The sequence below is a fragment of the Thalassotalea sp. SU-HH00458 genome (assembly GCF_040362795.1).
GTDB lineage: Bacteria > Pseudomonadota > Gammaproteobacteria > Enterobacterales > Alteromonadaceae > Thalassotalea_H > Thalassotalea_H castellviae.
The window spans coordinates 173,014-230,684 of record NZ_BAABWW010000004.1; the positions used below are offsets into that span (position 1 = coordinate 173,014).

The window sequence follows — 57,671 nt, forward strand, 5'->3', positions numbered from 1 at the left end:
TAAAATAGATATTTTTTTCTGCTAATTTATCGATTTCAACATCCAAAAAAGGACCAAAAGAAACCCCTTTGGCAAGTCCGATAATTTTTTCAGGAGTGTGCTCAAATACCGCTTTTAAACTGGTTATTTCACCATTTTCATCAAATAAGTGTTTAGCTAACCTAGTACTTTGATTATAACGAAAAAGTTTATGGGTTAAGTAAAAAGCTTGCGGTGTTGAGAATAAAGAATATTTTTGACGCGACTCAAGTTTTGCACGATTTGCGGCACAAGCATTTGGTGTTGTTTTCAGCACTTGTTCGATACGTTTAATCGACATGCGTTGAACTTCAATGTCATACTGCGTTAATTGCGCGATGACACGACTTTCAATATAAGTAGCAACTGACGTCGTTGGCGCTGTCATCGTCAATAGATTAAGGTTTTCTTTTTTGTCTTCCACTAACCAAACAAGCGATTTTTTGACGTCCTTTTGCACTGGCAGTACAACTGTTTGAGCATTAACAAAAGCCGCAATCGATAAAGATAAAATAAAGAAAACAAACGTTAATATATAACTGTTTAGCGCTTTCAATACTTTATCCTTTTATTTGTTAAGTGTCTTAAAACCGAATAAATATAGCTGTTTATCGCAAACGTTATGGTTTAGCAATAAAACCAACGGCATCGTAAACTGAAGTCAAAATTTTACTGGCACGCTCTGAAGCTTTTTCTGCACCATTTCGCATGACTTGCTCCATTAGAGCTTGATCATTACGATACTGATGATACTTTTCTTGGATCGGCTCTAGCATGGCAACAACAGCATCCGCTACATCACCTTTTAAATGACCGTACATTTTATCTTCGTATTGAGGCACTAATTGTTCAACTGTTTGCCCTGTTGCACAAGACAAGAGCGATAACAAATTAGACACACCTGGCTTTTCTTCAATATTAAAATAGATACGGGCTTGCTCATCGGAATCCGTCACAGCACGTTTTATCTTTTTAGCAATTTTTTTCGGCTCTTCTAACAAGCCAATAAAATTACCTGGATTCGTATCAGACTTTGACATTTTCTTAGTCGGCTCAAGCAAACTCATTACTCGAGCGCCATGTTCTGGAATATAGGGATCAGGAACAACAAAAACATCACCATGTAAATTATTAAAACGCGTAGCAATATCACGTGCTAACTCAAGATGCTGCTTTTGATCATCACCAACAGGCACACGGTCTGCACGATATAGTAAAATATCTGCCGCCATTAACACCGGATAAGTAAACAATCCTGAATTCATATTCGCTTCAGATTTTTGTGACTTATCTTTGTATTGAGTCATTCTATTTAACTCACCCATTTGCGTGTAGCAACTTAAAACCCAACTCAATTGGGCATGCTCTGGCACATGAGACTGAATAAATATCGTACTTTTCTCAGGATCAACGCCACAAGCTAAGTATAAAGCTAAACCATCAAGTGTAGCTTTACGTAACGCAGCAGGATCAGGTCGAACAGTAATAGCATGTTGATTCACTAACATGTAATAGCAGTTATGTGAATCTTGCATATTTACCCACTGCTTAAGCGCGCCTAAATAATTACCAATGGTTAATTCACCCGATGGCTGACAGCCACTTAATACAACAGGTTTACTCATGAGTTCTCTTTACCTAAATACGATTTATTTAAAAAAATTGATCAACTTAACCAATTTTAGCTTATTGTTTCACTGTTGCGAGTTGTGCTCGCATTTCATCTATTGCTTGCTGATAATCATCTTTTGAAAAAATAGCCGAACCTGCAACAAACATATCTGCACCCGCCGCCGCTATTTCGGCAATATTATCGGCCTTAACGCCACCATCTACTTCTAATCGAATATCTCGACCACTAGCTACAATTTTCTCACGTACCAACTTAATTTTATCTAAAGTTGTCGGGATAAATGATTGTCCGCCAAAACCTGGATTTACAGACATTAGTAAAATTACATCAAGCTTATCCATAACAAAATCTAAACAATGCAAAGGGGTGGCTGGATTTAATACTAGGCCAGCCTTACAGCCATGATCTTTAATCAATTGCAACGTTCTATCGATATGATCACTGCCTTCAGGATGAAAAGTAATAATATCAGCGCCGGCTTTGGCAAAACTAGGGATAAGACTATCGACAGGTTTCACCATCAAATGCACATCAATGGGAGCCGTAATACCATAATCGCGTAATGACTGACAAATCATCGGACCAAACGTTAAATTAGGGACAAAGTGATTATCCATGACATCAAAATGAATGACATCAGCTCCCGCTTTGAGGACATTAGCAACATCTTCACCTAAACGAGCGAAATCAGCTGAAAGAATGGAAGGCGCAATTAAATATGATGACATTATTTTCCCCTTTAAAAAACAGCGCTACTTTACCTAAAACACGACTAAAAATGAAGCATAAAGACAAATTTGGCTATTTTATTTTTTAAGATTAATTATTTTTACCTCAGGATAAAAAAGCATCTTGCTGCAAGACTAAACATCCTATTTTGAATGTCTTTTATAAAGATGTCTCTGTTACTTTTTATTGAAAATAGAGCACATCAACTATTTTTGAAAGGTAAAGTAAATTAACGATTAACAAATATTTATCCTACTATTAACCATCATAAACTATGCACCTTTTTTGATCATTGTTGAAACACTCGCACTATTATTGATCACAGGAAAATTGATTCCCATAATTAAAAACATCTAATTAATTGATTTTAAACATAAATACTTTTTTTGTTATTCAGGCACTCTCTTTGCAATCTCAAAGTAACAAAAATAAACTAAATGAGAATCACATGAAAAAAACACTATTAAATATCGCACTCTCTTCAACTCTTTTAACTGCTTCTATCGCTTCATTTAATGCTAGTGCCGAAGAAGGCCTTGCAGGTATTGAAGGATTAAGTGGCAACGTAGGTGTTGTATCACAATACTTTTTCCGTGGTATAGCACAAACGACGACTGCTTCTGCAAGCGGTGGCTTAGACCTTGAAAAAGGTGGTTTTTACGCAGGTACTTGGGCTGCGGATGTACAAGATGGTATCGAAGTTGATTTCTACGCGGGTTACGGAGTAGAAACAGACAGCGGTCTTAGTTTAAGTGCTGGCTTCACAACTTATCAATACACTGGTGATTTTGATTCGGCATATAATGAAATTAACTTAAGCGCTGCTTATGGTATTTTCTCACTTTCATACAATGTTGGTACTCACGAAGAAGATAAAGACTTAGGTATTGACGAGTCTGATTATGATTTTATTTCATTAACCTTAGAAGGCGATTCTGGACTTTATGCGACTCTTGGTTCTTGGGGTAAAGATTTTGAAGGTGAATATGTTGAACTTGGATACGGCACATCTATTTCTGGCTTTGATATTGGTGTGGCATTAATTTCTAATTCAGAAGAATTAGATGTTGAATCAGGTAAAGGCGAAGAATCATTAGTATTAAGCATCGGCGCTTCTTTTTAAGTCGAGATTATTAAAGTATCTCTACCCTTAACAATTATTAAAACGCATAGTTTATCTATGCGTTTTTTAGTTTATATTCGTCAAAACACAAATTTTATCAAAGTGATCAATGCCATCACACCTAAAGTAAATGGCCAAAAGCATAGTTTAGGTAATAAATTATCTTCAGCCATTATCCATTTTAAAGTAACGTCTTTTCCTCGCGAAAAGAAATAGGTATTCATAATTAACATCACCATTGTGAAGTACATCAATAAAAAGAAATATTCGATATAAACGATGCCGTCCTCAGAAAACTGTTCTCGAAGTTGAATATGTGCAATTAACACGACAAAAAACAATGCTGAAACGATGGAAATAACGCCGGTAAAATTAAACCCTAATGTCTCACGTTTTTTAGGCTCTGCGGTGATCGTCATCAACACAGCGAATAATAATGTTGCTACCGTTAACAAAGGTACTAAGTTAATGATGAAAGCATTTAAGAACTTTCTTTTCAGCACAATATTAAAATAAAGTTCTGGGTATTCATATTGTTGCGACTTAAAACTTGTCCCGAAATTTGTATCATAGTGTATCGATTTATAATCGAAAAACGTCTCATCTACTTGCCAATCTCCCAACACCAAATTATCTTCTATTCCAAAAGATTGACCAATTTCGGTAGATTTATAATTTTCTAACGCTGGCGTAAAAACCAAATTTCTCTCTGAAATAGACGGCGAAATTCTGATCCAAACCGTTTTATGATCTAATGGGTAGTCTAAATAATTAAATTTCTGTCTTAATACAACATTGAAACTCCAGCCATAAACCGTACCATCTTCCACCATTTGCTGGTATTGCAATTCCATTTCTGAACCTTCTACTTGTTCAGGAAATATAAAACTGGGTTTCACTTCTTGAGGTTGATCAATAGAATCAGGAAACTTCTGCCAAATATAACCACTGACACTCACGTCATTTGAACTACTAAAAGCCAAGGCTTGAATAAAAACGCCAGTCGGAATAAAAGTAAACTCATGCTCAGAAGGATGAGCGGTATTTTGTAACTTCTTAATGAGGTTTTCTTGAGCAAGTTCTGTGGTGCTAAGCTGATCGATATTCGGCTTATAATGGTTATCTACATGAAGCCAAGTCAAAACAATGATGACCAGAAAAGTAATTGATAAAGTATAGGATATTCGCCAAAGCGCTTGTTGGCTAATGTTAGTTATATTTGATGTTGGCATTTAAACTTCCCTGATTTTTAACTATATGATATATCGGTCTTTATTTGAATAATGAATATAACGTAATATGCATTAAACACCCAAGATGCATTGAATACTTGCTTTTAGACTTGGTCTTTAGTTTACTATTAGAGCAATACAAATAAGTATTAAGGAAAAAAATGAGTCAGAAGATACGAAACACCGTTAAAAGTGTTGCTTCAGCATTTTTAGGCGTACAGAGTAATAAAAACAGGGAGAAAGATTTTACAGAAGGAAAATTCAGCCACTTCGTTATCATTGGCTTACTTGGCGTTATTCTTTTTATCGGCGCTTTAATTAGCATAGTTTCTCTCGTACTAAATTAGCTCGCTTTCATCCTAAAGTTATGACTTGGCGTTATAAAGTACCATTAACTCGGCCACTTTTTTTCGCCCTCCTCCCTTTTGACTTATTGTTCGCGCCACTTGAATCGATTTCTTTTTATTAGCACCTTGATAAATTTTACGTGTCCATATTGTGTCATGATTACTAATTAACACGCTAACTTCTTTATTTTCAACAATTTCTTCTGCTGCGTTTGCTAAGTCTGCTTGTTCATCTAAACCAAAACCATTGCCAGCATAACTCGTAAAGCTTGCCGTTTTACTAAGCGGCACATACGGTGGATCACAATAAATCACATCACCATTTTCAGCTCTAGCAAACGTTTGTCGATAACTCTCACAAATAAATATCGCTTTCTGAGCCTTTTCAGCAAAAAACCACAGCTCTTCTTCTGGAAAGTATGGCTTTTTATATTTTCCAAAAGGTACATTGTAACCCCCAGATTTATTATATCGACACAAGCCGTTATAACCATGCCTATTCATATATAAGAACAGTAGTGATCGGTAATATTTATCAACGGTGGCATTAAATTCGGTACGTAAATGATAATAAGCTTCTGCTTGATTGTTTTCTGGACAGAAAATCGCTTTTGCGTCATCAATAAAACATTGAGGTTTACTTTGAATGATCTGATATAAATTAATCAAATCTTTATTGATATCATTTAAGATATAACTTTCATGATCGCTATTTAAAAAGACAGAGCCAGCACCAACAAAAGGCTCAATCAGCCTATCACCCGATGGCAGCATTTTATTAATAACATCGCTAAGACTGTATTTTCCGCCAGCCCACTTTAAAAACGCTCGATGTTTTTTTACCATTTAGCTCAAAACCCTAATACGACAGATTAGCCTTCAAAGACTAAGAAACGGGAATTGTAACTTGATTTTCTACTGATTGGGAGCGTTGAAAGCGATTGATTTCATCATTAATCGTTGTGATAGCTTTGATCCAAGGCGATCTTTCTTGGATCGTTTGTGGAAGTTGGCCAATTGCTTGTTCTGCTTGTTGTCGATCTTGAAAGTATTCACTAGTCACTATTGTCATAATTTCATCATTCACGACACGTTTGTATTGAAAAAGTGGCAAGCTTTGGTACTCCGCCATAAACTCATCCAAAATATTTTGTTGAGTAAATCCCGCAATTTGAATCACAAAACCTTGCTCTTGACCTTGATATTGACCTTTGATTATCGCCGGTTCTGATTTTGTAACCTGTTGTTTGTCGTCGATGGCATTATTCGCTGGAATTACTTCAACAGATTCAATATTCATATCGCTAGCTTTGTCGATGCTTTCGGTCTTTTTTTCGGCTACAACAACATCGTTAACCGGTGTAACAAATACGGGCTCCATTGCACGCTTCTGTTCACTAGTTAACTCATTCTCAGTTGTTGCTTTTACATCAGCGTTTTGATTGTAAGCTTCAATCGCATTGATAATATCAACAGGTTGAGCGGCTTGAGGAGTACTCACTTCAAGCTTGATATCATCTATTGGACGACCTAATAATGAGGTTAAGATGTCATTAGCAGTTGCTTGCTTATTCTTTGTTGCAACTACGTTTGTGTCTTTATCTATTTGAATAAAAGTGTCAGGCAAGGTGACGGGCTTATCAGACAATTCTGTTTGATTAACTAAATGATCATGCATTGCGGTGCTAAAACCAAAAACATCTCGTTTAAATAAGAAATAAACGCTACCAGCAGCAAGCAAAGCTAGCATAATAAAGAATGCTAGCCATTTTTTCATTGGCGTTATTGCTAAATAATTTTTAGGGGGTTTAAATTGTTTAGCATTATGTGAAATCAACTGCCCTGTTTGAGCCGAAATAATCGCTAATTTTTTATGAAATAACGTCGGATTCTGACAAATCTTTAGTCCGCCTTGTGGCGTTGATAACATTAATATACTAACTTGATGATCTGATCTTTTTGCAACTTCAGCTAATTGACATAACTCATGTGTTAGTTGTAATGAAAGTAGGTGTGCGTTATCAATAACGATAGTGACTGGTTGCTGATGCTTTTTAACCAGATTTATTAAACTCACTGCCACAGACTGTTCTGGGTCAAAAAGTGTATTACCAAATAACTGTTCAATAATACGGCAGCGCACTTGTAAGTCATTTAACTTTGCTGACATCGTGATATATGCAGCATTATGATCAGGCGATAAGTTACTGAGAAATTGGCTACCCACACTTGAACACAGTGCTATTTGCTCATCAACCACCATAACGGCTTGTTTTGAAAATCGTAAAATATAATCAACACGTGCGATCGCACTTATGGTTGTGACACTTTCTGATTGTGTTGGAGTTTCAAGAGCTTGCGCTAACGAAGACATATTTCACCTATCTGTAAATTTCTACAGAATTTGCTGAAGCATATCCTCGTTAATATCGTCACGCATGACAGATTTACCAATTGCGGTAGGAATAATTAAACGTAATTTACCGCCAATATTTTTCTTATCACGGCGCATATGTTTAATAAACTCATTAAAGCCCATCGTTTGTGGTGCAATTAATGGCAATTCAAAATCAGTTAATAGTTGTTCAATACGACGAAGTTCTGACACTTCTAGCAAATTCATTGCTACTGCAAGCTTAGCAGCAAGTACCATGCCAGTGGCTACAGCTTCGCCATGTAACCAATTACCGTAGCCTTGTTCAGCTTCAATCGCATGACCAAAAGTATGCCCTAAATTCAGTAATGCGCGAACCCCTGCTTCAGTTTCATCAGCGGAAACGATATCGGCTTTACACTGACAGCATTTTTCAATCATTTGAATTAACACTTGTTGCTCGCCAGCTTTAATCGCCTTGGTATTAGCTTCTAACCAAGCAAAAAAATCACCATCGCCTAAGATGCCATATTTGATCACTTCAGCCATACCTGCAGAAAATTCTCTTTTCGGTAAGGTAGTTAGGCTATCAATATCAATAATCACGGCTTTAGGTTGATAAAAAGCGCCGATCATATTTTTCCCTAAAGGGTGATTCACGGCAGTTTTTCCGCCAACTGAGGAGTCGACTTGCGAGAGTAATGTCGTCGGAATTTGAATAAAATCAATTCCGCGTTGATAACACGCAGCAGCAAAGCCAGTAATATCACCAATAACACCGCCACCTAATGCGATTAAAGTAGAATCTCTACCGTGTGTATTCGCTAGTAAGTGCGACATAATCTTGTCGAAATTGTTTAAGTTCTTCTCTGCTTCGCCATCGGCAAGGATCACTTCATCAACTTGATATTGATGTAACTGGGATTTGATTTTTTCAAGGTATAAAGGAGCAACGACAGTATTCGTGACAATACATACTCGCTTTGCCCGAATATGTTGAGAGAGCAAATTATTTTGATTAAATAAATTACTCTCTATATATATTGGATAACTACGCTCACCTAGGTCAAGCTTGAGAGTTGCCATGCTTTAGAAATCTAATCGTTCAACGATTTTATTAGCAACAACTTTGGCACTTTGATCATCAGTTTGTACGATGACATCAGCAATTTCTTCATAAAGAGGATTGCGTTCAACCGCTAAGTTTTCTAATACTGTACGAGGATCTTCTGACGTTTGTAATAAAGGACGTCGACGGTCACGCTGAGTTCTAGCCACTTGCTTATCAATAGTGGTTTCAAGATAAACCACAATACCACGAGCTGATAAGCGATTACGAACGATATCGCTGATCACTGAACCACCACCCGTAGCCAAGACAATGCCTTGCATTTCTGATAAGTCATCAATGACGGTTTCTTCTCTTTTACGGAAACCTTCTTCGCCTTCAAGGTCAAATACCCAAGCGATGTCTGCGCCAGTACGGCGCTCGATTTCCTGATCAGAGTCAAAAAATTCTAAATGAAGCTTATCAGCTAATTCTCTACCTATTGTGCTTTTGCCTGCACCCATAGGTCCTACTAGGAAAATGTTACGTTTTTCTGCCATGAGACTAACTTAATACTCGTTAAATTGCGTTTACAGGTAAGAGGGAACCTCCCTCGAAAATTTTAAGGGCGTAATTATCGCAATTGTTGGGTATGAATTGCAAGTAAGCAATGTACAAAAGTACAGCTTACTTGCAAATAATTTAAAATCTTTCAGTAACTATGCGTGGTGTAACAAAAATAAGTAATTCTTTTTTCTCGTTAAAGTTATTACTATTTCTGAACATCCAGCCGAAATATGGAATATCACCTAATACGGGTACTTTGGAAACACTGCTGATAATGGATTGTTGGTAAATACCACCTAACACAATCGTTTCACCATTGTTCACTAAAACTTGCGTACCTATTCTTTGGGTATCTATCGCTGGTGCTGAGCCACTTTGCACATCTGAAACCGTATCTTGTGTGACAACCAAATCTAGAATAATTCTATCATCCGGTGTGATATGTGGCGTAACAGTTAAACTAAGTACGGCTTTCTTAAATTGCGTCGCGGTTGCACCACTAGAGGCGGCTTCTTGATAAGGAATTTCTACCCCTTGTTCAATGTACGCTTCTTTTTGGTTAGCTGTAGTAATGCGTGGGCTAGCGATGATTTCCCCTTTGTTTTCTTTTTCCATGGCGCTTAATTCAAGATCTAAGATAGTGCCATCAGCAAGTCGCGCAACTTGAAAAGCAATACTACCGGCAGGGCTTGCAACCGGTAAGTTAACATTTAATCGATCAGCAAGGGCAGGTACAACACCACCATTTGCAGAATCCGCACCACCTAATCCTCCGGAAGAAGCAAACTCGCCATCAGTATCGGTAACACCCCAACGAATACCTAATTCCTCATTGATGTTATCTTTAACTGTCACCATTCTTGATTCAATAATCACTTGGCGAACCGGTATATCTAACACGCTAACCATACGTTTAATATCTTCGATACTTTTAGCCGTATCACGAATCAGTAAAGTATTGGTTCTTTCGTCAACACTGACACTACCACGAGGTGATAAAATTGAATTATCTTCACTCTTTATCAAGGCAGCAAATTCAATCGCTTTCGCATAATTTACTTGCACATATTCAGAGTACAATGGCGCTAATTCAGCCACTTGCTGTTTCGCTTGTAATTCTCTAGCTTCTCGCGCAGCCAATTCGTCACTAGGGGCAACCATTAAGATATTACCCTGCATACGTTTATCTAACCCTTTAACTTTAAGGATAATATCTAACGCTTGATCCCAAGGTACACCGTCTAATCTCAAGGTAATATTGCCATTAACGGTGTCACTGGTAACTAAATTAAAGCCATTATAATCTGCAATAATTTGCAGTACTGTACGAACAGGGATGTCTTGGAAATTTAGCGAAATTGCACGGCCAGAAAAATCTTCAGAGTCGCCTAAATAACCTGGCACTTTCACTTTTTCAGTAACAGTTAAAGAGAATACATTATTTAATTGCTGATGTTTAAACGTAAAATTATCTGCAATGTCAACAACTAAACGAGCATTCTTACCTTCTCTAAAGGTTTCGATACCTTTCACTAAAGTACCAAAATCTGTCACATCTAACGTATAAAGTAAGTCGTCTAAAATTTGTGTGTTATGAAACTCAACATATACTTTGCCTAAACGATCACTTACATCAACAGCGACCATACTGTCGTCTAAATAAACAAGTAATTGACCTTCATTTCCTTGACCACGTTTAAAATCAATGGAAGCGATATTATTGATAAATTCTGATGCTACCGGCGTTAAGTTACCTAATGAAGCAACATTGCCTTTATTTAATAATAAATTAAATTGGTTTTCACTTTGACTGACATCAAAAATAGATAATTGATCTAAATGGACAGAAGCAACGACTTTCCCGGCAAGTTTCTGAATTGAAATTTCTTTAACACCAGCATGAGCGACAATAGTTTTTGCTATTTGTTCGTCAAAGCTTTCTGCATCAAAAGTAATATCAATACGAGCAGGATTCACTGACGTTTTAATGGTAGGCTGCGTAACGATATTTTCAGATAAAATAAACACTAATTCTATTTCATCGTTTTGCATGGTGTTATAACTAACACCAGTAATTTCTGCAGCTATCGCGGTATATGAAAAAAGAGTAAGTGCCAGCATAGTGGCAATTTTTTTAAACATAGTTATCTTCAATTTTTTAATTATTCTAATAAATTGCACCATCACTTCCTTTGCCCCTCTGAACCTGACTCAACCATAGCGACAACAGTTTCGCGTTCAACCCAACACCCTGCACCATCTGGAATTAATTCGATTACTTTAACATTATTTTGACTGACTTCGGTAATTCTACCATGATATAAACCAAGATAATTACCTACCGCAACACGATGCAAAGTTGCATCTGATGCTTCAACTAATGCCCAGGTTATTCCTAATTCACCTAAGGTTCCACGCATCGTCAAATCACTTAAAGAAAACTTTTCTAATGGTTGTTTTCTTCGACGAGGATCAGGACTTAAGCATCCTGACATTTGTTGAATTTTTTCTTGAATAGCTTCAGGTCGTGGAATATCAAATGGACTACGTAGTGAACTCACGGAATAGTCGAAATGATTAAACACCGGTACTGACGGCATAGGATCAATTTGTTTAGGCGTATTCGCTTGCACCTCAGCAATATGCGCTTTTAAATCACTTGTGTCATCAAAACAACCAGCAATAAAAAATAGAGGGATCAAAATGGCTAACTTTTTCATTCTACTGTAGCCTCCGAATAACGGTACGTTTTGGCTTGTAATTTTAAGTTCAATTGCCCGTTTGCTTCTTTGTTAATATCTATATCAAAATCATGCAAAGTTACAATTCTAGGTAAGCCCGCAATTTTACTTACAAAATTACCAAACTCATGATAAGTACCTATCACTTCAATATCTATCGGCAATTCAATATATATTTCTTGGGTAATTTCAGGTTGCCAATTAAGCTTAACAAAATTCAAACCACTTGTAGTACCAACAAAAGTAATATCATCGAGTAAACCTGGCGTTTCATGACTTTCAGGTAAGCTTTTCAATTGTGTGGCAAAAAGCTCCTCCGCTTCTATCATTTGCTGTTGAAAAAGCTCTAAATTGGCTGAAATATGATATTTTGCCTGATATTGCTGTTTTAACGTCGTTTCTTCTGCAACGACTGAATCTAACGTGTCTATTTTATCGCTAACTAACAACACGTAACCTAGTCCTAACACTACAATAGCAATAAATACTGAAAAGACACCTTTAGCTAAAGGCGGCCATTGCGCAATATTGTCTAATTCAAGGTTATCGAATTGTGAAAAATCTATATTCACTTGCTTGCTCCTTGAGTTATCGTTGCGTCTGTTAACCCTTTTATTCTAACTCTCATTTTAAAATCGCTTAACAATTTACTTTGCGCATCATTTGCAGTGATCGACTCTAAAACTGCGTCCGTGAATAAGTCTGAACTTTCAATTTTTCTGATCATATTCGCTAAATGGTTATTCGATTCACTCTTACCAATTAATTGTAAGCTACTGCCTTGTTTTTCCATTTTAACCAAATAGATACCTGTGGGCACTACTTTTGCAATTTCATCTAACACCTGCGTACCGACATTTCTGCTTCGTTGAAGTTGCTCAACGACCGCGGTACGTTTTTGCAGCTCATTTTTCTTTTCATTCAACGTTTTTATTTGACTTATACGTGCATCTAAAACAGCAATTTCATTTTTTAAATACTGATTACGGTTATTTTGTCCATCAATCCGTAATTGATACACTTGGCTGACCAAAAAAACAACCGCAAATGCACCTAAAGCAATGGCAGTTAACGTCGTAAAAAACTCTCGTTGTTTGGCTTTTTCAGCTTCTTCGCGCCATGGAAGTAAATTTATATGTGCCATGTAGAAAAACTCCTTAAAGCTAAACCAGCGGCAACCATATATTGTGATGCGGTTTGATTTAATTCTTGTTCATTAATCGATGAAGACACCGCCATATGAGAAAATGGATTTGCAATAACCGTATGAATTCCTAGCTCTTCATTTAATAATTCATGAATGCCTTCAACTTGTGCACAACCTCCTGATATCACAAGGTAATCAATTTTTTCTTTACCACTTGAGGTTAAAAACATTTGAATTGCGCGTCTTATTTGTTGCACTAATACGGTATGAAAAGGAGCAAGCACTTCAAAAGTATAATTGGGTGGTAAATCACGACTGACTTTTGCCGCTTCAGCTTCTTCAAAAGATTTATTGTAATAAGAGACGATAGAACGAGTGTATTGTTCGCCGCCAAACATTTGATCGCGACTATATAAATGCTCGCCCGCATGGGTCACTGAAAATAACGTCATCATCGCACCAATATCAACGATTGCCACTGTTTTATCTACAGCGTCATCGGGTAATAAGGGTAAAACTAAATCATACGAACGACTTACCGCATAAGATTCAACGTCGACTACTTTCGTGGTAAAACCACCTGCTTCCAACGCCGAAACTCTTGCTTCTACAGATTCAGTACGTGCAGCACTCAATAAAACATTAATTTTTGTTGGATCAGATTCATTCACATCTAAAGGTTCAAAATCTAAACTGACTTCATCAAGAGGATAAGGAATTAGACTGTCAGCTTCAATTTCAATTTGACTCGCGAGTTCTTGCTCATTGAGTGAAACATCCATATAAATGACTTTCGTGATAACTGTTTGACCTGAAACTGCTGCAGCTGCTTGAGTAGCAGAAGCTGTAATTTTATTCCGTAACTTGGCAATAACTTTACCGACGGCTTCAATATCTTGAATTTCTCTGTCGATAATAGCACCTCGAGGCATAAGCTCCGTTGCTATCGCCTCCAACACATATCCCTCGGTGCCTTGATTGATTAATACCGCTTTCGCAGAATGAGATCCAATATCTATCCCTACAACCAAAGAAGTTTTCTTTTTCCAAAGATTTTTCAGCATAACTTCCTACTAAATCATTTTATTATAATAATATAGATATATTTTCCAGATAAATACATTTATTACATGCTTTTAAAGGATATACTAGTAGTAATCGGCAATTTTTTTAAATTTTATTGAGCGCTTTATTTTGTTTTCTTTCAAAAACCTACTAAAAGTTGGATTGTTTTTAACGCTTTTTGGACTTGCAGCCCTTGTAATTACTTACTTTTTGCTTCGAAGTGAATTACCGAGTGTTGAGTCATTAAAAAATCTTCAATGGCAAACACCGATGAAAATATATAGTGCCGATGGCCAACTAATGAACCAGTTTGGTGAGAAAAAAAGGATCCCATTAACACTTGATGAGATGCCTAAACAGCTAATTAATGCCATTTTAGCGACTGAAGATGACCGTTTTTACTTACATTTTGGTGTTGATCCTATAGGTATGACGCGCGCAGTTATTGGTCAACTTATTGGTCAAAATAAGGGGGGAGCAAGTACGATCACAATGCAAGTTGCTCGTAATTTCTTTTTAACAAGAGAGCAAACCTATATCCGAAAAATTCGTGAAATATTTACCGCATTCCATATCGAATACTTATTATCAAAAGATGAAATACTCGCGTTATATATGAATAAAATACCTTTAGGTCATCGATCTTTTGGTTTCGGGGCAGCGGCACAAGTTTACTACAATAAAGATGTTAAAGATTTAACGCTTGCTCAAATTGCGGTATTGGCAGGTTTGCCAAAAGCACCTTCTACGTTAAACCCAATAAGTAGACCTGATCGCGCTTTATCAAGACGAGCCGTTGTTTTACAACGTATGTTAGTGACTGATTACATTACTAGAGAAGAATTTGAACAAGCGATAAATGCGCCTATCACGGCTAAAAAGCATGGGGCTATCATTGAATTAAGTGCTCCTTACGCGGCTGAAATGGCACATCAGGAAATGATTGACCGATACGGGAAAGAACAGGCTTACACTGGAGGTTATAAAGTTTTTACAACGGTCACTTCTAAACTACAAAAATCTGCAGAGCATGCGGTTATTTCTAATCTCCTTAATTATGACTTACGTCATGGCTATAGAGGTCCAATTATGTCTCTTCGCCCGCAAGGTGATCAGCATGAAGAAATTGAAATTGTAGAAATAGATCCATTAAATATCAACGAAATCGAGGATGCATTAAGCGATATAGAAAGTTATCCGCCTCTATTTCCAGCTGTGGTTACTAAAGTCGAAGAACAATCAATCGAAGTGACTTTGCCAAACAATCAAGTCGAAAGGATTAATTGGCAGGGCTTATCTTGGGCTAGAGAATATATCAATGATGATAAACAAGGACCCGCACCACAGTTTGCCAATGAGATCGTAAAATATGCCGATGTAGTATATGTAAGACAACAAGGCCAACAATATGCTTTAAGTCAGTTTCCTTCGGCAAGTTCTGCGCTTGTTTCTTTATCTCCAGATAACGGTGCTATTAAAGCAGTAGTGGGCGGATTTAGTTATAAACATTCTCAATTTAACCGAGTTACTCAAGCGAAACGACAAGTGGGTTCAAATATAAAACCTTTTGTATATTCAGCCGCTTTAGAAAATGGTTTTACCCTTGCATCAATCGTCAATGACGCCCCTATAAATCAATCAAATGACATCACAGGGGTAGTATGGCGACCAAAAAATTCACCAGCAATTTATTCCGGTGAAATTAGAGTTAAAAGAGCATTAGCTCAATCAAAAAACGTGGTAGCAGTACGATTATTTAGAGAGGTCGGTTTAAATAAAATTATACCTCATTTAGCATCTTTTGGTTTCGCTCCCGATGAACTACCCCGTGATGAATCACTTTCTCTAGGTTCTGCATCACTCACGCCAATGGAAGTTGCAACAGGTTTTGCTACATTCGCCAATAATGGTTTTTTAATCGAGCCTTATATCATTGAAAGAATTGAAGACTCTTTCGGTAATATTGTGTATCAAGCCAACCCTGCTATCGCCTGCGATGACTGTAGTCATTTTGATAATAATTCACAATTAACGGCAGACTTAGATCCTATTCCAGAGAATATAGCTAACACGCTTACTTCACAGCAATCAATTTCCAAAGAGCACCCGTTAATTAAAGCGGAACGTGTCATAAGTCCACAAAATGCTTTTTTGATCACGCAAGCCTTAAATGAAGCAATTTGGGGAGCTGATTGGTCTATAAATCCAGGATGGCAAGGCACCGGCTTTAGAGGAAGAACACTAAAACGAAGAGATATTGCCGGTAAAACGGGCACAACAAACGAAGCAAAAGATGCTTGGTTTTCAGGTTATAGTCGAAGAATCGTCACCACGTCATGGATAGGTTTTGACGATCCGTCTCGAAATTTGGGTAGCTCTTCTTATAATAAAAATCTTGATAAAAACCAAATTACCGGTAAAGAATTTGGCGCGAAGTCGGCACAACCCGCCTGGATTTCATTTATGCGTACGGCATTAGCAGACCTTCCAGTTGAACCATTTATGCAACCAGAAAACATCGTTTCTGTGCGAATAGATAAGCAAACAGGAAAATTAACCAAACGTACAGATAGAACCAGTATCTTTGAATATTTTAAATTAGGGACTGCTCCGACCGAATATGTCACCAAAGATAACAGCCACGATATCTTTGATAATAAAACTCAGACTGAAGAAATTTTCTAACTATTTGGTCAAGTTTTATTTGTTGAAAACTTCTTTCGTTTCGAATGAATTTTTCAGATTTCAAGCGGGATTTTTCACTAAAATTCCGCTTTTTTGTGTATATTCCTACATTTTTAATAAAATACCAAAATGTTTTTCATGCCATTTTTTCTAGCCTTCCTTTAATAGTGGTTAAATTGTGTCGCTTATTCACCTAAAAATTCTCGCCATAATTGAAAGTTATTATGAAAACTTTCAGATCGAAAGAAATATTTCTTTCGTTTTGATTAAAAATCACCTAAAATTGCGCTCTCAACATTACCTTGAACTTAAAAATTCACAATATCGTCATACTTTAGGAGCTTATTTGTTATGACTGCTTTGCCAAAAACTATCGATTTATCTCAATACGGCATTAATAATGCGACAGAGGTTGTTTATAACCCGTCTTATGATTTGTTGTTTGCAGAAGAAACTAAATCTGATCTTGAGGGCTATGAAAAAGGCGTAGTCACTGAGCTTGGAGCCGTGAATGTTGATACTGGTATTTTTACTGGCCGTTCTCCTAAAGATAAATATATCGTACGTGACGATACTTCACGAGATACAGTATGGTGGTCAGATCAAGGTAAAAATGATAACAAACCTATGACTCAAGAAACTTGGGATCATTTAAAATCATTAGTTACTACACAACTTTCAGACCAACGTTTATTTGTAGTTGATACGTATTGTGGCGCCAATGAAGATACGCGTTTGAAAGTACGTTTTATTACTCAAGTCGCTTGGCAAGCACATTTTGTAAAAAACATGTTCATTCGACCTTCGGATGAAGAGTTAAAAGATTACGAACCCGATTTCGTAGTAATGAATGGCGCAAAAACCACCAATGACAAATGGCAAGAGCAAGGCTTGAATTCAGAAAATTTTGTCGCTTTCAATTTAACCGAAAAAATTCAATTAATCGGTGGTACTTGGTACGGCGGTGAAATGAAAAAAGGTATGTTCTCAATGATGAACTACTTATTACCTTTAAAAGGTATTGCTTCAATGCACTGTAGTGCCAATGTCGGTAAAAAAGGTGATGTTGCTATATTTTTTGGTTTATCGGGCACCGGTAAAACAACGCTTTCTACAGATCCTAAACGTGAGTTAATTGGTGATGATGAGCACGGTTGGGATGACAACGGTGTGTTTAACTTTGAAGGTGGTTGTTATGCTAAAACCATCAATTTAAGTAAAGAAAATGAACCTGACATCTATAACGCCATTCGTCGTGATGCGTTATTAGAAAATGTAACGGTTGATGCCAATGGTAAAGTTGATTTCGATGATAACTCAAAAACAGAAAACACTCGTGTTTCTTACCCAATTCATCATATCGATAATATTGTTAAACCCGTTTCACGTGCTGGACATGCTAAAAAGGTCATTTTCTTAACAGCAGATGCTTTTGGCGTTCTACCACCTGTTTCTAAATTGACTCCGGCACAAACTGAGTATTACTTTTTATCTGGTTTTACCGCAAAGTTAGCGGGAACAGAACGTGGGATCACTGAACCAACACCTACATTTTCAAGTTGTTTTGGTGCTGCTTTTTTAAGTTTACATCCAACTCAATATGCTGAAGTTCTACGTAAGCGTATGCAAGCAGTTGGTGCTGAAGCTTATTTAGTCAATACTGGTTGGAATGGCACAGGTAAACGTATCTCTATTAAAGATACTCGTGCGATAATAGACTCAATATTAGATGGTTCTATCGATAGTGCAGAAACCCGCACATTACCGCTGTTTAACTTAAGTGTTCCTACCGCATTACCGGGTGTAAATACCGAGATCCTTGATCCTCGTGATACATATTCAAATGCGGCAGAATGGCAAACAAAAGCGCAAGATTTAGCTACTCGTTTTGTTAATAATTTTGACAAATTCACCGATACCGACAACGGTAAGGCATTAGTAAAAGCAGGGCCTGAACTTTAGTTTTAGCCTGCGCTTTCACTCTGTGTCAGCGCAAATTTAACGGCAAGTGTTTAAAAAACCCGAGTAACGAAAGTTAGTCGGGTTTTTAATTTGATGTATTAATTACCTGAGGTTTTTAACATATATTTTCGACTTTCGCTGAAAGTTATACATTTGCTTTTTACCTTCTGGAAGTTTCTCAATTGGCTGTTCAGTGAAGCCTTGTTCTAGAAACCAATGACCACTCACGGTAGTTAAGACAAAAACAGAATCAAAGCCTTGTTTCTTGGCATTTTCTTCCACTGCCGCCATTAATCTTTCACCTCGGTTACCTTTTCGATAATCAGGATGAATCACCACACAAGCTATTTCTCCTGTATTTGCTTCGGCATATGGGTACAGTGCAACACAAGCAATGATCACATCTTCTTTTTTGAGCACAGTAAAGCGATCAATTTCGACTTCCAGTAATTCTCTCGACCGTTTCACTAACACCCCTTCTTCTTCAAGAGGCTGAATCAGCTCTAAGATTCCGGCAACATCATCGATTGTGGCTGTTGAGAGTTCTTCTTTATGATCTTTGGCTATTAAGGTTCCGGCACCATCACGAGTAAATAATTCTTGTAATAATGCAGTATCACTTTGATAACTAACACAATGACAACGTTCAACACCATTTTCACCACATTGAATAATAGAGCGCAGTAATAATTGGCGAACATGACAATCTTTTTCATCCAATAAGGTTTTAACCGTACGAACGCTACAACTACGGATCAGTTTGCCGGATTGATCAATTAATCCCGCATCATCTGTTAAGGCAATTAATTTGTCAGCCTTTAAAGCAATGGCTGTTTGCGTGGCAACATCTTCTAACGCTAAGTTAAACACTTCGCCAGTTGGCGAATAACCAATGGGAGAAAGGAGCACAATGGAGCCATAATCTAGCTGCATATTTATGCCATCTGAATCAATTCTTCGAACTGAGCCAGTATACTTATAATCTATCCCTTCACGAACCCCCATAGGTTTAGCAATAACAAAATTGCCTGTGCTCACCCTAATTTGAGAGCCGTGCATGGGAGAGTTAGCTAACCCGGTACTTAACAGCGCTTCGATATGTAATCGTAAAGAGCCGGTAGCATCTTTTACCGCTACGAGTGTTTCGGCGTCAGTTACGCGAACATTATTTTCAATATTACGTTTAATGCCACGTTGCTTAATACTGTTTTCAATTTGTGGTCTTGCGCCATGCACCACCACAAGTTTCACCCCTAAACTTCTTAATAATGAAATATCATGAATAATATTGGCAAAATTTGGGTGAGACACCGCCTCACCTCCGAACATCAACACCACAGTTTTACCACGGTGTGCATTAATATAAGGAGCAGCGTTTCTAAACCATTTAACGTAATTTTGATCGCCAGTATTCATATCATCCATTATTTAACATCTACTTTTATTACTTACTTTGACCAACAATATATTGCATTGCGACTTCATCAGCAGGGTCTTTATGCGGGCTTGGTTCACTGTCTTCGATGATATTGTCAGCCAATGTCGATTTATCAATCGTGGTAAAACCAAGTTGACTAAAATACTCAGGAATATAAGTCAGCACGATAATTTGCTCTAATTCCATTTGATGGGCAAACTCAAGCAAGTATTGAACTAATGCTTCGCCCTGCCCTTGTTTTTGCGCATTATCTGCAACAACAACGGAACGTATTTCTGCCAAGCCAGTTTGATAAATGTAAAGCGAGGCACAACCAACCACATTGCCAGCTAATTCAGCAACCACGAAATTTTGGATATCGTGAATAATATTGTCACGAGAACGAGGTAATATTTCACCTTTGTCCGCCCAAAAATTAACTTGTTGATATATGTTATCCACGTCAGACATTCTTGCGCGGCGCACTGACATTGCTGCAGCTTTCTGTGCATTTAGCCGTTGCTTCACTTGCTTTAATGCCACTTCAGTTTGTTGTTTTCCTGGTGCACCAACTACTTGCTCATTGAGAATTTCTTCATTGCCTGTTGCTAATGCTTTTTCAACTTGAGAACGAGAAGTACCACCAAGCGCTTCACGTTTATCAAGCGTAGATTCAATTGATAAATGTTGATAAACATCTTGTTCAATCTTTTCAGAATATTCTTGTAACTGAGTAATCGTTAGATCTTCTAACGGCACGCCTTTATCAATTGCCGCCAGCACTACTTCACCCACAATATGATGCGCTTCGCGGAACGGAATATCTTTACCGACTAAGTAATCAGCAAGCTCAGTAGCGTTTGCGTAACCTTGCTGTGCAGCGGCAAGCGTACGTGAGCGATTCACTTTTAAGCCATCAGCGACAAGCACCGCCATTTCCATGCATTCTTGCCATGTATCCATTGCATCAAAAAGACCTTCTTTGTCTTCTTGCATATCTTTATTATAAGCGAGCGCCAGTGCTTTCATTGTCGTTAACATGCCAGTTAAAGACCCAAACACTCGACCAGCTTTACCCCGAATTAATTCACAGGCATCTGGGTTTTTCTTTTGCGGCATTAACGAAGAGCCTGAGCTGACGAGATCACTCATTTCCACAAAGCCAGCTTCGCCTGAGTTGTAAAAAATTAGATCTTCAGCAAAACGTGATAAATGCATCATTGAAATACTCGCGGAAGCTAATAATTCAATGACGTGATCCCTATCTGAGACAGCATCTAAACTATTCATCGTCGCTGTTCTAAACCCTAAACGGTTTGCCAGTGCTTTACGATCAATCGGGTAAGCGGTTCCCGCAAGCGCACCTGAGCCAAGTGGTGAAACATCTAACCGATACAGGGCATCTTTTAATCGACCAATATCACGATTAAACATTTCAACATAGGCTAAACACCAATGCCCAAAAGTAACTGGTTGCGCACGTTGTAGATGTGTATAACCCGGTAAAACAGTGTCTTTTTCACGTTCAGCAAGGTTCATCATAGATTGCTGTAAATTAACTAAGGCAAATAATAAATCGCCACCCGTTTCTTTACACCAAAGTTTTAAGTCCGTTGCCACTTGGTCATTACGACTACGCCCGGTGTGAAGCTTTTTACCTAGATCACCCGTTTTCTCGATTAACTGAATTTCAACCCAGCTATGAATGTCTTCTGCATCGGATGCTAAAATTTGTTTAGGATTTTCTTCAACCGATGCTTTAAGTTCTTCTAATGCTGCCGTTAAACGTGTTAATTCGTCATCATTGATCACGCCAACTTCATGAATAGCTTGAGCCCATGCTATTGAACCGACAATGTCTTGTACCGCCATGCGATAGTCAACGGGTAGCGAGTCATTAAACTTTTTAAATTGTAAACTCGCTTTTTCTTTAAATCTTCCGCCCCATAATGCCATTGTACTTATCCTTTACTTCTTATCTGATTGAGAGAGTGCTGTAATTCTGCTTGATAAGCTGAATAAGCGGATAAAGCCTTCTGCATGTTTTTGGTCATAAACATCGTCAGCACCAAAAGTCGCAAACTCTTCTGAATACAATGAATTAGGAGAACGACGTTGGGTAACTTGCGCCATACCTTTATATAGTTTAACAACAACGTCACCGGTTAATTTTTCCGCTAAAGACGCCGCACCAGCCAATTGAGATTTCGCTAATGGCGTAAACCAGCGACCATCGTAAATCACATGAGAAAATTCCAGTGCAATTGACTCTCGATATTTTAATGATTCTTTATCTAAAATTAAGGTTTCTAAGCCTTTATATGCCGCCATTAAAATGGTACCGCCTGGAGTTTCATAACAACCTCTGGACTTCATACCAACCAAACGGTTTTCTACGATATCGATACGACCAACACCGTGAGCAGCTCCCTTGGCATTTAAGTACATCAAGGCTTCATGGGCAGGAGAACCTGTGTCTTTAAAATCTTGCCCATCAACAGCAACCAACTCACCTTCTACAAAGCTTAGTTGAACACGTTCTGCTTCATCAGGTGCATCCATTGGATCAACGGTCATGGTCCACACTTCTTTTGAAGGTTCACACCAAGGGTCTTCTAATTCACCGCCTTCGTGAGAAATGTGCCAAGAGTTTGCATCACGGCTGTAAATTTTCGTTAATGACGCAGAGCAAGGAATATCACGTTCTGCTAAATAATCTAATAAATCTTCACGAGAAACCATGTCCCATTCACGCCATGGCGCAATAACAGTTAGTTGTGGAGCAAGTGCGGCAAAACAAGACTCAAAACGCACTTGGTCATTACCTTTACCAGTACAACCATGGCATACAGCGTCGGCACCAACTTTAAGCGCTACTTCAACATGAGCCTTCGCAATAACCGGACGCGCCATCGAGGTTCCTAATAAATATTGCCCTTCATAAACCGCACCCGTTTTTAAAATAGGGTAAATATAATCTTTTACATATTCTTCTTTTAAATCAACCACATGACATTCTGAAGCACCAGAAGCAATCGCTTTTTCCTGAATACCAACTAACTCTTCTTCGCCTTGTCCAACATCAGCACAAAAAGCGACAACTTCACAACCTTCATAATTTTCTTTTAACCATGGAATGATCGCTGAAGTATCTAATCCACCTGAATATGCTAATACTACTTTTTTGATTTTTTTCTTTGCTGCTAAAGCCATTTCAATCTACCTATAAATTTTAAATTTGTTTAAAAACCTGAATGCTCAGGTTTTATGTTAGTTATTTTCTCTCACTTTTATTTACTGTAATCACTAAATAACGACGCTAATACAGCACACTGTGCCCACATTCTATTTTCCGCTTCTTGGAACACGACAGATTTTTCTTCATCATCAAAAAGTGCAGTGGTAATTTCTTCTTCTAAATGTGCGGGTTGGCAATGCATTACCACACTCGCGTTGGCTTTCTCCATTAAGGCATGATTCACCTGATAAGGAGCAAAAACCTTCAATATTGTTGCTTTCTTGCTTGGGTCTTCATCACCCATTGATACCCAAGTATCAGTATAGATGGCATCTTGTTGACCCAGTTGATTAATATCGGTGGTAAACGTAAATTGTGCGCCACTTACTGGTGCAAGGGCTTGTGTTTTTTCAAGCATTGCTTGTGAAGGCCCGTAACCTTCAGGACAAACAAGTGTAAAGTCAACGCCCACTAATGCAGCCATCAACATTAATGAATTAGAAACATTATTACCGTCTCCAATATAAGCAAGTTTGACCTTTGCTAAATCTGCTATGTTATCTTTAGCAAAAATTTCCGCTAAGGTAACAAAATCTGCAAGTGACTGGCACGGATGATATAAATCACATAACGCATTTACCACTGGCACACTTGCATGCTGAGCCAACCCTTCAATAGCACTATTTTCGAAGACACGAGCAACAATGGCGTCAGCGTAACAAGACAGGTTTTTCGCGTAATCACTTACTCTTTCACGTTCACCTAACTTACCGTTTTGTTGACCTAAATAAAGTGCATGACCACCAAGTTTTGCAATACCCATGTCGAAACTGACATGCGTTCTCAATGATGGCTTTTCAAAAATCATTGCCACTGATTTTCCTGCTAATACTTGATTAAAGTTAGCGGGATTTTTTTTAATTTCAATTGCCAGTGTTATTAACGCGATTATTTCTGATTTGGTTAACTGATCATCCGCTAAAAAATTAGCCAATGCTGGAGTATGATGTGTCATTTTCTTTTCCTGTTTTGAGTACGTATCTTTCAATTATGAACGCTTACTAACTTTTTCATTGTGGTTGAAGCTAGTTAGCTGCTTGGTTGAATGCGGGTGCCGATATTCTCACCATTAAGCAAATGAATAATTTGCTCGGGAGATTGCCAACTGGCCACCGCGATACTTCGTCGCAACTGGTTAGCCGCATTTAACGCGGCATTTACTTTGGCGGTCATACCGCCTGCGATCACTCCTTGATCAATTAAAGACGATGCTTGTTCATTATTTAAGGACGGTATGTATTGCCCACTGCCATCTTTTACGCCATTAACATCGGTAAGTAATAACAGTTCAGCATTGAGTAATTTACAAATAGCAACCGCAGCATCATCGGCATTAACATTGACCAATTCGCCACTTTTTAACGAGCCAATGGAGGAAATAATTGGTAAAAAATTCGCATTAATTAAGCTATCCAGTAATTTACTGCATTGTGCACTTGGCTCACCAACCATGCCTAAATCTTTTTCGCTTAACGTGCATGACACCATATTGCCATCAGATAATGACAATCCAACAGCATGCATATTTAAACTAGACGCAGCAGCAACAATTGATTTATTAACACTCCCCGCTAAAGCGCCCGAGATAATTTGCATTTGTTCCTGTGGAGTGACACGTAAACCGTGCTTTTTTTCAGTGGTAAAGCCCGCTTGGCTTAACATTTCATCAACCACACAACCGCCACCATGTACTAAGACTACGGCTTGATTTTGCAACGAAGCAATAACGGTCAATAACGATTGCAAAGCTGATGCCTTCTCTAAGATAGCACCGCCAATCTTGATTACTAACGGCTTGTTATTTAACTTATTTGAAAGTGCCATTAGTTTATGCCTTTATTTTGTTGTATCAGTAAACTGTATTCACTCGGCAAACCTAGAGAGATATTGGCACATTGTACGGCTTGAGAAGCTGCGCCTTTTAATAAGTTATCAATGGCACAACTCACCACAGCTACCTGTTTTTCTGCATCTACTTGCCAATGGAGATCGGCAAAAGGCGTATGCGCTACATTATCAATTTTCGGCCAAGATCCTGTTAAACGCACTAACGGGTGATTTTTATATGCTTGTTCAAATGCTTGATCAACTTGCTCTTTTGTAACTGATGATTTTAATTGCAAGGTTACCGTTGCCATTAAACCTCTTTTATAAGGTGCAAGATGTGGATTAAATATCACTTGTGCTTTGGCTTCTTGGCTAATTTCTGGCTGATGTCTGTGCTGTAAAATATTATACGGCGTTAAACTAACCTCATAAAAACTGGTAGCTAATGAAGCTTTTCTACCCGCACCACTAACACCACTTATACCATTTACCACGATCAATGAATTTTCAAGGTGTAATTGATTTGCTGTTAACGGCTTCAGTGATAATAAACTTGCGGTAGGGTAACAACCAGGAACCGCGACTAATTGAGTAGTGGCAATGTTTTCGCTTTCCCACTCAGCTAAACCGTACTTTGCTTGCGATAATGCGGTTAAGTGCTTATGTTCAAAGCCATAATAAGTCGGGTAATCTTGACTATCCTTTAAACGAAAACCACCAGATAAATCAAATACTTTAACACCAGCATCAACAAAGCTTTGAGCCCAATCAGCACTGAATTCATGCGGCGTTGCAAAAAATACCGCATCGATGTTTTGAATCGCTGAATCAAACCAAGCTTGAGAAAAGCACACTAGAGGTAAATCACACACCCCAAGATAGCGAGGGTGCAATTGTGAAAAAGTCATATCAGCAGAGCTACTGTTTTCAGAAACAACTAAATATTCAAGCGATATTTTATCGTGTGCAGATAATAAACCGATAAGCTCAGCACCTACATAACCACTTGCTCCTATAACCGCGACTTTCATATAACCTCTATTTGCAATTTTATTCAGCTAATTGTTCTATATTCAATCAGCTAAAATGATAATTTTTCATGTTAATTTTTTCTATGTGAAATGATTAACCAAGTAAAAAAGTGATTTATTAAACCTAATAACATGAGTCTATATAACAGTTATGTTCTAAATTATTCGATAATAAATAATCAATTAAACATTTTTCCATAGCGTTATCAAATTAGGTTATCTACACTAGAATGAGAATTTAACACCTAATGGGTAGTTATGCAATAAATTAACATAATTACCTACTGATTTTATTTTTTATGAATGTGAACCCTTATGCATCAATTACCACACTTTTCAGACGCCCTAAAACAGCTGATTGCAAGCCCTTCCATCAGTTCCACACAAGCCAGTTGGGACCAAGGAAATTTAGATATTATTCAACTACTTGCAACATGGTTTGAACAAATTGGTTTTTCAATTGATATTCAAAAAGTACCCGATACTCGAAATAAATATAATTTATTAGCGAAGTTAGGAAGCGGCGAAGGCGGACTTTTATTAGCAGGACACAGCGATACGGTTCCATTTGATGAAAATAGATGGCAGTCAGACCCATTAAAAGTTGTCGATAAAGATGACAAATTTTATGGCTTAGGTACATGTGATATGAAAGGCTTCTTTGCCTTTATTTTACAAGCATGTAAAAACCTGAACGCGTCAAAATTAAAAAAACCATTATATATTCTTGCCACTGCTGATGAAGAAACCACAATGGCAGGAGCTCGTTTTTTCGCTCAACAACAATTAATGAAACCAGATGTCGCTATTATTGGCGAACCAACAAATTTAGTACCGGTAGTCATGCATAAAGGGCATATGTCTCATCGCATAACTATTCAAGGCCAATCTGGACATTCGAGTAAACCTAGTTTAGGGGTAAATGCCATTGAAATAATGTATTTAGTCATTGGAGAACTTATCTCATTAAAAGAAAAGCTCATCAGTAACTATCATAATCAAGCTTTCGATGTTACGGCGCCAACCCTTAATTTAGGAGCCATTAAGGGTGGTGATAACGCGAATAGAATTTGTGGTCATTGTGAACTTGATTTAGATATGAGATCCCTACCAGGCATGACTGATGCTGAATTAATTAATTTACTTGCAGAGGCTTTAGCGCCTTTAGCAGAAAAATATCCAAATCGAATTTCTTTTGATGAATTACATCCAAGCTCGCCGAGTTTTGAACAAAAACAACCCAGTGACTTCGTCAGTCTGGCTGAAGAAATAAGTGGTCATCAATGTTGCGCCGTTAACTACGCAACTGAAGCACCTTATATTCAACAATTAGGTTGTCAAACAATTGTCCTAGGCCCAGGTTCAATAAATCAGGCACATCAACCGAATGAATTTTTGGCCTATTCTGAGATAGATAAAACTAACTTGCTGCTAGCAGCCATGATCAATCAATATTGTTTTTAATGTCGCCATTAAAATGATGATAAATGATGGTTAAGCCAGCACACTTTCATAATGCTTAACCACATTTCGCCCCGCCGATTTTGCATCATACATGGCATTATCAGCATGATTTATCGACATTTCTATATCATGGTAATCTTGTACTTCACAGATCCCAAAACTAGCGGTTAAATTAATTGTGCCTTTATTTGTCTCGAACGATAGTTTCTCTACTTGTTCACGCATCCGCTCAACAACGGTTAACGCTTTCACTTTGTCTGTTTGAGTGAGTATAGCGACAAACTCTTCCCCACCATAACGCGCTAATATATCACCACCTCGAAGATAATCACTCAGGACATGCGCAAATGCTTTTAACACTTTATCGCCCACTTTATGACCATAATTATCATTAACCTGTTTAAAATAGTCGATATCACACATCATCACGCATAACGGTTCTTTGTGTCTTTCAGCTGCTTTTAACATACGCTTTGATTCAGATAGAAAAAACCGTCGATTATAGAGCTCGGTTAATGGATCGGTTGTCGCTTCTATTTCTAGGGCCTTATGCGCATCTAACATATAGCTTGAAAATAAAAAAATGGTTAATCCTGCTAAATATGCGGGAGCAAAAATGAAAAGTGTTACCATGAATTGGGTTGAAAATTCATGGTTTATGATGCCAGTAAAACTAGCTAAATTTGCGATGAGTAACAAAGTGTTCAACGCGATAACCAGTGCCATTCCTTTATCGCCGACATTACTTCCTTGCGTTCTATTTAATAGTGCATAAACACAAACAAGTGAAAGGATAACGTTATATAAATAAGCCACTTGAACACTTGACTCAATGACAAATTTATCAGAAATGACATAAATGACAGCAAAACTACACACCAATGAAATGGGGATTTTACTTTGACAGCGCCACAATATACCGATAGTTAAACATAATCCGGACAAGGCAAAAAAGACGTCACTAAAAAAATCGAGTAATAACGTAGAAGATTGGATATTAGCTGACATTACGACAAAAAATATCACAGTAAAAAAATAAAACGAACGAAAGGCAATACGTGCAGGCTTGTCGCCTTCTTTATCTTTAAAAAGAAGTGACGCAATAAACATGACTATCGAAACAATAATCACTGATAACGCAATTTCAAACTGTGAGCCCATATAGATTCATCCAATTATCTACGAGAAGCTACAGCATATTCCTTTCAAGAAAAATTGTCTATAAAATAGACATCGCGTTGTTTATGCATTTTTAAGTATAAACACGCTTTAAGTCACCATCACTTAAGTATTCTTATTCCATAATTTTTGATGGTTTTTAATCGAGAAAAACTCACCTGCATGCCAACACCTTGGCAATAAATCGAGGTTTTGTCGTTCTTTATAATTAGAAGCAAGCAACTCTAATATTTCGTTCAACCTATCTTTACTAATATTGGCAAAGTTTTGCGCGGTTTCGGTGTGATAAAGGTTCATATCAAGGGTAATAACAATATCTTGGCCATGGACAAGAAAAGTTAAATTTCTCGTTGCTGTACGACAACTAGGTGTTTCGGGGCTTTCCGGATAAAGATTATTAACAATAGCGTATTCATAATGATCACCCGGTTTACCTTCCACGCCAATGGGAATATAGGTGATGCCGAAGCCTTGAGGATAATCTCCGGTAATGGTTCGCAAAGCATCAACAACGTCTTGGCTACAAATACCGTTTTCAGCATTGGCGTTAAGCGCTTGATAGACCTTTGGTAACAATTTGTAGTTATAACTTGATTTAGTCGACAAGATTATCGAAGTGTAGATTTGTGGGACTTTTAAGATATTTCCAATACCTTGTTTAGGCGTAATGGCGCTCTTTAGTAAATGTTTGATGAACACTAACTTTTTATGTTCAGCGAAGTAAAATTTATCTCTATCAGCTTTAGAATTACCGATATAAGTTGGTGTACCAAGCCCCTCTACTAAAAAGCGAATCGTTTCACGATAATTAATTTGCAACAGAGCTTTTCGATCTTCTACGAGTAACGTTCGATGAGGATCAAGTGTACCATCCTCTCCTTTCACGATATGTTGAGCATCTTGATGAAAATGACCGATATCTTGTAAAAGCGCCGCCATTACAATTGAAATTTTTACGTTATCAACAAATGCTTGATAACTTTTACTATCAGTTTCTGGCCATTGACTAAATTGAGCGATATTTTCATCACTTAGATAGGACTTAATTTGCTCTTCATTAACAATGGGCGACTTATCTATGCAAAGTTTGTCAAGCAATCGTAAGCATAAAACAGCCTTATATAAAGGCTTGTTACATTCATTTACCTTGGCGACTTTCTTGCCTTCGGTAGGACTTAACAGCTGAATGGTACCCAAAAGTTGAGCAGACTTTTTATTGCTCTCAGCTTGATTATTTCCCTCGCTTAACGTGATGATTTCCTGACAAATAGTTAAAAGATATTTATGCCTTTCATTACTTTCATCTTTAAGGTCTTGTTTAAATTCACGGTATTGACGTTCAGTCTTCTCTATTTCAAGTTTGACTTTTTCATCATCTTTTTGCGTATTAAGCTCATATATGCGCTGTTTTAGTTTTTCTAGCTTACTCTCATTATATGGCTGATATTCAAAAAAGCTGATGGCTCGCTCAAGGAGAGAATCTTTTAATATACTTCGGCCATATATTTTATCGAGTAAAACTTTTACTTGAGTAGTAAAACGAGTATCTATTTTAGCGTTGTTCGGCATAATTTTAGTTTATAACAGTCAGTTACCTAAACTGGGATCAGATAACATTCATGCTAGTTAAAATTACCCTAAGTCACAAGAAATTATTTGACTCATTCAAATCGCCAAGCACATTAAGAGAACTAATATTAATCAATCCCTTTAAGTTTCACTTGGCTTTGACGGGTATTTAATCGCTGACAGATATTGACAAGATCCGAGTGTATGCCGCTTGCCGTAACATCTCTACCGGCTCCTGGCCCGCGGATAATTAACGGATTCTCTTGATACCAGCCACTTTTAATTTGAAAGATATTATCGCACGGTGTTAAGCTCGCAAAAGCATCATTGTTACTTAATACTTCTAAACCTACTTTCGCCGTTAACTTGCCTGATTCAGACACAGAAAAACGAGCGATGTAGCGAATACAACATTGTTTTTCTTTCGCTTGATTTAGCTGCTCTGAAAAAAACGAATCTAATTGATCCGCTGCCGCTAGAAAATCCGGAATGGATAACGTTTGCAATGCATCCGGTACTAAGTTTTGACATTCAATATCTGCTAATGAAAGTTCAAAACCCGCGGCTCGCGCCAAAATCAGTAACTTTCTTTGTACATCACGGCCTGATAAATCTTCACGAGGATCAGGTTCCGTAATACCTTGTGAAAGTGCATCCAGCATTAACTTAGAAAACGGTAACGTGCCATCATAGGTTTCGAAAATCCATGAGAGCGTCCCTGAAAAAATCCCTGATATTTCAGTAATATTATCGCCACTATTTAATAAATCATTAATCGCATAATTTATTGGTAACCCAGCACCTACTGTCGTATTTCCAAACCACAAACTTTTACTTTTAGCCGCGCTTGCCAGCAGAGTCTTATAATTATCCGTACTAGAAGAAGCGGCCCATTTATTTGCCCCGATGACATGAATACCTTGCTTAAAAAAGTCTTCATATAACAAACTAAATTGTTCGCTCGGTGTAACATCAACCACTACTAATTCATCATAAGGATGATTAGCTAACCAGGACATTAGCTCTGATTTATCAATCGGTTGTGCATCTTTTTGATATAAGGACAGTGCCTGATTAACCTCAATACCGTCATTATTGAACAGGGCTTTTTTAGATGAGACTAAACCAACTAAATGCACATTTTCAAGCGCTGGCACTCGACTTAATTGTGCCGGCAACATCTCAAGGAATCGTTCTCCTATATTGCCTAAACCGGCAACAACAAGGCCGATATGGCGAGCATCTTTGGTCATGTCGTGATGAACATTGTTTAATAACTCAGTAGTACAAGCTTGCGTAAGTACAGCCATGATACTATGTTCATTAGGCGAGTTAACTCTGGCAAAAGTTTTACTGTGCCTTAATGAACGTTTAAACCACGCTTGCACGTCACCATGATGAATCACTTTATGACCGACAGTCGCTAAAATACTGGCGGGTGTAAATTTCACTTCCGTGTCGTGGCTAGCAAGCCACTGGCTCACCGCCTTTTGTTGTTCTTGATGAATAACAATAAAACCGGCTTTATCATCACCACAAACCGCTGAAAACTCTTGTTGGGCTTGTTCACCTAAGTTTCCTGTAAAACTATCCGATTGTGCCAACAATAAATCATTTAAAAATGTGACAGACAATTCTTGCTTAGCAATTTGACCAAATTTACCAATTTCAGTGCCACTAATGGATGGGTCAAAACTACTCGCAACATGTAAATGTGTACTATGATCTGTCAAGGGTTGTAGGGTTTTTGCGTGTAATACCGGATTACCCAATCTACCTAATTCTTTAGCGACACCATTAGGCAAACGGTGTAATTTTCTTGCAGACGGAACCACCCGAGGATCGGCACTATAAATACCATCTACATCAGTCCATAACGTGACATTTAAAGCCCCAACTAATGATGCCATGATAGTGGCAGAATAATCACTGCCATTTCTGCCTAAGGTACAAGTTTCATTTTGACTATTTTTCGCGATATAACCCGTGATAACGGCTAATTTATGACGTTGTTTTAATTGATATAATTGCGTTTTACTAACTTGAGTATTTACCTGACAAGCCTTGTCATTATCAATCACGAGAAAATCGCGGGAATCTACCATAACGCTTGGGCAAACTTTTTCACTTAATACTTCGGAAAGTAAACGCGCAGACCACAATTCACCAAAGGCTAAAATATCAGCTTGATGTTGCTGTGGTGAATTTTCTAACCATTTTTTTAATTGCGCACAATCTGCGTCTAATTGCGTTAATAATCGCTTTTCATTACTTGGCGATAATAGTTCGCTGATAAGTTGAGCTTGCATTGACTTGATATCATGCAGCGAAATTTCGAGTGTTTCAGTCTGTAAGATAGCTTGATGATATAGCGCAAATAAAGCGTCGGTTGTTCCACCATTGGCTGAAACCACGACAATATCATTTAATTGACAATGCTGACGAATAATATCTACAACACGCACAATACATTGAGCTGATGCTAACGAACTACCACCAAATTTATGCACTTGAACTGCATGTTTTGCCAATTGGTTTTGATCGGCCGTTAACTTTTCTGCTGCACTAGACTGTTTCATGTTCTTTTCACTTTTGCTCTACAATTGACTAGCGGCAAGACCTGCTGCTAAATCTTCAATAATGTCATCACTGTCTTCGATACCAACCGAAATACGGACTAATGATTGGGTAATACCTGCTTCAAGTTGCGCAGCGAGTTCCATCCCGGCATGTGTCATCGTTGATGGGTGGCTAATTAAACTTTCAACGCCGCCAAGTGATTGAGCTAAAGTAAATAAGGTTAAATTAGCAAACAGTTTTTTCACTGCTTCTTCGCCACCCTGCACTTCAAAGCTCATCATGGCACCAAAATCATATTGTTGTCTTTTAGCAATTTCATGACCTGGATGATCGGAAAAACCTGGATAATAGACTGCTTTAACCGCCGCATGGGCTTTTAAAAATTGAGCTACTGCGTTGGCATTTTCTTGATGTTGCCTCATACGAATAGGCAAAGTTTTAAGACCACGTAACGCCAAGTAACTATCAAAAGGAGAGCCGGTAATGCCAATACAATTAGCCCACCATGCAAGCTCTTCTCCTAACGCTTTATCTTTCGTGACTAACACGCCACCAACGACATCACTATGGCCATTGATATATTTGGTGGTTGAGTGGAAAACAATATCAGCGCCTAACAACAATGGTTGCTGTAATGCCGGTGATAAAAAGGTGTTATCAACGGCAACCAATGCGCCAACTTGATGACAAGCTTTGGTGATTTTTTCAATATCCACTAAACGCAATAAAGGATTACTAGGGCTTTCTAATAACACTAATTTAGGTTTTTGTTGTAACGCTTCGTTTAATGCTTGCTCATCATTTTGATCAACAACAATTAAATTAAATTGTCCACGTTTAGCTAAATGGGTAAATAGACGATAACTACCGCCATAACAATCATGAGGGATCACCACAGTGTCATCTGTAGATAAAAGCTGACAAATCAAATGCACACTTGCCATGCCTGTGCTGGTGACTATGCCAACACTGCCTTGTTCTAATTCAGCAATCGCTTGCGCAAATGTTGCTCTTGTCGGATTACCCGTACGAGAATAATCAAACTGTCGCTTCTCATTAAAACCTTTCAGGGCATAGGTACTCGACAAATGAATAGCAGGAATAACAGCACCATGATGCTCGTCAGAGTTAATACCTGCTCGTACTGCAATCGTTGCAATTTTTTTATCGTTCATATGACTCTCAGTGAAATATTTGCTGCAATAAAACCAAATAGACTTTTGGACGTCCAAAAGTCTAAATCTTTTAAATTGGCGGGTCAAGAACTTTAGACATCTAAACTTCTACACATTCGTTATTGACTCGACGGTAACAACCAGTAAAATCTATTTAAAACTATAAGATGAATAGTTTATCTGTTTTCAGCGTAAATTAAGCATAAAACTCATAATAAAAGTAACCAGAGGTAATTCATGGCAAAGTGGAATGGCGAATATATCAACCCATATGCCGAACACGGTAAAAAAAGTGAACAAGTAAAAAAAATTACCGTTTCTATCCCCTTAAGAGTTCTCAAAGTATTGACGGATGAACGTACAAGACGTCAAGTAAATAATCTTCGTCATGCAACCAATAGTGAATTATTATGCGAAGCGTTTTTACATGCCTTTACCGGGCAACCATTACCTGATGATATCGACTTAGCAAAAGACAATGTTGAGAAGCTACCAGCCAGTGTTCGTAAAGCACTAGAAGAACAAGGTGTCACAGATTTTAGCCAATTTGAAATAGAAGATGACTAATCGCTAGTCTAATTTATTACTCACGAGCACTCGTGATAAAACAACAAAAGCTCAAATACATTATTTATTTGAGCTTTTTCATTTAAGGACGGTTAGCTATTCATATAATCTTCAGGTAATTCTAACGCTGCAACCCCAGAATCAACTGCTGCTTGAGCAACCGCTTTTGCCACTCTCGCACACAAACGCGAATCCATCGGTTTAGGGATAATGTATTCCTTACCAAAGGTTAATGTACTTTCACAACTGGCATCTAAAACATCCTGAGGCACAGCTTCTTTTGCTAATTCACGAATGGCATGAACACAAGCGACTTTCATTTCGTCGTTAATAGTCCTTGCTCTCACATCTAAAGCGCCACGAAAAATAAACGGGAAACAAAGTACATTATTCACTTGGTTAGGATAATCAGAACGACCCGTTGCCATAATGATATCATCACGCGTGGCATGGGCTAATTCAGGTTTGATTTCAGGGTCTGGATTTGAACAAGCAAAGATTACGGGTTTAGGTGCCATTAATTTCACATGTTCTGCCGATAAAACATTAGGGCCAGAAACACCAACAAACACATCAGCACCATCAATAACATCTTCTAAAGTACGTTTGTCGGTATTGTTAGCAAATAATCGTTTATATTCATTTAAATCATCACGACGGGTATGGATAACACCTTTAGTATCTAACATGTAAATTTTTTCACGTTGCGCGCCGCATTTAATAAGAAGCTCCATACAAGCAATCGCAGCCGCACCCGCGCCCATACAAATAATATTTGCATGTTTAATGTTTTTCCCTTGAATCTCAAGCGCATTGATCATACCTGCCGCAGTAACAATGGCTGTACCATGCTGATCATCATGAAAAACCGGGATTTTACAACGCTCGATTAACGCCTTTTCAATTTCAAAACACTCTGGCGCTTTGATATCTTCAAGGTTTATCCCGCCAAAACTATCGGCAATGTTTGCCACAGTTGAGACAAACTCTTCGACGGTTTTATGCTTTACTTCTAGATCAAATGAATTGATATTGGCAAAACGTTTGAACAATAATGCTTTACCTTCCATCACAGGTTTTGATGCCATGCCACCTAAATTACCTAAACCTAAAATCGCGGTACCATTGGTAATAACAGCAACAGTATTGCCTTTACCAGTATATTTATAAACATCATCTGGGTTATCAGCGATTGCTCTTACAGGCTCTGCGACTCCAGGGCTATAAGCAAGAGAGAGGTCCAGGCTAGTTTCGGCAGCCGTTGTAAGTTCTACACTTATTTTTCCAGGCGTTGGAAATTGGTGATAATCAAGTGCCTGTTGGCGTAAATCAGTCATTATTGGTAGTCCCAGTGCGTTATATATTAATATATTATAGATTATTGTTTTTTTAGTTCATTTTCTTTTACATAATATTGCATTATTTACCCTGAACTCAAGCTAAATTTATGTGGTAATACCTCTATAGCCTAGATAAACACTACCACTAATATAAGAAATTACACATTACTTGGATAAATATTCACTATTACATTCAAGGCATATCACTAGATTTTCATTTTCTTCTTCGAGGATTTTTGCTTTATCCGCTCGGATTAGCGCTATTTCATTGACGTTAGCGATATTCATACTTTGATGATCAAACAAACGTCAGAGTATAAAATGATTTTCACGGCAGGTAATCAAGGCTACTGCTTTCAACAAATTGGCTATATCGCTCGATAAAAAGATATAAAAAAAGCCACTTTAAAAGTGGCCTTTAAAAACAATCAACGCGTAAAACTCTATTCGCTAAATGGATTAACCAAAATGATAGTTTCGTTACGGTCTGGGCCTGTTGAAATTAGGTCAATCGGCACACCTGTTACTTCTTCAATACGTTTAATATAGGCAATAGCATTAGCAGGTAATTGCTCAATTGAAGTTGCACCGTAGGTTTTTTCAGACCAACCTGGCATAGATTCATAAACCGGAGTGATTTCTTCATAACCTTCCGCTGCGGTTGGCGGAACAGTAATGATTTCACCTGATTTAGTTTGATATCCAGTACAAATTTTCAATTCTTCTAAACCATCTAAAACATCAAGTTTAGTTAAACAAAAACCTGTCACGCTGTTGACTTGAGTAGCACGATGCATAGCAACCGCATCAAACCAACCACAACGACGTTCACGACCTGTAGTTGCACCAAACTCATGGCCAACTGTGCCTAAATGATTACCAATTTCGTCATCTAATTCTGTTGGGAATGGGCCAGAGCCAACACGAGTGGTGTAAGCTTTGGTGATACCTAATACGTAATCAATATTACAAGGTCCAAATCCACAACCTGTTGAAACACCACCGGCAGTAGTATTTGAAGAAGTTACATAAGGGTAAGTACCGTGGTCGATATCAAGTAACGTACCTTGCGCACCTTCAAACATAATTTTTTCGCCAGCAATACGAGCTTGATCAAGCAATTCCGCAATGTCAGCAACCATACTAATAATCACTTCGCGTACCGCTAATACATCAGCAAGCACTTGTTCATAATTAACTGGCTCTGCTTTGTAATAGTTCACTAAAGCAAAGTTATGGTATTCCATAATTTCTTTTAATTTTGACGCAAATGTTTCTGCATTAAATAAGTCGCCAACACGTAAACCACGACGAGCAACTTTATCTTCATAAGCGGGACCAATACCACGACCGGTCGTACCGATAGCCTTGCTACCACGTGCAGCTTCACGAGCTGCATCAAGCGCATTATGATAAGGAAGAATTAATGGACAAGCATCACTGATCAACAAACGTTCGCGAACGGGAACACCACGCTCTTCCAACATTTTCATTTCAGTCATTAATGCTTTCGGACAAAGTACAACACCATTACCAATTAAGCATTTTACGTTCTCACGTAACACTCCTGACGGTATTAGATGTAAAACAGTTTTTTCACCGTTAATAACAAGTGTATGACCGGCGTTATGGCCACCTTGATAGCGTACTACGTACTTAGCTGTATCAGTCAGTAAGTCGACTACTTTACCTTTGCCTTCGTCACCCCATTGGGTGCCAAGAACTACGACGTTTTTACCCATGTTCACATATTGGTAAGAAAATTAGGCGGGGATTCTATCAAATTATAATAATGAGTCCAAGCTATTCTTGTTGGATTTTAATACGATTTGAAAATATCAAATAAAGAGAATAACTTAGTTAAACAGCATTAGATTATAATTATCGCATTCATTAAATGTTAATGTAGTAACCAAAGAATTATCAATCCAATTACTATGATTGTGATCCCTATTGATCGAATCGATTGTGGAGTTTCTTCAGCTAATTTTAATACATAGGCGCGCCATTTATTTGGAAATAATGCCGGAATCAATCCTTCTATAATCAATGCTATCGCTAATGCTGTGACTAATAATTCGATAGTCATCTATGGCTCCTTAGTCTTGAATTACTGACATAAAAAAACCATGACAATGTCATGGTTTTCTGTTTTTAAATCATCACGATTATTCTTTTACTTTGGCACTATTTTTTAAATAGTGAAAGAAGTCGTTATCTGGTTTAACAACCAAAATATCATTTTTGCTGCTAAAGCTTTTTTCATAAGCCTCAAGACTTCGATAAAAGCTAAAGAACTCAGCATCTTTCTTATACGTGTCAGCATACACTTTTGCTGCTAAGGCATCGCCTTCACCACGAATTTCAAATGCTTCTTTTTGTGCTGTTGCTAACATAACCGTTACTTTCGCATCAATGGTTGCACGAATAATTTCAGACTGTTCTTGACCTTTAGATCTGTGCTCTTTTGCTACAGCAGTTCGTTCAGCACGCATACGGTCATAAATAGAAGCACTAACTTCTGTTGGTAAATTAATCGCTTTAATACGCACATCAATCACTTCAATACCTAAATCTTCACGACTACTTGCTGCGCTTTCTAGCGCTTTTGCCATGATATCATCACGATCACCAGAAACAATTTCTTTAATCGTTCGAGTACCAAATTCCGTTCTTAAACCGTTATTCACTTTTTGCTTCAATAATGCACGTGCATTTTCAATGGAGCCTGACGTACGTAAATAATAGGTAGAAAAATCAACAATGCGCCATTTAACAAAAGAGTCGACCATTAAATCTTTTTTCTCAGAAGTTACAAAACGATCTGGCGCTTCATCTAATGTTTGAATACGTGCATCAATTTTTTTAACATTTTCAATAAACGGTATTTTAAACTGTAATCCTGGTTCAAAAACGATCATGTTACCAGTTTCTGCATCTCGTTTAATTTTCGAGAATTGAAATACTATGCCGCGTTGACCTTCAAAAACAACAAACACTGATGAAACAACTAAGACAAATAAAGCAGCGATTATCGCAATCATAAAGTTTTTCATTGCTTAATTTCTCCCGTTATTAAAACGGTCTGAACGACCTGAGCTTGAAGGTGCTGAATTAACTGTATTACCTGATGTGTTCACACTTTGTGAAGCATTAGGAATTATTCTATTAGTTTGATTCTGTTGTTGCATAATTTTATCAAGTGGTAAATACATCATATTATTACCGCCATCGACATCAACCATCACTTTACTCGTGTTGCTATACACTTTTTCCATGGTAGCTAAATACAAGCGTTGACGAGTAACTTCTGGCGCGGCTTGATACTCAGGTAAAAGCTTTTCAAATTTAGCCACTTCACCTTGCGCATCTAAAACAGTTTGCTCTCTATACGCAATAGCTTCTTGCTCCATACGCTTAACACGGCCACGCGCTCTAGGTTCAATACCTTTGGCATATGCTTCAGCTTCACGTAAAAAGCGTACTTCATCTTCTTGCGCAGCTATCGCATCATCAAATGCGTCTTTCACTTCTTCAGGAGGACGAGCATCTTTAAAGTTAACATCAACAACTATTAACCCAAGATTATAAGGCTCGATGATATCGTTTAGCTCAGCCCAAACATCTTGTCTAACTTGTTCACGACCACTGGTTAAAATATCATCCATTTTTGCGTGACCAACAACATAACGTAACGCACTATCAAGCGACTGACTTAAACTATCATCAGCATTAGTCACACTAAAAACATAATTTCGAGGGTCAACAACACGATATTGGATCTGCATTTCAACGCGCACAACATTCTCATCTCGTGTCAGCATAAAACCTGCTGCAGGTAAATCGCGTGTGGTTTGAATATCAACAGGGATAATGCGATCGATAAAGGTCCATTTCCAACGTAAACCCGGCTCTACCGTGCCTGAATATTGACCAAAACGTAACACTATGCCTTGCTCAGCTTCTTTTATCGTGTAAAAGCCACTGAATGCGTAAACTAGCACAGCAACAATTAACGCTAAGCCAATACCTACAGAAGAAAAGCTTTTTCCTGAGCCGCCGCCAGAAGACTTACCACCAAAAATTCCGCCAACTTTGTTGCCTAAATCTTTTAATAAATCATCTAAGTCTGGTGGACCTTGATTTTTGCCACCTTTATTTTTCCAGGGATCTTTATCGTCTTTCCCCGGTTCATTCCAAGCCATGCTGCTCTCCGCTATCTAATCTAAAATGTAGAAATTGACATAATAAGTCAAAAATAATTTTGAGCCTAATATATCAGTCTGTTAACTTTCGATAAAGCTTTCAATTACCGCTTCATCTTTTTTTACTAAACGATTCCACTCTCTCGCGGGAAGTTTTACCTTTAAAAGGCAATTGCCTTGTTCATCATACTGCTCATCAGCAATACAATTTAATTGATAAAATGTCCCTCTAAATTTTCCATATTGAGGTGGGATCTTTAAGCTATGTTTTACAATTTGTTTGCCTAGTCGTTCGGCTAGCGCTACAAATAACAACTCAATTCCAATACCTTGTTGTGCTGACAGCCACACCCTAATTGGCAAGCCTGTTTCATCACGGTCAATACGTGGTTCAATATCCTCTAATTTATCAATTTTATTGCAAATCAGTAATTGAGGAACATCACCCGCATCAATTTCTTTCAACACCTCTTGGACTTGCTCAATATTTTCACTACGTCGTTCATCAGCAATATCAATAACATGTAATAATAATTCTGCTTCTCGAGTTTCAGTTAATGTTGCTTTAAAAGCCGCTACTAAGTCATGGGGCAAATGACGAATAAAACCAACTGTATCGGCTAAAATTGCCCGTCCTACGTCTTCAACTTCAATCCGTCTTAATGTTGGGTCAAGCGTCGCAAACAATTGATCAGCCGCATAAACTTTTGCTTTGGTTATACAATTAAATAAAGTTGATTTTCCCGCATTGGTATAACCGACTAACGAAATGGTCGGTAACTCTGCTCTTTCACGCGCTCTTCGGCCTTGTTGGCGTTGCTTTTCAACTTTTTCTAAACGTTTACGAATATTCACCATACGCTCACGCAGTAACCGTCTATCGGTTTCAAGTTGTGTTTCACCCGGTCCTCTAAGACCTATACCACCTTTTTGTCTTTCAAGATGCGTCCAGCCGCGAATAAGGCGAGTACTAATATGGCGTAATTGCGCTAATTCTACTTGTAATTTACCTTCATGTGTACGCGCACGCTGCGCAAAAATATCTAATATCAATGTCGTGCGATCAACGACACGACACTCACAAAGTGCTTCAATATTTTTTTCTTGTGAAGGAGATAAACTGTGATTGAATAAAATCACATTCGCATCAAGTAACTTAACTTCATCAGCGATTTCTTGTGCTTTTCCACTTCCGACAAAGAATTTACTGTGCGGTGTGTTGCGTTTACCTGTGATCACAGATAAAGATTCAATACCCGCAGAATCTACAAGCATTTCAAATTCTTGTAAATCTTCGCGTGCATTTTCATCTGGAAAATCTAAATGAACAAGTATCGCTTGCTCACCTGCTTGGTACCTATCAAACAAATGAGCAAATCCTAACAATACCAGTTAAGAACATTACTCTTGAGAATCCATTGATTGGTTAAAACCTGCTTGAGGTGGTTGTGGAGCTGTATTCACTGCACGTGCAGGTACAACCGTAGAAATAGCATGTTTATAAACCATTTGACTGACGGTATTTTTTAACAAAATAACGAATTGATCAAATGACTCTACTTGTCCTTGTAGTTTAATGCCATTAACTAAGTATATTGCTACTGGAATGCGATCACGACGTAAAGCATTCAAAAATGGGTCTTGTAAAGATTGCCCCTTTGCCATTATTTGGCCCCTTTTTTATTGTTAGTGAATATTAAGTAAATCATTGCTGCTTTATTTTATAATTGTATTCAATTAACTATCTAATAAATCTAATTATACATCAATGTTTAAAGTTTGCTTACTGCTGTCAAAATTTGTTGTAAATTATCTTTACTTTCCATATTAAGCCATTGCAAATTTGGCCAATTTCTTAACCAAGTTAGCTGCCTTTTCGCTAATTGTCTGGTAGCACAAATCCCTTTAAATATCATTTCATCATGATCAAACTCACCATGAAGATGTTGCCACATTTGACGATAGCCTACACAACGAATTGAAGGCAGATTTTCATGTAAATCTTGCCTTGCTATTAGTTTAACGACCTCTTGCTCAAAACCTTGAGCAATCATTTGCTCATATCGTAAAGCAATGCGGTCATGTAAAACACTTCGCTCTTTTGGTGCAATAGCGAATTGTAAAACATCACCCAAGAGTTTCTCACCTTTTATCGCCGTTAATTGTGACAAAGTGTTACCAGTTATTCGATAAACTTCTAACGCCCGAGTGATTCTTTGCGGATCATTAGGGTGAATTCTTTGTCCAGCTTCAGGATCAACCTCGGCTAAAGTTTGATGAACAGCATGCCAACTCGTTGCCTTTGCTTCTGCCTCAATCCCTTTCCTGATCTCATTATCTGCTTGTGGCAGTGGCGATATACCTTCAATTAAGCTTTTAAAGTACATCATAGTGCCGCCAACCAATAATGGAATACGACCTTTGGCTCTAATTTCAGCGATTTCTCTCAACGCATCTTGACAAAAGTCAGCCGCTGAATAACTTTCGCTCGCATCTCGAATATTAATTAAACGATGCGGGTACTTTGCTAATTCCTCAGTCGTTGGCTTAGCCGTACCTATGTCCATATCACGATAAACAAGCGCAGAATCAACACTAATAATGTCGCAAGGTAGCTGTTCAAAAAGCTCAAACGCTAAAGCTGTTTTGCCAGATGCCGTTGGGCCCATTAAACAAATAACCGGTGGTTGCTTGGCCATTTCTGTCGCTTTGTTACTCTCTAAAGATGACATAGTTAATCACTTCAACTTTTCTATTGATGATGTAAGGTCGATTGTTGTTGAATTCAAGGCCAATTCTTGATTAATTGTTTGTGGGCACAAATGAGTAAGCTGAAGGTAAAGTGCTTGTAGGCTATTTTCGTCAAACGACTCACAGGTCAATAATTGGATAAAACTATTCTGCCATACTTCAACAGAAGCTAATTCCTGTTTATCCACCATAAATAAATGCTTTATAAACAACGAAAAACTTTGACTGACATCTTTTTCACGAAGCATAGCCGGATATTGTCTAATTTGAATAGCGTTTTGTCCAAGTCGATGAATTACCATACCAAAGGCATTAAACATGTCGTTATGACTTTCAATAAAATCAATTTCCGCTTTTGATAAGTTCAACTTAATGGGTAACAACAAGGGCTGACTTGTTAATCCTTGAGGCCATTGTTTAGTAATATTCAGTAAATTAATTCTCGCCGCTAGCTTTTCTAGCGAAAGTAATCGAGGTGTTCCTTCTGCAACATAAAGAGCAAAACTTGGTGCGACAAACTGTAAAGCTATTTTCGGCAAAACAGAGTTATCTTGATGTTCGCTGTTTTTTGCCTCTTGTTCAGCTAAAGGCTGCATTAACCGCTGATAGGCTTGGCTGGCCAATTCAAGATTTTGCGCTTTCCCTTTATATGCTGCTGGCGATGTTATATGAGACGAGTATTGATTAGATGATGGCCGATTGCCATTGCCTTGATACGCTAATGGTTTTACATACTCTTGTACTTGCTCACTAGCAGTATTGACGGCTGCATTATGCTGATTATGCAAATATTCAACGGGAGGGACGTGCTGCTCAGCACTTTGTGATAACGAATATCCATGACAGTTTTCCGCCTCATCAGTCCCTTCGTGTTCATATTGAGGGAGCTGCAGTGCATTCATTAAAGCTTGATGACAAACAGAATAAATAAAATCATGTACATATCGTCCTTGATGAAACCTCACCTCGTGCTTTGCTGGATGAACATTAACATCCACATCACGCACATCAAGCGTTAAAAATAAAACAAAAGCGGGATAAGTGTTGTCTGGTAACATGTCATGATAGGACTGACGAATCGCATGATTTATCAGTTTATCTCTCATCATACGACCATTGACATAGCTATAGCACAAATCATTTTGCTTGCGATTGAATTGTGGATTAGCAATCCAGCCGGTTAAGCTTAACCCATCGTGCTGGCAATCAACCTGTAAGGCATTATCGATAAAGGCTTGACCACAAACTTGTGCAACTCGTTTTGCTTGCTGACTTGCCGTTGTCGCTAACCGATATTGTCGTACGACTTTCTGGTTATGAGTTAAAGTAAATGCGACATCAAACCGTGCTAACGCAATACGTTTAATCACTTCTTCAATATGAGAAAATTCGGTTTTTTCAGTACGCATAAACTTTCGTCGGGCTGGCGTATTAAAAAACAAATCCAAAACATCTATGGTTGTGCCGTCTGAATGTGCGGCAGGATTAATTGCCACATCCATATCTCGACCTTGTGCACACGCTTGCCAGGCACTGTCTTGCTCATGTGGTTTTGATGTTAACGTTAATCGTGCAACTGAACTAATACTCGCTAATGCTTCACCGCGAAAACCTAATGAATTAATGCCTTCTAAATCATTAAGGTTCTTAATTTTACTCGTTGCATGGCGACTGAGAGCTAAAATTAATTCGTCTTTAACGATGCCTTTACCGTTATCACTAATTCGAATACGTTTTGCACCGCCTTTTTCGATATCAATTTTTATCGAAGTTGCACCAGCATCTAAACTATTTTCAACCAGTTCTTTAACAACAGATGCGGGACGTTCAACAACTTCACCTGCGGCAATTTGGTTCGCAAGCTGAGCGGGGAGGATTTCAATGGTCATAACAAGCTTAATAAGACCTTAGTCTGCACGAGGAATTTTCAATGTTTGTCCAATTCGAACGACATTAGAGTTTAAATTATTGACGGCCTTTAATTTACCTACCGTCACATTATAACGATGCGCTACTACCGAAAGCGACTCGCCGCGCGAAACTTTATGTTTTTTATAGCTAACTGACGCGTAGTAAGTACCGTCGGGAGCATTGTTAGCAAAATAATTATCGACTGAATTAAAAATAGCGTTGGCTAGTTTTTGTTGATGTGCCGAAGAGTTTAAGTTTTTCTCTTCTCGAGGATTGGAAATAAAACCCGTTTCAATTAACACCGATGGAATATCTGAAGATTTTAAAACCGCTAAACTCAAACCTTCTGGCTTTTTCTTATGAAGTTTAGTTACCTTTTTCAATTGCGAGATTACATGTTCGGCAAATTCGTAACTACTCGCCATGGTATATTCTTTTTTCATGTCCGCTAAAGTAATTGCTAAATTTTTGTCTTTTGTCTTTTTAATAGTATCGCCTGCACCGCCTAATAGCTCTGACTCTTTCTGACGATTTGCTATCCAACGGGTAAATTCAGAGTTTGCCCGTCTCGTCGACTGAACTAAAACCGATGCCCCATGCGGCTTTGATGAGGTAAAAGCATCCGCGTGTATTGAAATTAATAAATCCGCTTTATGCTTTCTTGCTAAGGTAGTTTTGCGATTATGGTTTACATAATAATCACCGGTTCTGATCATCGCTGATTTTAAGCCTTTTTGTTTATCGATTAAGGCCGCTAATTTTTTCGCAATGTTCAACGTGACATGTTTTTCATAGGTACCTTTTGCGCCAATAGAGCCAGGGTCTTCACCACCATGACCAGCAACTATGGCAACAACAATGTCGCGTTTATCATTTTTTTTAGCTGTTTGAACACTTTGAGTTACACGGTCTTGATCAAATAAATCAATCACTAAACGATTACCATATTGCCCTGCTGGTGCGAGTGGAAAAACATTGAGGTTATATTTATCCCGCAATTCTAAAACTAACCGTGTCGAGGTTTTATTTTTGGCTTTTGAAGTACGAATGGTGGTAATTCTTTTATCATTTTTAGCCAGCGCTTGAAGATTGACTAAATTTTGAGTGGCTTGAAAGTCAATCACAAGGCGTTGGGGATTTGACAAGCTGAAGTAACTGTAATCGGGTGTTTTCTTTAAATCAAAGACTAAACGGGTGTTTTCTGGTGCTGGCCATACACGAATACCATCAATACTATTATTAGCTGGCGCAGCATAAATCGATTTTCCCAAAACCAAGTAAAGAAAAATTAACGCACTTAAATATCGACTTATAACGCCACGCGTCATTTGGTTTAACCTCTTATTCAATCGAATCAATGTTTGAACGCTCAAGCGCTAATAGCAGGTTTTTACCTAGCGTATTATGCGATTGAAATTCAACTAATCTTTGCTCACCTTGATAGGCCATATTAATGGTAATATCCGCATTAGCCAATAGACCATTGCCTTTTTCTGGCCATTCAATAAAACAACAACAATTTTCATTAAAATAATCACGAATTCCCATAAACTCTAGTTCTTCAGGATCTGCAAGTCGATAAAGATCAAAGTGATAAACTTGCCAGTTTACTAAATCGTAGGGCTCAACTAAGGTATAAGTAGGGCTTTTTACATGGCCAACATGCCCCATACCTTGAACAAAGCCACGAGTTATCGTGGTTTTTCCTGCGCCTAAATCACCATTTAAATAGACCACAATCCCTTGATTAAGTTCGCTTTTCACAATTTTTGCGATTTGTTTTCCCATAGCCACGGTTGCCTGTTCATCAACGAGTGAAAAACTACAACGGTGAGTGGTTAGATTATTATTCATGAAAATGAAAAAGTACCTTAATTGATAAGTAGTTGAATCTCAGGAAATAAGTCACTTGCAAGTAGACCTATTTTACCTTGTTTAGTTGCAATAATATCTGCAGAACGACCATGAATAAATACCGCCAAGCGTGCCGCATCTACAGGAGTTAATGATTGCATGATTAACGCCGAGATTATACCTGATAAAACATCTCCCATGCCACCAGTAGCCATTCCAGAGTTGCCACTGGTATTTATCCAAACAGTTTTTCCATCAGAAATTAAGCTACCAGCCCCTTTTAAAATACAAATACCACCATATTGTTGCGAAATGTTTCTAACGGCTTTAAATCGATCTTTTTCAATATCGGCTACAGTGCACTGTAATAACGCCGCAGCTTCTCCTGGGTGCGGCGTTAATACCCAATCATCTTTGTATTGAAAGTTTTTCGCTAATAAATGCAAAGCGTCAGCGTCAATAACACAATTTTTTTCACTTGCCATCACTTGATTAAATAATGCGACGGACCAAGTATTATTTCCTAATCCAGGGCCACATAACAACACCTTGGCTTTTTGATAAAACTGACTCTTTATTAATTGATCGCTGTCATCAGGTGCCAACATTAATTCAGGACGGCCATTAAGCACGATAGAATAATTCTCTTGATGACAACAAACAGCAACTAATGCCGCGCCTGAGCGAAGTGCAGACTCACTTGATAGACGGATAGCCCCAGGCATTCCTTTATTGCCGCCCACCGTTAATAACAAGCCAATATCTCCTTTATGAGACGAGGCATGTCGTTGTGGTTTTTCTGGAATATTATTCTGTCCTTGTATCTCAACTGAAGAATCTACTGCTTGTTGAAACTGTGCTCCAATCCCTAAATCAGCTAAATATAATTGCCCAACATATTGAGCAGCCATTCCTGTTAATAGCCCTTGTTTGCAGACGATAAAAGTGACAGTAACGTCGGCAATCATTGCCGTTGTTGCTACATAGCCGGTAGTGGCATCAACACCCGATGGAATATCAACACTGATCACGGTTGCTTGATAAGCATTTACGGCATGAATTATGTCGATATAGTGCGGAGGTAACTTTCCTTTAAAGCCTATCCCAAATAAAGCATCGACAACCAAATCAAAATCATTTTCTTGTAAAAACCGAGTGGTTAATTGAAGTTCGCTTTGAAAAATAATAGTCGCATTGGTGTTGAGTAACAGATCAAACGCAGCTTTTGACTCCGCCACTAAACTGTCTTTATCTGTAGTTAAGTAAACAGTCGCATGAATTCCCAACTCTTGGGCCAGTCGAGCAATCACAAAACCATCACCACCATTATTTCCTTTACCACAGAGGACGAAAATCTTACTAACATGCGGATAATTTTCTTGCATAAACCGAAAACACGCATGCCCCGCTCTTTCCATGAGAGCAACCAAAGCAATCTGCTGGCTTAACGATATTTCAGCTTCATTGTCTAGTACTTGTGTCGCGGTATACGCTCTTTGTGGTAAACTTTCTGCCAAGGTTTTCACTAACATTTTACACTCACTATTGATGACGGCTGCCACTATCAACTATCAAGAATTAACGCAAAAAATCAAGCTTTGGGGAAAAGAACTTGGTTTTTCTCAAGTGGGCTTTAGTGATATCGATTTATCCTCCCATGAAAAAGCATTAACAACCTGGTTAGCCAAGAATTATCACGGTGATATGGATTATATGGCCAAACATGGTTTAATGCGTGCCAGAGCTGATAAGCTAGTGCCCAATACCATTCGTGTCATCAGTGCCCGAATGGATTATTTACCAAGTGACGCAAAATTTGCGCAAATTTTAAAAAATAAAAACAAAGCCTATATTAGCCGTTATGCCTTAGGACGTGATTATCATAAATTAATGAGAAAACGTTTGAAGCAACTCGGTGAAAAAATTGAACAGTATTGCCAACAATTTAATTTCCGTCCCTTTGTCGATTCAGCTCCTATTCTTGAGCGCCCATTAGCTGAAAAAGCTGGATTAGGTTGGGTAGGTAAACACTCTTTACTGATTAATGAACAAGCAGGGTCTTGGTTTTTTCTCGGCGAGTTGTTAGTAGATATTCCTTTACCGGTAACGACAAAAAGCGAAAACCAATGTGGAAGTTGTGTCTCCTGCATTAAAATTTGTCCTACACAAGCGATTGTCGAGCCTTATGTTGTTGACGCGCGTAAATGCATTTCTTATTTAACAATTGAGCTACGTGAATCGATCCCAGAGCAATACCGAAAAGCCATAGGTAATAGAGTTTATGGGTGTGATGATTGTCAATTAATCTGCCCTTGGAATAAATTTGCTCAACTTACAACTCAAGATGATTTTCAGCCAAGAGAAAATTTAGATAATACTGATTTATTAGCCCTGTTTTCATGGGATGAAGAAACCTTTTTAGCGAAAACCCAAGGCTCCGCGATTAGACGAATAGGGTTTGAATGTTGGCAACGAAATATTGCAGTAGGTCTTGGAAATGCAGATTATCACCCAGAAATTATCCGTAAGCTAGAAGACAAACTAGCATCAGCTACCGTCATGGTCGCTGAGCATATTAACTGGGCGCTGAGACAACAAAAGCATAAGCAGCAAGCACAGCAAAAAAACCTCCCTTTTGTCACCGAAAACGAAAGGCTGTCCGGGCGATTAATACGCTCTATAGAAAAAGGCTTACCAAGAGACGCATAAAATTATTACCCTGCTAAAAAGCGTGTATATAGCATTAGTTTCTAAAAAAACTTAGCCACTTTTCTTTAACTTGTTCAACCGCTTCCGCCGTTTTTCCTTCTAATCTTGACTGGTCAAATAAAGTAAGCGCCGCATCGGCATATTCTAAATATTGCTCCTCAAGATTATCTTCTTCTTTCATGGTAGTAAGAATTTTAAGTAAGCTAATCGAAAATTTAATACTGCTAGGAGCAAGTTGGATTGCTTGAATAACGGCTTCTAATGCCGGTTTATATCGTTTTTTCTGATAATGTTCCACAGCCATATCGTGTAACTGTTTCGGAGTAAAATGAATGTCAGCTCGCTCTTGTGTTTCTTGCTCAACATATTTATTCACCACCTGGCTGGTAAGCGACTCACCTGAAATTTGATTTTTTATCGATTCTAATAACAGCATTGCTTCTTCACGCATGCCGAGCTCATGATAGACTTTTACTTTATCTAAGTTATCTTCTATTAAAGCCGTTGGACGGATAGAAACCTGATTCTCAACTAAGCGTTTAGCTTTTTCTGCTTCATCTTGCGCATTTAATATTCTTGCTCGGGTCACGGTAATTTGCTCTTTAAACAAATGAGCATCATCATAATCACGCTCTAATTGTTTAATGTAATTTTCTGACTGTTTTAATAAAGCTTCCGCACTGCCATCAGTAATTGTACAAGCTAAATCGATGCCTGAACGAATAACATTTAAAATGATTTCAGGTGAGTCATGAATAGAGTTTTTCGCATTTTTTGCAATATTTCTTGTTGCTTCGTATTGACCATAATGATCATGGTTTAATCGTGCTAAATCCCATGATTTTTTATTCCGCTCAATATTTCGGGGCGATAAGGTGGCGGCTTTTCTAATTTCTTCATAAGCTAAATCATATTTTTCATGTTCAATATGATATTGCGCAAGCATATCATGTGTTGCAAAACGTGTTTCCGGCTTATTAGATAAAGTGGTTAACATATCATGAATTTCTTCAATGCGACCTTGTTTAAGTAATGATTTAACATAGCCGATATATACCCATGCGTGTTTATAAGTCGCTAATAAACCTTTAAAAAATACTTCGGCTTCTTTAAATTCAAGTAAATTTAACAGCGCTTCACCTTTCATGCGAAGAATATTGGCATGTAATGGAACAAGTTCTTTGTTTAATAAATGCCGATCAGCATAATAAATCACTTTAGAAAATTCACGCGCATCAATAGAGTGATATAAGTTGAACAACTTATTTTTAATTTTTAGCGTTTGTTTTAGCCGATCTTGTACTTTTTTAGGTTGAAGCGGCTTTACCCAAAAGTCATCAGGTTGCAGCTCAATAATAGAATTAACTAAAGATTCATTGGTTTCCGTACTCAAAAAAATTAGCACAGTGCTTTTCGTCACATAGCCTTTAAATTTAAGCTCTTCCAATAGATGAAAACCGTCTTTATCGCTTTCAACATTAAAAGAACAAACAATGACATGAAATTTCATTTCACCGCATAATTTAATACCAAAATAAGCATTTTGCGCACATCGCACTTCTCGAATACCAATATCATAAAGTGCTCTTTTCATTGTGTCGTGCACTAAGGTATTATCATCAATGACAAGTACGTTTAAATTACTATAATCATTGAAAAAATTTTTTACCGCTGCTTCCATTAAAACGAATCCACATTATTTCTTATTATATACACGATGATCACGACATACGGCTTTCGTGATCTATCTTCCTATTTGTACAGCTTACCAAAATAGCGAGTTTTTCTTGTTCGGTAAACGATTGCCAACCTATTATTTCATTTATATGGCGAAAACACCCCAAACACACATCTTTGTCATTCAAGCAACAATTGCGAACACAAGGACTTGTCGTGATATTTTTTTTACCAGTATTCATAATCAAGAACCACTAAATGTTTTGCACGAACTCAGTTAACGTTTGATATTGTTGAGTTAATAGTTTCAGTTTAGCATTTACTTCAGGAAGTGCTTTTTTATTTAACGCTAGAGTAAGTGCTTTCGCGCTTTCATTGAGATTTTTTGCTGCCAGGATGGTGGTTACTTTTTCTATTTCCGCAGTATGTAATAATGCACTCTCGAACGCTTTATCATCTATTGCCTTGCAAATTTCGGCAATGGCTTCATTGATATCAGCCATATACTCATCGAGCATAAAAACAGCCAATTCTGGCGAGCCTTGATTCAAAGCATAAAGATTTAAATCAAACGCCTGCTCCACTTCACCTTCTTTTACTGATAATAAATTATCGATACGCGATATATCGGCATCATTAGCAACTTTTTTATCCTTTGCTGTCGGTAGGTTAGTTGCTTTATGACTTGTCACGTGTGCAGTAACTTTTTTACTTATTTTTGTTTTCTGTTCGGTTGAAAGCGCTAATTGTTTTTCTTTCAACCAAGGCGAAAATAATTTCACTAACTGCTGAACATCTAACACATTTTTAACCTGTGCTTGAGACCAAGATTTCGTTACAAGCAACTCTTGTTTAGTAGCTTTTTTCAAGGGTGATTCGCCTAATGAAAAAACACCACGACTGACATTTTTACCTACCTTCATTTGCACAAAGGGTGAATGCTTAAATTCTGTTAACAACACCAGATAGCGACCTGTTTGCCATTGTTCAAGCATAGTATCTGCATGACATACAATCCGGACTTGGAAACCGAGCCAATGGAGTAATCGCGACAAAAATTGATATTTATCAACCGATTCAACACCAAGCAAAACTTCAACCTGTGTAGAGCAGAAACGGTATTGATTGAAAATTTCAGCTGGGATGATTAAATTATCGACACGTTTTGATTGAATAAATTCGGCCAAGTATTTAATTAAAGCATTAACTTCACAAGGGGCGTCAGCCTTTTCATAAAAACCTTCATGATGTAAAGCATGAGTAAAAGGTGACTGCAACACAATTAACTTAGGTGTTAAAGGTTTGGGCAAAGTAGATAAATGCTGGGTAATGACATGGCCTTCATTTTTAAAAACTTGCCCCGTAATAATAACGGCACTAACTTTATTAGAAGTAAGGTGTTTAACATTTAATTGTTTCACTAAATGTTCTACTTGTTCAATACTTTCAACTCGTCCTTGCGCTGTTTTAACGTGAGTTTCGATACTTTTAGTAAACGCATTCCGTTCACCAACTACAATCAATGCTTTATCTATTAACTCAACTTCATGAATATGAGTATCTTTATTCGCGTCATTTTCAACAAAAGCCATCGGCATATCAACGGATAACTGAAAGCCTTTCTCAGTGGCATTCGCCTGTAAATTTTTACTATACGATGCCGTTAACAACGTGTGTAAATATTGTACTTTCTGTATGGTATTTTCTTGTCCCTCATATTCAATCAAAGCGGCAATTAATTCAGGCAATGTCGCTTTTGGTTTTTGAACAAGGACATTAAAAGTGAAGCGAATAATTTGTTGACCTGAGTTTTTATCGGCGATTTCCGCATTCAGTAGTAAGGTAGCATTAAATTGCTCTAATAAGCATAAATTCGCCAAGCTTTCCAAGGTTTGATGAAATAAACTTACGTTGACTTTTGCGCGCGACAATACCCGATTATCAACGGCTAATTGCACTGTATTGCGTTGTTGATTCGCTTCAATCATGACATTTTGACAAATTGCCATTAATTCATTTCGAGTATCTACATCTACTAAAGTTTTTCTTTGTTCAACTCGTTGCAATTCGATGTTTATTTGTAATTGACGATTCCATTGTAAAATTCTCGTTAATTGACGATAAACTTGCAGGGAAGTAACACCCGATCCTATAGAAACACTCTGGCTTTGTAGCATAGTGCGGATCAGCATGTTATCAAGTTTCTCCGTATGAATGCGCAATACGTGTTGATATTTCTCATCTTGTATAGCAAGTTGCTGTTTCAATCGGTCAAGTTCATCAACAAGTTTTGCCTGTTGAGCATTACTTCTTACCGTGCCTTGCCACGTACTATTATGGTGAACAATTGTTATCGTGAGTAATTGATTAAATCGAGTATAAACATCACATTGCCCAACCACATTATCTCGTTCAGCGATTCGCGCGGTTTTTATAAGGGTTTTCAATGATGAATAAGCAAAAGCTTGTTGCCAGCTTTGTTTGCCTTGTTTGTTTTGTTTGTTGTGTTTGCTTTGTTCGGAGAAAATTAATTGTTTAGCTAACGCGTTAGCATGAGCGTTCTTTTCTTCATTTAAAACATAAAAGGCCAATTGCGCATGCTCAAAAATAACTTGCTCCAACGAACGTAATTGAGCAAGTAATACTTGGTAATCAGCTTCGCTATGAGAGGGATGCACAGTATTCAACACTATTTCAGCAATTTGCTTATCTTCTCTAGTCACTAATTCACTTGCAACGGATTCGTTGCCTGAAGCAATATTCTTTATATAGTCAATACTCGCTAAACCCTGCTGTTTAACGCGTTTTTTTAACTGAAGTAATAAAATTGCGAACAGGAAAATTAACAAAGCAAAGCTGGTAAAAATAACGAATTGCCACTGTTGATCCGTTAAGCGTATTTTATCGTTCAATGCTTTTTCAATAAAACTAGGTATAGGTTTAATCGTCGTTGTTGGCCACTGCAACTCAGGACGGAATTGCTGCCATTGAGTTTGTTGCTCTGTTAATCGCTGAAAATACTCTTGAGATAACCTCAGCTGCCCTCGCCACTTAGCAATGGCATTTTGTTCAACAAAGAGCAATTGATTTAATTTAAACATCACAGTTAATAAAGGTGTCGATAATTCTTTTGACTCCTCCATCGCTTGAAATTGTGATTGCCACAAGTCTAGACTTTGTAATAATTCATCCGTATAAAAATTAAAATCTACTAATGAATACTGTAAATCAAGACGACTAAATAAAATTTCAACATTTTTAACCGCAAGAGCAGTTTGCTGTAATAAATTAACGATGTTGGTTAAATTTGCATGAGCTTTGGCGCGAGACACCGTAACTTTATCGGCAACGTTATCTTGATTGATTTGCTGTAATAGTTTGACTTGTTTAGCTTTATTATCAGCGAGTTCACTATTTAACTCATCTAATACTAGTTGCAATTGTATTACACTACTTTGTTTTAAGAGTTGATTGCGCTGATGATTATTTGTGAGTCGTTTAATATTTTCTAATTCAGCCGTTTCACTGAGAATCACCTGCTCAATGAAACGAGATTTTTTCGTCGAAAGCTTTTTTAATTCTTTTAATTGCTCAAGATAGTTTTGATGATTTTTAAGGAAGTTTTTTGCATTATCACTTTGGAGTACGTTAGAAATTAGGTTGTTGATTTTTATATATTTTTCTTGTGAACGATAACTTTTTTCAACTCCAGGTAGCTGCTCTTGAAGCAAAAAATTAACTTGTTGATCACGATAGTGAAATAACAATAAAGCTAACGTCAGTGAAAATATAAACAAGCTAAAAATAGCATAAAAGCGCGCGGTTAATTGCTGATAAAAAGGAGTCGAAGAGTCCATACTTACTATAACTACCTGCTGATAAGACGTATTTAAACGTGCATGACAATAAAAAATTTATCAACAGTTTAGGGATTTATCGGCAAGAATCAAAGGGATTTATTAGATAATACGACAGTTATCCCTTAAGCATGATCATCGACGCTTTTTAACCCACGCCCAATCCATTAAACAAACAATAGGTTGCTCGTTCGATTCATCGGTGATCTCTACCGCAATCAGCATATCGCCTTTTTCTTGTTGTAAAATAGCTTGTCGTTGCGCTTCAGTTATTTTGGCAACTGCGGTTAAGCTCCCTTTCATACGACGTTGATATTCAATTTTCATCGACTTTAATAACGGAACACTGTCGTCGGGCACATTCATGCCAAAAACAATGCCAGTTGCTGACTCAGCTAACAATGCAGCCGCAACCGCATGTATACCACCAATGTGGTTTTGTACTTTTTTCTTATTCGCTAAACTAATTTCTACTTGTTCATGAGAGACAAATTTAATTTTGATCCCGGTGGTGCCAGCAAATTTAACGGTGGAGCAAAAAAACTTCGTTAATAAAAAGGGTCTTAACTTCTTTGGCGCATAATTTACTTTATTAATAAAACGGCTAAAACGATTAGACATAATTTACTCACTTAATGATTGATGGATCAAATTGTTGATCGAACTGGTCCGACCTTCAAGTGATATTTATAAAAAAAGCACCTCAGTGCTTTTATTTTTATATGTAGCTTGAAGAATTACCCGATAAAAATGTAAAAATTAAAGCGAAAAAAAGTGCTCTCGATATACTTTTAATTCATCAATAGACTCGCGAATATCATCCAAAGCTAAATGAACGCCCTTTTTTACCACTTTATCTAATACTTCAGGTTTCCAACGACGAGCTAACTCTTTTACTGTGCTGACATCTAAGTTGCGGTAATGAAAGTAATCTTCAAATTCCGGCATATATTTATTAATAAAACGACGATCTTGGCCAATACTGTTACCACACATGGGAGATTGACCTTTAGGAACAAATTGCTCAATAAACTTAATGGTTTCAGCGCTAGCCGTTGCTATATCAATGTTACTTTCACGACAACGTTTTGTTAGCCCAGATTTACCATGGGTATCAATACACCATTCACTCATATTGTCTAACACATCATCAGATTGATGTATCGCAAATACAGGCCCTTCAGCAAGAATATTGAGTTGGCTATCCGTCACTATACTGGCAATTTCTAAAATAACATCATGCTCAGGTTCTAGGCCTGTCATTTCTAAATCTAACCAAATTAAATTTGTCTTATTCAAAGACATAAGTTTCCCTTAATGACACTTTACTGATCATAAATCGACTTTATGACAAGTAATTAGATGAATGATGATTTTATCAGTATAATACGTGAGAATTAAACCCGATAAAAATACTTTGTCGTTCACTACTATAAGTTAACTTTACATATAATGAAAAATTCTTGTGGCAAAAGCTAAAAAATTAACCAAAGGCCAAGTCAGACGTATTAAAGCTAATCAAGCAAAAAAACTGCGCAATAAAGTTGAGCAAATTGATTGGCAAGATGACGAGCTAGGAGAAGCGCAACTCGGTACCGTGATCAGTCGATTTGGTCAACATGCCGATGTTGAAGCAGACAATGGAGAAATATTTCGTTGTAATATGCGTCGAAGTATCGGCTCGCTAATTTGTGGTGATAAAGTACTTTGGCGACAAGGAAAGGCAACCGAGCACAGCATCTCAGGAGTTATTGAAGCGGTTCATGAAAGAGAGTCTGTTTTAAGTAGACCCGATGTTTATGATGGTGTAAAACCTATCGCAGCAAACATAAGTCAAATTTTAATAGTGTCATCAGTGCTCCCCGCATTTAATGCTGACATTATTGATCGTTATTTAGTTGCGGCCGAAGAGACTGACATTAAACCTGTCATCGTATTGAATAAAACAGATTTATTTGACGATGAAAACCAAGATGAAATTGAACAACAATTAGATATTTATCGCGCTATTGGATATCAAATCATCTACGTCAGTAACAAAACACAAGCCGGTATCGATGAATTAAAACAACAGCTTAAGGCTAATACCAGTGTTTTTGTTGGTCAATCTGGAGTTGGTAAGTCAACACTTACTAACAGCTTGATGCCTGAATTAGGTGTGATCACTCAGGAAGTTTCAGAAAATTCGGGATTAGGTCAACATACAACGACCGTTGCTCGACTTTATCATTTTGAACAAGGTGGCGATTTAATTGATTCTCCCGGAATACGAGAATTTGGTTTATGGCATTTAACCCCAGAACAAGTGTGTAATGGTTTTATCGAATTTGAAGACTTTCTCGGTCTGTGTAAATTCAGAGATTGTAAACATCAAACAGATCCCGGTTGTGCATTAATTGCCGCTGTTGAAGACAAAAAAATTCATCCTAAACGGTTAGCTAGTTTTCAACGAATTTTAGCGAGTTTAAATGAAAACACGCTAACCACCCGCTTCAACGATTAAACCCTACAATAAATACAAGTATCAATTTAAGGAAACATCAGTGTCATTAGATAAGTTAAAAATAGCATTACAATATATCATGCCAA

Annotated in this window: 49 protein-coding genes (2 of these 49 only partly in view); 9 read left to right on the forward strand and 40 right to left on the reverse strand. The window is 37.7% G+C overall.

Annotation, left to right across the window (positions count from 1 at the left end; genetic code table 11):
* The 3 genes from ABXH06_RS07790 to rpe all read right to left on the reverse strand — a co-directional run.
* On the reverse strand, window positions 1-574 hold the 5' portion of the coding sequence (locus ABXH06_RS07790) for a transporter substrate-binding domain-containing protein (protein ID WP_311580488.1). 356 nt of this gene lie to the left of the window's left edge; only the first 574 of its 930 coding nucleotides appear in the window; the start codon lies at window positions 572-574; its stop codon lies off the left edge, out of view.
* 64 nt (window positions 575-638) lie between these two features.
* Window positions 639-1,643: a tryptophan--tRNA ligase gene (gene trpS, locus ABXH06_RS07795; protein WP_311580491.1), complete on the reverse strand. Its 1,005-nt coding sequence runs from the start codon at window positions 1,641-1,643 to the stop codon at window positions 639-641.
* 61 nt (window positions 1,644-1,704) lie between these two features.
* Complete coding sequence (rpe, locus tag ABXH06_RS07800) at window positions 1,705-2,379, reverse strand: ribulose-phosphate 3-epimerase (RefSeq protein WP_311580494.1); 675 nt, start codon at window positions 2,377-2,379, stop codon at window positions 1,705-1,707.
* A 449-nt stretch (window positions 2,380-2,828) separates the two neighbouring features.
* Here rpe and ABXH06_RS07805 point away from each other — a divergent pair, with 449 nt between their 5' ends.
* Window positions 2,829-3,503 (forward strand): TorF family putative porin, encoded by a 675-nt coding sequence (locus ABXH06_RS07805; protein WP_311580497.1) that lies wholly within the window; start codon window positions 2,829-2,831, stop codon window positions 3,501-3,503.
* A gap of 80 nt (window positions 3,504-3,583) precedes the next feature.
* Here the strand turns inward: ABXH06_RS07805 and ABXH06_RS07810 are convergent, their stop codons facing one another.
* Window positions 3,584-4,735: a hypothetical protein gene (locus ABXH06_RS07810; protein ID WP_353517845.1), complete on the reverse strand. Its 1,152-nt coding sequence runs from the start codon at window positions 4,733-4,735 to the stop codon at window positions 3,584-3,586.
* 161 nt (window positions 4,736-4,896) lie between these two features.
* Between ABXH06_RS07810 and ABXH06_RS07815 the strand changes: the two genes are divergently transcribed.
* A complete protein-coding gene (locus ABXH06_RS07815) occupies window positions 4,897-5,082 on the forward strand; it encodes a DUF2970 domain-containing protein (protein WP_311580505.1) in 186 nt (61 codons plus the stop codon).
* An 18-nt stretch (window positions 5,083-5,100) separates the two neighbouring features.
* Here the strand turns inward: ABXH06_RS07815 and ABXH06_RS07820 are convergent, their stop codons facing one another.
* From ABXH06_RS07820 to ABXH06_RS07860, 9 genes are all read right to left on the reverse strand, one after another.
* On the reverse strand, window positions 5,101-5,928 hold the full coding sequence (locus tag ABXH06_RS07820) for a Dam family site-specific DNA-(adenine-N6)-methyltransferase (protein WP_353517846.1): 828 nt from the start codon (window positions 5,926-5,928) through the stop codon (window positions 5,101-5,103).
* 40 nt (window positions 5,929-5,968) lie between these two features.
* Window positions 5,969-7,456 (reverse strand): SPOR domain-containing protein, encoded by a 1,488-nt coding sequence (locus tag ABXH06_RS07825; RefSeq protein ID WP_353517847.1) that lies wholly within the window; start codon window positions 7,454-7,456, stop codon window positions 5,969-5,971.
* A gap of 21 nt (window positions 7,457-7,477) precedes the next feature.
* Complete coding sequence (gene aroB, locus ABXH06_RS07830) at window positions 7,478-8,542, reverse strand: 3-dehydroquinate synthase (protein WP_353517848.1); 1,065 nt, start codon at window positions 8,540-8,542, stop codon at window positions 7,478-7,480.
* Between the two features lie 3 nt (window positions 8,543-8,545).
* Window positions 8,546-9,064, reverse strand: a complete 519-nt coding sequence (aroK, locus tag ABXH06_RS07835) for a shikimate kinase AroK (protein WP_303449742.1) — start codon at window positions 9,062-9,064, stop codon at window positions 8,546-8,548.
* A 142-nt stretch (window positions 9,065-9,206) separates the two neighbouring features.
* Entirely contained in the window at window positions 9,207-11,213 is a 2,007-nt protein-coding gene (locus tag ABXH06_RS07840; RefSeq protein ID WP_311580520.1) for a type IV pilus secretin PilQ, read from the reverse strand.
* A gap of 41 nt (window positions 11,214-11,254) precedes the next feature.
* A complete protein-coding gene (locus ABXH06_RS07845; protein WP_311580523.1) occupies window positions 11,255-11,791 on the reverse strand; it encodes a pilus assembly protein PilP in 537 nt (178 codons plus the stop codon).
* The gene (locus tag ABXH06_RS07850; RefSeq protein ID WP_311580526.1) at window positions 11,788-12,384 is read right to left on the reverse strand and encodes a type IV pilus inner membrane component PilO; all 597 of its coding nucleotides are present in this window, start codon (window positions 12,382-12,384) and stop codon (window positions 11,788-11,790) included. The genes ABXH06_RS07845 and ABXH06_RS07850 overlap by 4 nt, the downstream gene beginning before the upstream one ends.
* Window positions 12,381-12,956 carry a PilN domain-containing protein gene (locus tag ABXH06_RS07855; RefSeq protein ID WP_353517849.1) on the reverse strand — a complete coding sequence of 192 codons (576 nt, stop codon included), beginning with the start codon at window positions 12,954-12,956 and terminating at the stop codon, window positions 12,381-12,383. The genes ABXH06_RS07850 and ABXH06_RS07855 overlap by 4 nt, the downstream gene beginning before the upstream one ends.
* Entirely contained in the window at window positions 12,944-14,023 is a 1,080-nt protein-coding gene (locus ABXH06_RS07860) for a pilus assembly protein PilM (protein WP_353517850.1), read from the reverse strand. Before ABXH06_RS07860 ends, ABXH06_RS07855 begins: the two co-directional genes overlap by 13 nt.
* Window positions 14,024-14,153: 130 nt before the next feature.
* On the opposite strand from ABXH06_RS07860, the gene ABXH06_RS07865 reads away from it, so the two are divergent.
* Together ABXH06_RS07865 and pckA are read left to right on the forward strand one after the other, a co-directional pair.
* Window positions 14,154-16,709: a penicillin-binding protein 1A gene (locus tag ABXH06_RS07865; RefSeq protein WP_353517851.1), complete on the forward strand. Its 2,556-nt coding sequence runs from the start codon at window positions 14,154-14,156 to the stop codon at window positions 16,707-16,709.
* Window positions 16,710-17,060: 351 nt separating this feature from the next.
* Entirely contained in the window at window positions 17,061-18,671 is a 1,611-nt protein-coding gene (gene pckA / locus ABXH06_RS07870; protein WP_432280230.1) for a phosphoenolpyruvate carboxykinase (ATP), read from the forward strand.
* A 102-nt stretch (window positions 18,672-18,773) separates the two neighbouring features.
* On the opposite strand, the gene argA is transcribed toward pckA, so the two are convergent.
* The 6 genes from argA to argC all read right to left on the reverse strand — a co-directional run bounded on the left by argA (window position 18,774) and on the right by argC (window position 26,244).
* Entirely contained in the window at window positions 18,774-20,087 is a 1,314-nt protein-coding gene (gene argA / locus ABXH06_RS07875; protein ID WP_353517990.1) for an amino-acid N-acetyltransferase, read from the reverse strand.
* Between the two features lie 28 nt (window positions 20,088-20,115).
* Entirely contained in the window at window positions 20,116-22,044 is a 1,929-nt protein-coding gene (gene argH / locus ABXH06_RS07880; RefSeq protein WP_353517852.1) for an argininosuccinate lyase, read from the reverse strand.
* A gap of 12 nt (window positions 22,045-22,056) precedes the next feature.
* Window positions 22,057-23,301: an argininosuccinate synthase gene (locus ABXH06_RS07885; RefSeq protein WP_353517853.1), complete on the reverse strand. Its 1,245-nt coding sequence runs from the start codon at window positions 23,299-23,301 to the stop codon at window positions 22,057-22,059.
* A 77-nt stretch (window positions 23,302-23,378) separates the two neighbouring features.
* Window positions 23,379-24,320 carry an ornithine carbamoyltransferase gene (locus tag ABXH06_RS07890; RefSeq protein ID WP_353517991.1) on the reverse strand — a complete coding sequence of 314 codons (942 nt, stop codon included), beginning with the start codon at window positions 24,318-24,320 and terminating at the stop codon, window positions 23,379-23,381.
* Between the two features lie 95 nt (window positions 24,321-24,415).
* Window positions 24,416-25,210 carry an acetylglutamate kinase gene (argB, locus tag ABXH06_RS07895; protein WP_353517854.1) on the reverse strand — a complete coding sequence of 265 codons (795 nt, stop codon included), beginning with the start codon at window positions 25,208-25,210 and terminating at the stop codon, window positions 24,416-24,418.
* Window positions 25,210-26,244 (reverse strand): N-acetyl-gamma-glutamyl-phosphate reductase, encoded by a 1,035-nt coding sequence (argC, locus tag ABXH06_RS07900; RefSeq protein ID WP_353517855.1) that lies wholly within the window; start codon window positions 26,242-26,244, stop codon window positions 25,210-25,212. Before argC ends, argB begins: the two co-directional genes overlap by 1 nt.
* A gap of 315 nt (window positions 26,245-26,559) precedes the next feature.
* Here argC and argE point away from each other — a divergent pair, with 315 nt between their 5' ends.
* Entirely contained in the window at window positions 26,560-27,708 is a 1,149-nt protein-coding gene (argE, locus tag ABXH06_RS07905) for an acetylornithine deacetylase (protein WP_353517856.1), read from the forward strand.
* Between the two features lie 30 nt (window positions 27,709-27,738).
* On the opposite strand, the gene ABXH06_RS07910 is transcribed toward argE, so the two are convergent.
* The 4 genes from ABXH06_RS07910 to metB form a co-directional block, all read right to left on the reverse strand.
* Entirely contained in the window at window positions 27,739-28,869 is a 1,131-nt protein-coding gene (locus ABXH06_RS07910) for a GGDEF domain-containing protein (RefSeq protein ID WP_353517857.1), read from the reverse strand.
* Between the two features lie 123 nt (window positions 28,870-28,992).
* A complete protein-coding gene (locus ABXH06_RS07915) occupies window positions 28,993-30,456 on the reverse strand; it encodes a hypothetical protein (protein WP_353517858.1) in 1,464 nt (487 codons plus the stop codon).
* A 128-nt stretch (window positions 30,457-30,584) separates the two neighbouring features.
* A complete protein-coding gene (gene metL, locus ABXH06_RS07920) occupies window positions 30,585-33,035 on the reverse strand; it encodes a bifunctional aspartate kinase/homoserine dehydrogenase II (RefSeq protein ID WP_353517859.1) in 2,451 nt (816 codons plus the stop codon).
* An 18-nt stretch (window positions 33,036-33,053) separates the two neighbouring features.
* On the reverse strand, window positions 33,054-34,211 hold the full coding sequence (metB, locus tag ABXH06_RS07925) for a cystathionine gamma-synthase (RefSeq protein ID WP_353517860.1): 1,158 nt from the start codon (window positions 34,209-34,211) through the stop codon (window positions 33,054-33,056).
* 237 nt (window positions 34,212-34,448) lie between these two features.
* On the opposite strand from metB, the gene metJ reads away from it, so the two are divergent.
* Window positions 34,449-34,778, forward strand: coding sequence for a met regulon transcriptional regulator MetJ (gene metJ, locus ABXH06_RS07930; protein WP_311580566.1), 330 nt, complete (start codon window positions 34,449-34,451; stop codon window positions 34,776-34,778).
* A 92-nt stretch (window positions 34,779-34,870) separates the two neighbouring features.
* Here metJ and ABXH06_RS07935 read toward each other — a convergent pair whose 3' ends face one another.
* The 12 genes from ABXH06_RS07935 to ABXH06_RS07990 form a co-directional block, all read right to left on the reverse strand.
* Entirely contained in the window at window positions 34,871-36,115 is a 1,245-nt protein-coding gene (locus tag ABXH06_RS07935; protein WP_353517861.1) for a malic enzyme-like NAD(P)-binding protein, read from the reverse strand.
* Window positions 36,116-36,561: 446 nt separating this feature from the next.
* Entirely contained in the window at window positions 36,562-37,860 is a 1,299-nt protein-coding gene (locus ABXH06_RS07940; RefSeq protein ID WP_311580572.1) for an adenylosuccinate synthase, read from the reverse strand.
* Between the two features lie 158 nt (window positions 37,861-38,018).
* Window positions 38,019-38,207 carry a DUF2065 domain-containing protein gene (locus ABXH06_RS07945; RefSeq protein ID WP_311580575.1) on the reverse strand — a complete coding sequence of 63 codons (189 nt, stop codon included), beginning with the start codon at window positions 38,205-38,207 and terminating at the stop codon, window positions 38,019-38,021.
* Window positions 38,208-38,286: 79 nt separating this feature from the next.
* Window positions 38,287-39,174 (reverse strand): protease modulator HflC, encoded by an 888-nt coding sequence (gene hflC / locus ABXH06_RS07950; RefSeq protein WP_311580577.1) that lies wholly within the window; start codon window positions 39,172-39,174, stop codon window positions 38,287-38,289.
* Between the two features lie 3 nt (window positions 39,175-39,177).
* Window positions 39,178-40,323: an FtsH protease activity modulator HflK gene (gene hflK, locus ABXH06_RS07955; protein ID WP_311580580.1), complete on the reverse strand. Its 1,146-nt coding sequence runs from the start codon at window positions 40,321-40,323 to the stop codon at window positions 39,178-39,180.
* Between the two features lie 81 nt (window positions 40,324-40,404).
* Entirely contained in the window at window positions 40,405-41,691 is a 1,287-nt protein-coding gene (gene hflX / locus ABXH06_RS07960) for a ribosome rescue GTPase HflX (RefSeq protein ID WP_353517862.1), read from the reverse strand.
* A gap of 33 nt (window positions 41,692-41,724) precedes the next feature.
* Window positions 41,725-41,988: an RNA chaperone Hfq gene (gene hfq / locus ABXH06_RS07965; protein ID WP_311580586.1), complete on the reverse strand. Its 264-nt coding sequence runs from the start codon at window positions 41,986-41,988 to the stop codon at window positions 41,725-41,727.
* A gap of 107 nt (window positions 41,989-42,095) precedes the next feature.
* The gene (gene miaA / locus ABXH06_RS07970) at window positions 42,096-43,022 is read right to left on the reverse strand and encodes a tRNA (adenosine(37)-N6)-dimethylallyltransferase MiaA (protein ID WP_353517992.1); all 927 of its coding nucleotides are present in this window, start codon (window positions 43,020-43,022) and stop codon (window positions 42,096-42,098) included.
* Window positions 43,023-43,061: 39 nt separating this feature from the next.
* Window positions 43,062-44,963 carry a DNA mismatch repair endonuclease MutL gene (mutL, locus tag ABXH06_RS07975; protein ID WP_353517863.1) on the reverse strand — a complete coding sequence of 634 codons (1,902 nt, stop codon included), beginning with the start codon at window positions 44,961-44,963 and terminating at the stop codon, window positions 43,062-43,064.
* A gap of 18 nt (window positions 44,964-44,981) precedes the next feature.
* Window positions 44,982-46,313 (reverse strand): N-acetylmuramoyl-L-alanine amidase, encoded by a 1,332-nt coding sequence (locus ABXH06_RS07980; protein ID WP_353517864.1) that lies wholly within the window; start codon window positions 46,311-46,313, stop codon window positions 44,982-44,984.
* A gap of 13 nt (window positions 46,314-46,326) precedes the next feature.
* A complete protein-coding gene (gene tsaE, locus ABXH06_RS07985) occupies window positions 46,327-46,839 on the reverse strand; it encodes a tRNA (adenosine(37)-N6)-threonylcarbamoyltransferase complex ATPase subunit type 1 TsaE (protein WP_311580595.1) in 513 nt (170 codons plus the stop codon).
* A gap of 17 nt (window positions 46,840-46,856) precedes the next feature.
* Window positions 46,857-48,371, reverse strand: a complete 1,515-nt coding sequence (locus ABXH06_RS07990) for an NAD(P)H-hydrate dehydratase (RefSeq protein WP_353517865.1) — start codon at window positions 48,369-48,371, stop codon at window positions 46,857-46,859.
* A gap of 16 nt (window positions 48,372-48,387) precedes the next feature.
* Here ABXH06_RS07990 and queG point away from each other — a divergent pair, with 16 nt between their 5' ends.
* A complete protein-coding gene (gene queG / locus ABXH06_RS07995; RefSeq protein ID WP_353517866.1) occupies window positions 48,388-49,548 on the forward strand; it encodes a tRNA epoxyqueuosine(34) reductase QueG in 1,161 nt (386 codons plus the stop codon).
* Window positions 49,549-49,582: 34 nt separating this feature from the next.
* On the opposite strand, the gene ABXH06_RS08000 is transcribed toward queG, so the two are convergent.
* The 5 genes from ABXH06_RS08000 to orn all read right to left on the reverse strand — a co-directional run bounded on the left by ABXH06_RS08000 (window position 49,583) and on the right by orn (window position 56,387).
* Complete coding sequence (locus tag ABXH06_RS08000; RefSeq protein WP_311580604.1) at window positions 49,583-51,229, reverse strand: response regulator; 1,647 nt, start codon at window positions 51,227-51,229, stop codon at window positions 49,583-49,585.
* A gap of 40 nt (window positions 51,230-51,269) precedes the next feature.
* A complete protein-coding gene (locus tag ABXH06_RS08005; protein WP_353517867.1) occupies window positions 51,270-51,467 on the reverse strand; it encodes a DUF1289 domain-containing protein in 198 nt (65 codons plus the stop codon).
* A gap of 12 nt (window positions 51,468-51,479) precedes the next feature.
* Window positions 51,480-55,082 (reverse strand): hypothetical protein, encoded by a 3,603-nt coding sequence (locus ABXH06_RS08010; RefSeq protein WP_353517868.1) that lies wholly within the window; start codon window positions 55,080-55,082, stop codon window positions 51,480-51,482.
* Window positions 55,083-55,217: 135 nt separating this feature from the next.
* Window positions 55,218-55,703: a DUF4442 domain-containing protein gene (locus ABXH06_RS08015; RefSeq protein ID WP_353517869.1), complete on the reverse strand. Its 486-nt coding sequence runs from the start codon at window positions 55,701-55,703 to the stop codon at window positions 55,218-55,220.
* 138 nt (window positions 55,704-55,841) lie between these two features.
* The gene (orn, locus tag ABXH06_RS08020; RefSeq protein WP_353517870.1) at window positions 55,842-56,387 is read right to left on the reverse strand and encodes an oligoribonuclease; all 546 of its coding nucleotides are present in this window, start codon (window positions 56,385-56,387) and stop codon (window positions 55,842-55,844) included.
* A 160-nt stretch (window positions 56,388-56,547) separates the two neighbouring features.
* Between orn and rsgA the strand changes: the two genes are divergently transcribed.
* Window positions 56,548-57,585 (forward strand): small ribosomal subunit biogenesis GTPase RsgA, encoded by a 1,038-nt coding sequence (gene rsgA, locus ABXH06_RS08025; protein ID WP_311580619.1) that lies wholly within the window; start codon window positions 56,548-56,550, stop codon window positions 57,583-57,585.
* Between the two features lie 40 nt (window positions 57,586-57,625).
* A protein-coding gene (gene asd / locus ABXH06_RS08030) for an archaetidylserine decarboxylase (protein ID WP_503012488.1) crosses the window boundary here: on the forward strand, window positions 57,626-57,671 show its start. Its footprint extends 836 nt past the window's final position; 46 of the gene's 882 nt are visible here — the first part of the coding sequence; the start codon lies at window positions 57,626-57,628; the stop codon falls past the right edge of the window.

What these genes read in the sequence shown, in the direction of transcription:
- queG (WP_353517866.1), top strand. Translation starts at nt 48,388, where the DNA reads ATGACGGCTGCCACTATCAACTATCAAGAATTAACGCAAAAAATCAAG.
- metL (WP_353517859.1), bottom strand. Translation starts at nt 33,035, where the DNA reads ATGAAACAGTCTAGTGCAGCAGAAAAGTTAACGGCCGATCAAAACCAA.
- mutL (WP_353517863.1), bottom strand. Translation starts at nt 44,963, where the DNA reads ATGACCATTGAAATCCTCCCCGCTCAGCTTGCGAACCAAATTGCCGCA.
- ABXH06_RS07825 (WP_353517847.1), bottom strand. Translation starts at nt 7,456, where the DNA reads ATGTCTTCGTTAGCGCAAGCTCTTGAAACTCCAACACAATCAGAAAGT.
- metB (WP_353517860.1), bottom strand. Translation starts at nt 34,211, where the DNA reads ATGAACGATAAAAAAATTGCAACGATTGCAGTACGAGCAGGTATTAAC.
- argB (WP_353517854.1), bottom strand. Translation starts at nt 25,210, where the DNA reads ATGGCACTTTCAAATAAGTTAAATAACAAGCCGTTAGTAATCAAGATT.
- ABXH06_RS07810 (WP_353517845.1), bottom strand. Translation starts at nt 4,735, where the DNA reads ATGCCAACATCAAATATAACTAACATTAGCCAACAAGCGCTTTGGCGA.
- ABXH06_RS07980 (WP_353517864.1), bottom strand. Translation starts at nt 46,313, where the DNA reads ATGACGCGTGGCGTTATAAGTCGATATTTAAGTGCGTTAATTTTTCTT.
- ABXH06_RS07855 (WP_353517849.1), bottom strand. Translation starts at nt 12,956, where the DNA reads ATGGCACATATAAATTTACTTCCATGGCGCGAAGAAGCTGAAAAAGCC.
- ABXH06_RS07840 (WP_311580520.1), bottom strand. Translation starts at nt 11,213, where the DNA reads ATGTTTAAAAAAATTGCCACTATGCTGGCACTTACTCTTTTTTCATAT.
- miaA (WP_353517992.1), bottom strand. Translation starts at nt 43,022, where the DNA reads ATGGCCAAGCAACCACCGGTTATTTGTTTAATGGGCCCAACGGCATCT.
- ABXH06_RS07805 (WP_311580497.1), top strand. Translation starts at nt 2,829, where the DNA reads ATGAAAAAAACACTATTAAATATCGCACTCTCTTCAACTCTTTTAACT.
- pckA (WP_432280230.1), top strand. Translation starts at nt 17,061, where the DNA reads ATGACTGCTTTGCCAAAAACTATCGATTTATCTCAATACGGCATTAAT.
- ABXH06_RS07860 (WP_353517850.1), bottom strand. Translation starts at nt 14,023, where the DNA reads ATGCTGAAAAATCTTTGGAAAAAGAAAACTTCTTTGGTTGTAGGGATA.
- argA (WP_353517990.1), bottom strand. Translation starts at nt 20,087, where the DNA reads ATGAATACTGGCGATCAAAATTACGTTAAATGGTTTAGAAACGCTGCT.
- hfq (WP_311580586.1), bottom strand. Translation starts at nt 41,988, where the DNA reads ATGGCAAAGGGGCAATCTTTACAAGACCCATTTTTGAATGCTTTACGT.
- trpS (WP_311580491.1), bottom strand. Translation starts at nt 1,643, where the DNA reads ATGAGTAAACCTGTTGTATTAAGTGGCTGTCAGCCATCGGGTGAATTA.
- ABXH06_RS08000 (WP_311580604.1), bottom strand. Translation starts at nt 51,229, where the DNA reads ATGGAAGCAGCGGTAAAAAATTTTTTCAATGATTATAGTAATTTAAAC.
- ABXH06_RS08015 (WP_353517869.1), bottom strand. Translation starts at nt 55,703, where the DNA reads ATGTCTAATCGTTTTAGCCGTTTTATTAATAAAGTAAATTATGCGCCA.
- argE (WP_353517856.1), top strand. Translation starts at nt 26,560, where the DNA reads ATGCATCAATTACCACACTTTTCAGACGCCCTAAAACAGCTGATTGCA.
- ABXH06_RS07820 (WP_353517846.1), bottom strand. Translation starts at nt 5,928, where the DNA reads ATGGTAAAAAAACATCGAGCGTTTTTAAAGTGGGCTGGCGGAAAATAC.
- orn (WP_353517870.1), bottom strand. Translation starts at nt 56,387, where the DNA reads ATGTCTTTGAATAAGACAAATTTAATTTGGTTAGATTTAGAAATGACA.
- rpe (WP_311580494.1), bottom strand. Translation starts at nt 2,379, where the DNA reads ATGTCATCATATTTAATTGCGCCTTCCATTCTTTCAGCTGATTTCGCT.
- ABXH06_RS07845 (WP_311580523.1), bottom strand. Translation starts at nt 11,791, where the DNA reads ATGAAAAAGTTAGCCATTTTGATCCCTCTATTTTTTATTGCTGGTTGT.
- ABXH06_RS07910 (WP_353517857.1), bottom strand. Translation starts at nt 28,869, where the DNA reads ATGGGCTCACAGTTTGAAATTGCGTTATCAGTGATTATTGTTTCGATA.
- ABXH06_RS07935 (WP_353517861.1), bottom strand. Translation starts at nt 36,115, where the DNA reads ATGACTGATTTACGCCAACAGGCACTTGATTATCACCAATTTCCAACG.
- ABXH06_RS07815 (WP_311580505.1), top strand. Translation starts at nt 4,897, where the DNA reads ATGAGTCAGAAGATACGAAACACCGTTAAAAGTGTTGCTTCAGCATTT.
- metJ (WP_311580566.1), top strand. Translation starts at nt 34,449, where the DNA reads ATGGCAAAGTGGAATGGCGAATATATCAACCCATATGCCGAACACGGT.
- ABXH06_RS07945 (WP_311580575.1), bottom strand. Translation starts at nt 38,207, where the DNA reads ATGACTATCGAATTATTAGTCACAGCATTAGCGATAGCATTGATTATA.
- hflC (WP_311580577.1), bottom strand. Translation starts at nt 39,174, where the DNA reads ATGAAAAACTTTATGATTGCGATAATCGCTGCTTTATTTGTCTTAGTT.
- ABXH06_RS07990 (WP_353517865.1), bottom strand. Translation starts at nt 48,371, where the DNA reads ATGTTAGTGAAAACCTTGGCAGAAAGTTTACCACAAAGAGCGTATACC.
- tsaE (WP_311580595.1), bottom strand. Translation starts at nt 46,839, where the DNA reads ATGAATAATAATCTAACCACTCACCGTTGTAGTTTTTCACTCGTTGAT.
- aroB (WP_353517848.1), bottom strand. Translation starts at nt 8,542, where the DNA reads ATGGCAACTCTCAAGCTTGACCTAGGTGAGCGTAGTTATCCAATATAT.
- argH (WP_353517852.1), bottom strand. Translation starts at nt 22,044, where the DNA reads ATGGCATTATGGGGCGGAAGATTTAAAGAAAAAGCGAGTTTACAATTT.
- aroK (WP_303449742.1), bottom strand. Translation starts at nt 9,064, where the DNA reads ATGGCAGAAAAACGTAACATTTTCCTAGTAGGACCTATGGGTGCAGGC.
- ABXH06_RS08010 (WP_353517868.1), bottom strand. Translation starts at nt 55,082, where the DNA reads ATGGACTCTTCGACTCCTTTTTATCAGCAATTAACCGCGCGCTTTTAT.
- ABXH06_RS07940 (WP_311580572.1), bottom strand. Translation starts at nt 37,860, where the DNA reads ATGGGTAAAAACGTCGTAGTTCTTGGCACCCAATGGGGTGACGAAGGC.
- ABXH06_RS08005 (WP_353517867.1), bottom strand. Translation starts at nt 51,467, where the DNA reads ATGAATACTGGTAAAAAAAATATCACGACAAGTCCTTGTGTTCGCAAT.
- argC (WP_353517855.1), bottom strand. Translation starts at nt 26,244, where the DNA reads ATGAAAGTCGCGGTTATAGGAGCAAGTGGTTATGTAGGTGCTGAGCTT.
- ABXH06_RS07915 (WP_353517858.1), bottom strand. Translation starts at nt 30,456, where the DNA reads ATGCCGAACAACGCTAAAATAGATACTCGTTTTACTACTCAAGTAAAA.
- ABXH06_RS07885 (WP_353517853.1), bottom strand. Translation starts at nt 23,301, where the DNA reads ATGGCTTTAGCAGCAAAGAAAAAAATCAAAAAAGTAGTATTAGCATAT.
- hflK (WP_311580580.1), bottom strand. Translation starts at nt 40,323, where the DNA reads ATGGCTTGGAATGAACCGGGGAAAGACGATAAAGATCCCTGGAAAAAT.